Genomic DNA, 57515 nt, shown 5'->3' on the forward strand with positions numbered 1-57515 from the left:
GTTAAGTCAACTCAACTGTAGTAGAGGTTCCAAAAGACAAAGAGGCACAACGTGTTCAGCGCCTACTCGCTGGCCTTGAAGGTCACCAACTCACCCTTGCGCCACTTGGCGGCTTTGCCCGTCACGGCCTTCAGGGTTTTGGTCAACCCTTCCTGCAATTGCTCATGGGCGGCGAATACCAGCATTACGCTGTGGCCTTCCTTGAACACAATACCCTGGCCTTCGTTCGATGACACAAAGGCATAGTCGCCGAGGCCGTACACGGTCAACTTGATGTCGCGAAACCTCAATTCGAACTTGCCACCCTCGCGGCTCGGCAGCACCGATGCGCGGAAATGGTCGCCCACTTTGAGTTCCAGGCGCGGCTTGTCATCCACGACCAGCGCCGTTTCGGTATCGATCTCGGCGATATAAATACCTTCCGGCGTCTGTTCAGTGATGTAGACAAACCGAGATTGAAACTGCTTGACCAACTTAGCGCGCAAATCACCCAGCACGAATAACGCGTGCATATCCAGATTACTGACTGCCAAGGAAACGCCCCCACATCAAAAAAGCGCTGGCCGCCGAAGCGAGCAGCACAAAAAAATCGCCGTTACGACACGATCACAGAGTCATTAAAAAACTGAAGAGAACGCGTAAGGCTAGTACAGACATCTGCGGCGGACCTCATGCAAGGTCATCCGGTGGTACAGCAAATCACAGGTTCAACGACCCGAGAATAGAGGTCGACCAACTTCAGAGAATAACCCGATTAAAAGTGCAGTTTTCCGACACTCAACACAAAAAATACGCAAGGCATGGAACCAGTCGCGAACTGCCGACGACAATACTAAAACAGCAACAGGGGTCAAAACCACCGCAAACGCTAACCACAAGCCAATAAGATTGATCGACAGGAGCTGAGCATGCAACGACGTCAACACGACGCTACGTCTTTCCACACTCGTTCATCATGTCCAGACGAACGCCAATACTACTGCTTGCTTAACCTTGACGGGTACTCCAATTCAGTGATGTACCAAGTTGTACCGGCAGGAAAGAACTTTTTTCATATTCTTGAAGTGCCCAGCGGCAGGATCAAGGGTTTTCGCAGCGATCACAACAAGGCCTGTGAACTGGCCAAGACTCTGGAAGCAAAGCTGCACGCTCGTTGCGGTCGGGTCGTTTCGTCACCTGGCTGACTTTACTGCGCCACCGCCCCTCAACAACTGCCATACTGGCCCGTCCATTGAAGTTTGCCCCCTGCGGGTCAGGTTTCATCAACGCAGTTACCTTGAAGGGAAAGCTATACGTGACGGAATTTGATATTGGCGAATTTATTATCCACGGTGATGCGAGGGAAGTAGACGGCGAGTTTCAAGCGGTCATCATCATGCGAGCCAAACCGCCGCTGAACAAGGTCACCGCGCACCAAGTGGAAAAAGACCGCTGGTTCAAAACCGCCGACGCAGCTGCCGTGGCGGGCAAAGAAGCGGCCCAGGCGCTGAAAGCCGCCGTGGATTGCGGCGCGCTCAATTCCTGACAATCCGATAGAACTCTGGCGTCCCCTACCCCTCACATGCATGACGATAAGCCCGCATGGAGAACGTTATGGACACCACTACCCCAACCCTTGAAACCCTGTTCGAACAACTGGGCCTGGATTCCAGCCAGGAAGCTATCGAGCGTTTCACCGCCGAACATCGCCTGCCCGATGAGGTAAAACTCATCGACGCGCCGTTCTGGAGCGAACAGCAGGCGAACTTCCTCAGGGAGCAATTGCACGTCGACGCAGAATGGGCGCCCGCAGTGGATGACCTCAATGCGCTGCTGCATGAGCCTCCCCGCGTGTGATCAATGCAGGCTGTCTGACGCTTCACTGCGCAACAGCGCTTGCCAGGCAGCCTGGCATTCCTGCGCCTCATCCCGGCTGGCGAATGCCGTACCGCGCTGCTCACCGTTGAGCAACACCACCCAGCAAGCTCGCTGGCCCATGGCACGCAGAGTTTCGGGTACGCCACTGCCGATCATCACGGCCACATCGACTTTGTTTTGCATGGAGCTTCTCCGCAGCATTAGTTAGCTGGCTAACAATGTTGGCCATGCTACGGTTTTATTCCAGTTGGAAAAAGCTATCTTCGGAATAGCTTCATTGCATAAACAGCAACAATGTAGAGACCGGGACGGCCAGCTCGAGAGCCGCCCCATTCACCGCATCAGGCTTGACGCTGGTGCTTGTCGATCTGCTCGTGGCGCTCTTGCGCTTCGATGCAGTACTTGGTGGTAGGGCTGATCAGCAGGCGCTTGAGGCCGATAGGCTCGCCGCTGTCGTCACACCAGCCAAAGGAATCTTCCTTGATGCGTTCCAGGGCGCGCTCAAGTTGCGGCAGCATGCGCTGGTCGCGGTCAATGGCGTTCACCAACCAGGTGCGCTCTTCTTCCACGGAAGCCGCGTCAGCCGGGTCGGCCGGGGTGTCCAGGCTTTCAATGGCGATACGGTTCTGCTCAATGCGCTCGTGGTGTTCCACTTTCATGTCTTGCAGCAACTTCTCGAAAAAAGCGTGCTGTTCGGCATTCATGTAGTCATCCGCCGGCATGGCCAGCAACTTTTCCTTTGTCATTGATTTCTCTATAAAAAATACGTGCATTAAGGCGAATAAGGGAGCGTTCCGCAAGGCCTGTGCAGGTCTCGGAAGGGCGCCGTCCATTTCAAGCGCCACCCGGCACTCAATTTACGAGGGGCGGCAGTCTAAGGCCGACTTGAGGGCGCAGCAACTGAAAAGACAGGCATTTTTTCCCGATCAACCCCTAAAAGCACCAGGACGGGCTTGGCGAATGGTCATCGGAGTGCGTTTATAGCAAGAAATTCAGTGTAGTGGAGTTATATAGAAGACAAACGGTTGTAGGAGCGAGCTTGCTCGCGAAGCATTCAAGGACACCGCGTTCAATCAGATAGCCCGCGTTATCTTTGCAGCTTTCGCGAGCAAGCTCGCTCCTACAGGGTATTCAGCGCTTGAGCTTGCGCTTGTTGCGGTATTGGTCGATCACCACCGCCACCACGATGATCAGGCCCTTGATGATGTCCTGGATATACGCGTCCACCCCGACAAAGGTAAACCCGCTGGCCATCACCCCGAGGATCAGCGCGCCGATCACTGTGCCGGTGATGCGCCCCACCCCGCCCGCCAGGCTGGTACCGCCGATCACCGCAGCAGCAATCGCATCCAGCTCGTAGGACATGCCCATGCCGGCCTGCCCCGTCGCTGCACGTGCCGAGGCCACCACGCCGGCCAGGCCCGCCAGGAGACCGGCGATGCTGTAGACAATGATCAAGTGGCGCTTGACGTTGATCCCCGACGTACGCGCCGCCTGCATATTGCCGCCGATGGCATAGGTGTACTTGCCATACTTGGTGTAACGCAGGGCAATGTGGAAGATCACCGCCACCACCAGGAAGATAATCACCGGCATCGCGCCATGGCCGATCGCCGTGTAGGAGTCCGAGAGCATGCTCACCGGCTGGCCTTCGGTGTAGTAGCGCGCCAGGCCACGGGCCGAAACCATCATGCCCAGGGTCGCGATAAACGGCGGAATGCCGGTGACCGCGATGATGCTGCCGTTGATCGCCCCCGCTAAAAGCCCCACGCCCAAGCCCATCGCCACCGGGATCCACACCGGCAAATCGGTGAGGGACGGAAACACCGCCCGGGAAAAGTCGGAGGTTTGCGCCAGGCTGGCGGCGATCATCGCTGACAACGCCAGCACCGAGCCGGACGACAAGTCGATGCCCGTGGTGATGATCACCTGGGTCACACCGATGGCCAGAAGGCCAATGATCGACACCTGCAGGATCATCAGCACCAGGCGCTGGGAGTTCATCAGAAAGCTCTGGTCGCGCACGATCCAGCCGAACAATTCAAACACCAGGCCGATACCGATCAGCACCAGGAAGATACTCAGCTCGGTGGGCATGCGTCGACGGTTCTTGACCGGTGCGGTTGCCGGCTTGTTGTCTGTTATTGCGTTCATAACCCATCACCTTCTTATTCTGTAGATCAGTGGACTGCGGTCATCCCGGAAGCCAACTGCATGACTTTTTCCTGGGTCGCCTCGGCGCGATCCAGGGTGCCCATCAGCTCACCTTCGTGCATCACCATCACCCGGTCGCTCATGCCGAGCACTTCGGGCAGTTCGGAAGAAATCATGATCACCGCCATGCCTTCGCTGGCGAGGAAGGCGATCAAGCGATAGATCTCGGCCTTGGCGCCCACGTCAATGCCGCGTGTCGGTTCATCCAGGATCAGCAAGCGTGGGTTGGTCATCAGCCAACGCGCCAGCAAGGCCTTTTGCTGGTTGCCACCGGACAAGGTGTCGATGCATTGCTCCAGCGAAGGGGTTTTCACCCGCAGCTTCTTGCACATGTCTTCACACAGGGCGCGCAAGGCTTTCTGCTGGATAAAACCGTTGCCCGAATAGTGCGGCAACACCGCCATTTCCATGTTCTCCAGCACCGACAGGCACGGGAACAGGCCGCTGAGCTTGCGGTCCTCGGTCAACAGCGCAAAGCCTTTCTCGATGGCCATATGCGGGTCGGTAATGCGCACCGCCTTGCCGTCCAGGGTAATTTGCCCGCTGGAGCTTGGGGTGATGCCAAAAATGGTTTCCGCCACGTTGGTGCGCCCGGAGCCCATCAGCCCGGCGATACCGAGGATTTCCCCGGCGTGCAGGTCGAACGATACGTCCTTGAATACGCCGTCCAGGCTCAGGTCGCGCACCGACAGCAGCAGGTCACCAATCGGCGTCTCACGCACTGGGAACAACTGGCTCAGCTCACGCCCGACCATCATCGAGATCAGGCTGTCGCTGTTCATGCTGTCGGCCCGTTGCAAACCGATGTATTGGCCGTCACGGAACACCGCCACTTCATCGGCGATGGCGAACACTTCGTTCATCTTGTGGGTGATATAGACGATGCCTTTGCCCTGGGACTTGAGGTCGGCAATGATCGAAAACAGGTGGGCCACTTCCTTGTCGGTAATGGCCGAGGTGGGTTCATCCATGATCAGGATGTCGGAGTCATAGGACACCGCCTTGGCAATCTCGACCATCTGTCGTTCGGCAATGCTCAGGTTGCCGACCTGTTCTTCCGGGTCGAGGTTGATGCGCAGGCGCGCCAGCAACTCGGCCGTGCAGCGGTGCATTTCGCGGTGGTTGACCATGTGCAGGCTGTTGAGCTGTTCGCGGCCGATCCAGATGTTCTCGGCGATGCTCATATGGGGCATCAGGTTGAGTTCCTGGTGGATCATCGCGATCCCGGCCTTTTGCGCAGCCAGCGGCGTTTCAAAGGTGATCGGCTTGCCACGCAGGCGAATCTCGCCGGCGTCGGGCTGGTAGATGCCGGCGATGATCTTCATCAGCGTCGACTTGCCCGCACCGTTCTCGCCCATCAACGCCAGCACGGTGCCGGGGCGCACCCGCAGTTGCACATCGTCCAGGGCCACGACACCGGGAAAGCCTTTGCTGATGTTGAGGATTTCCAGCAGGTAGGGTTCGTCCAGCGCCAGCGCCGAGTGGGCGACGGGCTGAGACGTGGCGGCTTGAGCAAGCATAGGGAGGTACTCCATCTGCAGGGCGGCCGTGACCGCCCTGCCAGCTGTTGTTGTTATGTCGGGGCTACTTGAAGTCTTTGACGTTGTCCGGGGTGATCAACTGGAACGGGATCACCACGTTCTGCTCGACCGGCTCGTTCTTGGCCATCTTGCGCGCCGCTTCCACCGAACCTACCGCCTGGCCCTTGGCGTCCTGGAAGGCCGACACGGTCATGTCGCCCTTGGTGATCGCGTTCAAGCCATCGGGCGTGCCGTCGACACCGGCAATCAACACGCTGCCTTTTTCCTTGCCGGCCGATCTCAGGGCCATGGACGCACCGATCGCCATCTCATCATTGTTGGCCAGCACCGCATTGAACTCCCGGCCCTGGGTCAGCCAGTCGTTGACCAGGGTCATGCCTCGGTCACGTAACCAAATGCCGGTTTGCTCCTGCTCGATCTTGATGTCCGGGTACTTCGCCAGCACTTCCTTCACGCCCTTGGTGCGGTTGGTGGTGGAGTTGTTCGCCAGGTCGCCCAGCAGGATCACGACCTTGCCCTTGCCGCCGAGCTTTTCGGCGATGTACTGCATTTGCAGGCGGCCGGCCTCGACGTCATCGGAGGTCACGGCCACCACGTCCTTGGGCAAGTCTTTCTGGTCGGGGCGGCGGTTGACGAACACCAGCGGAATACCTGCCTTGGTAGCGGCACTGATGATGTTCTTGGTCGACGCGGTATCGACCGGGTTGACGATAATCGCGTCGACCTTCTGGCTGATGAAGTTCTCGACCTGGCTCAACTGCTTGACCACATCGGCGCGGGCATCTTCGAACTGCAGTTGCACGCCATCGCCTTTTGGATAGGACTTGGCTTGCTTGTCCATGTCCTCGCGCAGGTAGGTGAGGAAGGTGTCATCGAACGCGGACATCGTCACGCCCACCTTGAGGTCGTCGGCGCCGGCAACGCCAGTGGCCAGCAGCATGGACAGGGCCAGGGCGGTAAAACGGATCGGGGTCTTCATGAACGGTCTGTCTCCACTTTCTTGTTGGTTTTTTCGACGTTGCGTTAATCAGGACTCGGCTGTCAGCCGCACCACCGGCGCGCCTGGAATGCAGCACACCAGCGCGCCCTGGTTTTCGACGCACAACACATTCAGGAAGGAGAAGTAGAATGGCCGGGCGCGGGGCAGTCCGCGTGGCGCTTGGAGGGGGCGTAAAACTCGCAGTACAGCGTTGAAGATTTTCATCTGACGGTACCTGGTTGTTTTTGATCTTGTTTTTGTTGAGTCGCCCGTTGGTTCCGGGACGTACTTTATGCAACCTGGAAAAGACTGTATTAGAAAATAATTTCCATATCAACCTGTTTTAGAATTTTATTCTATTTTTGTCGAAACCACCTGCTGGCGCTCAGCGCTCAGGCGCGCGGCGTCTAATATACGGGCGGTTTCCAGGGCATCATAGGCGTTGACCGGCAGCGGCCCCTGCCCCATCACGGCGGCTTGCAACTGGCGGTAGAACTGGGTCCAGCAGCCCTTCTCGGATGGCACCCGTTCACGCTCCGGCCCTTGTTCAAACCAGCCCCAGCGTCGGTGTTCCTCAGCGCCCCAGTGTTCACCTTCGGTTTTCGGCGACTTGCCGGCCAGCAGCGCTTCTTCCTGGCCGTCCAGGCCGTCGACGGTGTAGCAACCCAGGCTGCCACTGACGCGAAAGCGCGGCGCCTGGCTGCTCTGCAACGCGTTGCCCCACAGGTGCGAAATCACGCCGTTGGCGTGGGTGAGGGAGACGAAGAAGCCGTGATCCACCGTGGGATGTTCAGGGGTGTAGTGCAATTGGGCAAACACCCGGTCCACCGGGCCGAACAGTTGCAGCGCCTGGTCCACCAGGTGGCTGCCCAGGTCGCGCAGCCACCCGCCACCGCTGGCATTGCCCACGGCCTGCGGGCTGTAGCGCTCCACGCGGGATTCAAAGCGGGTGATGGTGCCCAGGGCGCCGGCGTCGATCAGTTTGCGCAAGGTCAGGTAATCCGAATCCCAGCGCCGGTTCTGATAAACACTGAGCAACGAGCCCTGGCGCTCGGCAGCGGTAATCAGGGCCTGGGCTTGCTCGGCGTTGGCGGCAAAGGGTTTGTCGCTGACCACAGCCACCCCATGCTCAATCGCTTCCAGCACCAGGGCCGGGCGACCTTTGAGCGTGGTAGAAATCACCAGGGCATCGACGCCGGCTTCGACGATCTGGCCGATGGAGTCGAAGGCTTTGACACCGGGAAGGTCAGTACTCAATTGCTGGCGACGTTCGGGTGAACGCGTCACCACGCCGACAAAGGTGGTGCCAGGCAGGGTGGCGATCAGCGGCGCATGAAAGAAGCGCCCACCGTGGCCGTAGCCCACTAGTCCGATTCGCATGCTCAACTCCGGAATTGATTTGGAAACCCAATCAACTGTGGGAGCTGGCTTGCCTGCGATAGCAGTGTGTCAGGCAATGAATTCGTCACTGATAGACCGCTATCGCAGGCAAGCCAGCTCCCACAGTGTTAACCACATTTCTTCAGTGAGTTAGCCGTAGAAGCGCGGGCGATCCGGCAGGCTGACTTTCACAATCTGCCCGCTGCCCTGGGCTTCAATACATGCATCCGCCGCCACCGCCGCCGCAAACCCATCCCACGCCGACGGCCCGCCGACTTGCCCGGCCAGTACGCTGTCGATAAACGCCTGCAACTCCACGTCATAGGCATCGATAAACCGATCCTTCCAATCCATCAGGATCGCGTTGGACAGCTTCGCCTCACTGCGCAGTTGCACTTGGGACGGCTCCGGCAACTTGGCGATGCCGCTCTCCCCTACCACTTCACACTGAATGTCGTAGCCGTATTGGCAGTTCACAAACACTTCCACGTCGATACGCGTGCCTTTGGCGGTTTCCAGCAGCACGATCTGCGGGTCACGCAGGTGCGCCAGCGCCTTGCTGGTCTTGCGCGGGAACACCACCTGCACGGACACGTAGTCGTCATTGAGCAGCCAACGCAGCACGTCCAACTCATGGATCAGGGTGTCGGTGATCGCCATGCCGGTGTTGTAGTTCTCGCCCACCGTGGGGTTGCGGTGCGCGCAGTGCAGCATCAACGGCTCGCCAATCTGGCCGCTGTCGATCACCGCTTTGAGGGCGCGGTAGCCTTGGTCGTACGGGCGCATGAAACCCACCTGGACCAGGCGTTTGCCGTGGGCCACTTCGGCCTCGACAATGTTGCGGCAACCCTCGGCCGTCACCGCCAGGGGTTTCTCACAGAACACCGGTTTGCCGGCGGCAATCGCGGCCAGCACAAATTCTTCGTGGCTTGGCCCCCAGGACGTCACCAGTACCGCTTCGACCTCTGGCGCGTTGATCAACGCATGGCCGTCCGGGTACACCTCGGCGTCCAGCTTCAAGTCGGCAACGACTTGGGCGGCTTGCTCAAGGTTGATGTCGGTGACGGCCACCACCTGGCTGTTGAGCAAGGCCTGGCTGCAACGACGAATATGGTCCCGGCCAATGGCGCCCGTACCAATTACTCCAAGCTTCAAAGACATGCAAACACTCCTCTTGTTGTTAGTACTGCCGGGCCTTGGCCAGGTGTTCATTGAGTTTTTTTGCCGCTGCATTCGTGCGTTCACTGGTGGACACTTGCGCCACCCCCACCCGCCACCACGACAGGTAGCCGTGGACCATGGTCTTGGGCAGCACCTTGATATCGATCAGGGTGGAGACGGTTTGCGTGCGGGCATCGGCCAACGCCGCTTCCAGCTGTTCCAACGTGCTGACCTTATAAGTCTTGCAGCCATAAGCCGCCGCACTCATGGCGAAGTCCACCGGCACCAGGCCACCGTCGAGCTTGCCGCTCTCGGGGTTGCGGTAGCGGAACTCGGTGCCGAAGCTGTCCATGCCATTGCCGATCTGCAGGTTGTTGATGCAACCGAACGCCATGTTGTCCAACAGCACCACGTTGATCTTGCGCCGCTCCTGGATCGAGGTGGCCAGCTCCGAGTGCAGCATCATGTAGGAGCCATCGCCGACCAGCGCGTACACCTCCTTGCTCGGCTCGGCCAGCTTCACGCCCAGGGCGGCATTGATCTCGTAGCCCATGCATGAGTAGCCATACTCGACGTGGTAGGTGTTCACGCCCTTGCTACGCCAGGCGCGCTGCAAATCGCCGGGCAGGCTGCCGGCGGCGGCGACGATAATTGCGTCATCGGCCAGGCGTGTATTGAGCACGCCGAGCACAGCGCTCTGGGTCAGGCACGAACCGGTCAGCTCGATGAATTCGCGCAGGACCGCACGGTCCAGGTGGTCGTCGACTTCGGGGACGAACTCATCGCCCTGGTAGTGCACCTGATGCACGCGGTCCACTTCGGCGTCGAGTTGCGCCTTGGCGTCGGCGATCTGCTCGCCCCAGCCCGAACGGTAATCGCCCAGGGCAGTGGCCAGCGCTTCAAGGGCCACTTTTGCATCGGCCAGCACCTGCACGCCGTCCAGCTTCAAGGCATCGCAGGGGCTGATATTGAGGTTGAGAAACCTTACCTCGGGGTGCTTGAACAGTGATTTTGACGAGGTGGTGAAGTCGGTATAACGGGTGCCGATGCCAATGATCAAGTCGGCCTCGGGCGCCAGCAGGTTGGCCGCCAGGCAGCCGGTTTCGCCAATGCCGCCGACGTTCAGCGGATGGCTGGACACCACGGCGCTCTTGCCCGCCTGGGTTTCGGCGAAGGGAATATCGAAGCGCTCGGCAAAGGCTTGCAGTGCCTGGTTAGCGCCGGAGTACTTGACCCCGCCGCCGCAGATGATCAGCGGCTTGCGCTTGCCGCCAAACGCCGCCAGCGCGTCATCGAGCATGGCGCGGGTGGCCGGGCGTCGGTCGATGCGGTGCACGCGTTTTTGCAGGAAGTAGTCGGGGTAGTCCCAGGCTTCGGCTTGTACATCCTGGGGCAAGGCCAGGGTCACCGCGCCGGTTTCAGCCGGGTCGGTCAGCACGCGCATGGCGTGGATAGCCGCGGTCATCAGTTGCTCGGGGCGGTTGATGCGGTCCCAGTACTTGCTCACGGAACGAAAGGCGTCGTTGGTGCTGATGCTCAGGTCGTGGAACTGCTCGATCTGCTGCAACACCGGGTCGGGCTGGCGGCTGGCGTAGACATCGCCGGGCAGCAACAGCAACGGGATGCGGTTGGCGGTGGCGGTGGCTGCGGCGGTGAGCATATTGGCCGCGCCCGGCCCGACCGAGGCCGTGCACGCATAGATCTTGCGGCGCAGGTGCTGCTTGGCAAACCCGATGGCAGCATGGGCCATGCCTTGCTCATTGCGGCCCTGATGCACCACCAGGTCACCGCTGTCCTGCTCCAGGGCCTGGCCGAGGCCCAACACATTGCCATGCCCGAAAATAGTGAATACGCCGGCGACAAACTTGCTCTGTACGCCGTCGACTTCGATGTATTGGTTGTCCAGGAACTTCACCAGAGCCTGGGCCATGGTCAATCTTGTTGTGGTCATCACTTGCACCTTGTGTGAATGCAATTGGAATGTTCAACACCGATCCACTGTGGGAGCTGGCTTGCCTGCGATAGCGGTCTATCAGTTGCACAGGTATTGCCTGACACACCGCTATCGCAGGCAAGCCAGCTCCCACATTTTTGATCGCGTTACGGCAGGGGCTTTTGCAAATACGCCATGCTGCTGCCCAACGCCTGCCGGATATCCGCCACCCCGTGCACGCTTTCGGCAAACGGCTCGAACGACAAATAGCCGCTGTAACCGGTGCTCAGCAACGTGTCGATCTGCGCCGCATTGCCGAGAATATCGTCCTCGCCCACCAGCACGCGGTGGCCGTCGCGGATCGAGTCCAACGGTGCCTCGCGGTCTTCCACGCCCGAGATATGCACCAGCCCGGTGAGTTCCGGGAAGAACTCATGCTCGCCGGCCAGGTGATGGTGGAAGGTGTCGTGTACCACCCGGAATACATCCAGGCCACCGATAGCCTTGATGGCGTCCACTGCCACGCGCTTGCGGCGCAGAGCGGATACCGTGAAGCCCAGGGGCTCGATGAAACCGAGAATTCCGTACTCGCGCAGGATCAACGCCAGTTCGCTCAACGCCGTGCGCAAACCGGCGGCGCGCTGCGCATCGTTGCGCGTATCGCCAGGCTGATTGAACGGGCACATCACCAAGCCTTCGGCCCCGCACTCACGGGCGTAGGTGGCCAGTTCGATTGCCTGGGCACGGCGTTCGTCGTTCCACACATCAAAGGGGTACAGCGCGTTGATCGACAGCACCTTGATGCCCTGCGCCGCGCACAACTCGCGCACGCGGCTGGCGGGTGTGCCGTATTCGATTTCACGGTTCTTGAGGTCATTGCGAATCTCAATGGCCTCGCAGTTGAGGGCCGCCGCCAACTGGATGAAATCCGGCAAGGACAGGTTGGGGGCGACCATGCGGTTAAGGGCAAAACGTAGCGGCGACTTCATTATTGTTGTTCTCCGTCCAACACCGGTTATAGGTCCAGCAGCCAGCTGTGCTGCGGGTCGTTATGGAAATGCCAGGCGCGCTTGGGGCCGGCCATCACGTTCAGGTAATAAGACTCGTAGCCGTACGGCACGCTGACCGGGTGATAGCCCTTGGGCACCACCACCAGGTCGCTGTTTTCCACGGCCATGGCCTGGTCGATGCTGCGATCGTCGGTGTACACGCGCTGGAATACAAAGCCCTGGGGCGGGTTGACCTGGTGGTAGTAGGTCTCTTCCAGGAAGCTCTGGTGCGGCAGGTCGTCGGTGTCGTGCTTGTGCGGTGGGTAGCTTGAGGAATGCCCCGACGGCGTGCGCACTTCCACCACCAGCAGCGAATGGGCCGGCTCGCTGTCGGGCAGGATGTCGCACACGTAGCGGGTGTTGGCGCCTTTGCCGCGCACACTGCGTTTGCACTGCTCGGGTCGGATCAGGCGCGGGGCAAAACCCGTAGCACCCGGCGCTGCGCAGACGGCAATCTGCACATCGCTCAGGGCCGTGACCCGGGCGTCAGTGCCCGGCGGCAAATAGGCGGCGAACGGTGACTTGTCTTCGAACACCGACTGGCGATCACCCAGGTTCTGCCAATTGAAGCCTTCGCCTTCAATATTCACCCGACCGCTGAGCAGCACCAGGCACAGCTCCTGATCCCCCGCACTGACCGGCAGGGTTTCGCCCAGGCTCAAACGGTAGGCGGCAAAGCCTACGTACTCCAGGCGCCCCGCTTCCAGCGCCACCATGGTTTGCCCGCGTTTGCTGCTTTTGACCAACAAGCTCATCACTCAAGTCCTCTGGTTAAGAAGCGCACGCAGGGTGTCGTAACCCTTCTTCGCGTAGATATAGCTGGGCGCCACGGCCGGGTCCTGCTCGGCCTCCACCACCAGCCAGCCCTTGTAGTTCGCTGCGAGCAACACATCCAGCAACGGTGCGAAGTCGATATCTCCATCGCCGGGCACGGTAAAGGTGCCGTTGACGATGCAGTCCGGGAAGCTCCACATCTGGTTGCGCGCCAGTTGCACCACGGGTTTGCGTACGTCCTTGAAATGCACATGACAGACGCGTTCGATATGTTTGCGCAGTACGTCGATGGGTTCGCCGCCGCCCATGTAGCAGTGGCCCGAATCGAACAGCAGGCCGACTTCCGGCCCCGTGCGTTTCATCAACTGGTCGATGTCGTCGGGGGATTCGACGTAGGCACCCATATGGTGGTGGTAGGCCAGGCGCACGCCCTGGGACAAGGTGAAGCGCGCCAGTTCCGTGAGTTTGTCGGCGTAAGCCTGCCAGGCCTGTTCACTGTGAAAACGCGGGCGCTCGATCAGGCGGATGCGCGAACCCTGGATCGAGTCGGCCACCTCGCCGTATACAAGCACCGAGGCGCCGTTGTGTTTGAGCAGTTCGACATGGGCGGCAATCGCCTCGATTTCTTCAGCCACCGAACGGCGCGCCAGGCGGCTGGAGTACCAACCGGACACCAGCGCCAGCTCATAGGGGCGCAACACTTCAGCGACGCCCTGGGCATCCTTGGGGAACTTGCCGTTGAGTTCAAAACCTTCGTAGCCGATGTCCTTGCCTTCGCTCAGGGCCGTGCTCAGCGGGGTTTCACCGCCGAGGGCCGGGAGGTCGTCGTTGCTCCAGGAGATCGGGTTGATGCCAATTCGGATTGCGGGCATGGCTGCACCTTTATTATTCAAGTCGCTTTCAACTGTAGGAGCGAGCTTGCTCGCGAAAAACGCAAGGGCAACGCGTTTCGCCAGAATGCCCGTGTAATCGTTAACGATCTTCGCGAGCAAGCTCGCTCCTACAGGTATCGGTCATGTATCAGGTTCGGGCGTTGAGCCAGGCGTTGATGAGCTGTTCGAAGGTCTGCTGCACCTGCTGGATCAGCGTTTCGTCATCGATCTCCCCCGCCATCCACGCCCGGCTCGGCTCGTGGAAGATCGTGCGGCCCACGGCAAACCCACGGCAGGTGCTGCTCTGGCTGGCTTGCTTGAAACCATCGGCGAGAAATTCGGGGGAAGCATTCAGGCCCAGCAACACCACGCCACGGCAGTACGGGTCGCGTTCCTGGATCAGTTCGTCGAGCTTTTTCCAGTCTTCAGCCGACTGGGTTTCGATCTTCCACCAGGCCGGGTAGATGCCCAGGTTGTAGAGGCGTTTGAGGCTGCGGTAGAGCACGTCCGGGTAGGTGGACGGATGATCCTTGGGCGGGATGACTTCCAGCAGCAGTTCGTGACCACTGACCAGCGACGCCTCGTACACCGCCTTGAGTTGCGCTTCCTGTTCCAGGCGCAGCATCGGCTCGTCATCGGGGTGAAATTGCACCAGGCACTTGATGATGTGCTCCTGGGGCCAGGCAATCAGGTTGCTGCCGATCGAACGCCCGTGCTCGAACGCCAGGGGCCGCGAGTTCTGCACTTCCACCGGGCGCGCGATCCACCAGCCGCGACCGCTGGCGGCGTTGAGCGCATCCTGGCCAAAGCGTTGGTCGGCGAGCAGGCCCACATCGGCCTCGACGCCCTGCTCGCTGAGTTTGCGCTCCACGCGTTCGATAGCCTGGATAAACAACTGCTTGATGTCGCTGATGCGCTCAGGGCCCTGGCCGCCTTTTTGCGCCAGCTCCACCAATTGCCAACGGTGATCGAAGGCAAACACGAACAGCTGCTTCCAGGCTTTGCGCGGCACCGTGACGCGGTGCAGGCGTTGCAGGGTCACGTCCTGGTCCGGCCGGGTGATGGGCACCGGGCTGTTGAACAGGTAATCAAGTTCGGCGGGTGTCGGCATCGCTGGCGCACAGGCGTGGCGTGACACCACCAAGCCGCCACAGGCATTGGCCAACTGGCTGCAACGCTCATCGCTGGCGTCATTGATCCAGCCGCTGAGAAAGCCCGACATAAAGGCATCACCGGCGCCCAGCACGTTGAGCACTTCAACACGCACACCAGGGTAGATCGCCCCGTCTTCCAGGCGCGCCGGAATCGCGCCGTGAATCACCGTGCAGCCCTGGGGGCCGAGCTTGACCACCAGGGTGGCTGGGGTCAGTTCACGTACGGTGCGCAGGGCCGTGAGCAGGTCTTCACTGCCGCCAGCGATGAGGAACTCTTCTTCGGTGCCGACGATCAGGTCGAAACGCGGCAGGATCTTCTGCACATGCTGGCTGACATTCTGGTCGGCGACGAAACGGGTTTCGCCATCAGCCTTGCTCGCCAGGCCCCACAATACGGGGCGATAGTCGATATCCAGCACGCGCTTGACGTTGTGCTTGGCCGCGTAGTCCAGGGCCTGGAGGCTGGCCTTGTACACGCCGTCGGTGGAGAAATGCGTGCCGGTGATCAACAGCGCCTTGCTGGAGGCAATAAAGGCTTCGCTGATGTCTTCGGCGCGCAGGGCCATGTCGGCGCAGTTTTCGCGGTAGAACACCAGGGGGAAGGTTTCGCGATCCTTTAGGCCCAGCAGCACCAGGGCGGTGAGGCGCTCCGGGTCGACCTTGATGCCGCTGACATCGCAGCCTTCGCGGGCCAGGGATTCCACCAGGAAACGGCCCATATGGTCATCGCCTACCCGGCTCAGCATTGCCGACTTGAGCCCAAGCCTGGCGGTGCCGAAAGCGATATTGGCGGAGGAACCGCCGAGGTATTTGGCGAAGCTGGACACATCTTCAAGCCGCGCACCGACTTGCTGCGCATAGAGATCGACGCCCAGGCGCCCGAGGCAAATCAGATCCAATTGACGCCCACTGGCAAAACGAGTCTGGCCCATGCTGGCTCCTGTTATTTTTATCAGCCTGCGTTGTGCCGCCGTGGCGACGGCAAACGCTCTTGGTGGGAGCAGACTAGAACGTCCGGAGGCAGCAATCAATATTTATTCCATAATTATTTTATGTGGAATATTTTTTCCAATACTTCAGGATAGTGGCACGCCAGCGCCCATGCATCGTTTCAGCAGGCCACGCGGGCCGTGATGCCGGGGTATTTTTTTGCGCCTACCCTGTAGACTTGCGCCACCTATCAGCGCATCAGACGAACACGCCAGAAGGATTGCCCATGTCCCGCACCGATCCCGAGACCACCCTGGAAGAAACAGTCGCCAGCCCTCCGGTCAATGCCGAACGCCTGTTGCAGCTGATCACCGACGAATACGAGAGCCTGCCGCGCCAGCTCAAGCGCATCGCCAGCTACATGAGCCAGCAGAGCGACCGGATTATGGTCGACCGCATCAGCGACATCGCCCGGGAATGCGAAGTGCACCCCTCGGCCATCGTGCGGTTTTCCCAGCGTTTCGGCTTCAGCGGGTTCAGTGAGATGCAGGCGCTGTTTCGCGAGGCGTATACCCACAAGACCACACCGGTGCAGAACTACCAGCAGCGCATCCGCAGCATGATCGCCAACAAGTCGCAGAAGGCCAGCGGCGGCGACCTGGCGCGCGAGTGCGTCAACGCCACCCTCTCGGGCATCGAACGCCTGGGGCTGGAGCTGGACGATGCGGCTTTCGAGAAAGCCGTGGACCTGGTGGTCAATGCCGACAACATCTACGTGGTCGGCGTGCGCCGCTCTTTTGCGGTAGCCGACTACCTGGTCTACAACCTGCAGCACACCAACAAGCGCATCCACTTGATCTCGGGGCTAGGTGGCAGTTACCGCGAGCAGATGCGCAGCGTGCGCGCCAATGACCTGGTAATTGCGATCAGTTTTACGCCCTACGGCAAGGAGACCCAGCACTGCCTGCGCATCGCGCAGCATCACCAGGCCAAGACCCTGATCATCACCGACAGCAACCTGTCGCCCCTGGCCAAGCGGGCGAACGCGGTGCTGTTGGTCAATGAAGGTTCTTCGTTTGCTTTCCGCTCGTTGAGCGCCACCCTGTGCCTGTGCCAGGCATTGTTTATTGCGGTGGCGTATCGGTTGGAATTGAAGGTGGATGAAATCCATGAGCAGGTAGGATTTGACGACTGACAAGGCTTGCCCTATCTGCCCTCTGTAGGAGCGAGCCAGGAGTGGATTTAGTGCATGAAGATCGCGATCAGGATGATCACCGGAATCGGCACGCCGAGGAACCACAGCAGTAATGAGCGCATCATGTTCTCCTTGAATTAACGAACGTAGTTTTCGGTTTCGACGTACACCACGGCATCCCGGCGGCGACCGCCGAAGGTGGCGGCAAAGCTGGCGAAGAACGCACCGATGAGCAGCGCTACAAAGGTCCACAGCGAGGTGTAGGCCGCCACTTTCGCCGCGGTCTCGGCGGCCTGCTTGGCTTTGAGCTTGGCGTCTTCAACGGCTTTGCGCGCATCGCCATAGACCTTGTCGATACGAGCTTCGGCATCGGCCTGGCTGAGGTTGGTGCGCTGGCTGATCAGTTGAGCCAGGTAGGCGCGGTCTTCCGCTGCCAGTTGGCCGTCGTTGCTCAACGTACGCGTCAGGATGCGACCGACCACGGCGTGGGCTGCATCATCGCTGACCGCCGCAGGACGATCATCGCGGAACAGACTGTCGACGTAATAACCGAAGTCACCACTGTCGGCACCCTTAGCCGCACTGCCCGCCGCCTGGGTGAGGCCGCTGGCCGCGCCCGAAGCCACACTCGCACCCGCTTTCACGCCGCCGCTGGCCACACTGCTGACCGAACCGACCACCAGCATCGCCGTGATCAATGTGGCCACTGCCCACGCCAGGAAACCATGGGCGGTATCGCGAAAGTACACCTCGTCGCCATGCATATTGGCCCACTTCACCCGCAACCGACCGGCGATGTAACCGCCCAGGCCAGAAGCGACGATCTGGGTGAACGCCAGCCAGACAATCGTGGAAATACCAAGGCCCTTGGCGCTGATACCGCTGTCCGCCCACGGCGACACCGCCGAAAAGCCCAGGCCGAAACCCAGCAACACCAGGATCAATGACAAGGCAGCCGCCGCAGCGGCCCCGGCGAAAATCGCCCCCCAGGAAACCCCGGAGAGCGTGCTTGACTCTTGCAGCGTGGATGAGGATGTGATCATTGTTGTTTTGCTCCAGGCACGAAAAATGATGTTACAAGTCTCAAAACGGACAGTGCAGGCAGCGTGCCAGTCGCGATTAAAATTAAATTCCTTTGATTTCAATGATTTATTTAAATTGAACTTAGCCACATCATGCAGATTGCAATAAACGGCGATATCAGGCGGGCGTAATGCACTCCCCTGTGGGAGCGGGCTTGCCTGCGATGGCCATAGGTATCTACACAACTTTGTAGCCTGTAGCAGCCGACGCTAACCACGATGCGAAGCGAGCCGCTCTTGATCTGCTTTTGATCTTAGGCGCCCCGTTAAACCACGCTGGCCGGAATTCGACAGTGATTTGGGGGGTAAACCGGCAGGGATGCCGGTTTAGCCGCCCCGCGCCATGGATGGCGCGTGGCGGCGGCCCCCCAAATCACTGGCGGATTACGGGCACACCGAGCCTGGGCGAGGTGCCGAGTGGTGGGGCAAGAGCCCTTTTGGTTACTTTTGGGGCTCTTTTCCAAAAGTGACCCGCTGTCAGAGCGGAACCCTAAGTGGCCGTTACCTAAATAACGGATATGTACCCGGTCCAACTGTGTTGACTGCCAGGCCGCCTTCGCGAGCAAGCCCGCACAGTTTGATTGTGGGGTGTCAGGTAGAGAAGTGTCGGCTGGTAGGCCACCATCGCAGGCAAGCCAGCTCCCACAGTGTTCGATGTAGTACCAGTTTCAGGAAGATGAAGTTTTATTTAGGAAACATTCAGCAACTTCTTGGCAAAATGTCGCCACTTCTAGTGTGAACGCTCACCAGGTACTCCTATGACCCGCATTTTGACCATCGAGGATGACGCCGTAACGGCCCGCGAGATTGTCGCCGAGCTGAGTAGCCATGGACTGGACGTAGATTGGGTGGACAACGGCCGCGAGGGCCTGGTCCGCGCCGTGAGTGGTGATTACGACCTGATCACCCTCGACCGCATGCTGCCCGAACTCGATGGCCTGGCCATCGTCACCACGTTGCGCACCATTGGGGTGTCTACGCCGATCCTGATGATCAGCGCCCTCTCCGATGTCGACGAGCGCGTGCGCGGCCTGCGTGCCGGCGGCGATGACTACCTGACCAAGCCGTTCGCCTCGGATGAAATGGCCGCCCGTGTCGAGGTGCTGCTGCGGCGTAAAAGCACGGTCCAGGAGTTCGAAACCGCCCTGCGCGTGGCCGACCTGGAACTGAACCTGATCAGCCGCGAAGCCAGCCGTGCCGACCAGCCGCTGACCCTGCTGCCCACCGAATACAAACTGCTTGAATTCCTGATGCGCAACACCGGGCAGATCCTGTCGCGGATGATGATTTTCGAGGAAGTCTGGGGCTATCACTTCGACCCCGGCACCAACCTGATCGACGTGCACATTGGCCGTCTGCGCAAGAAAATCGACCCACCGGGCCTCACGCCGCTGATCCGCACGGTACGAGGCTCGGGTTATGTCATTGCTGAACCCCTCTAAAGGCTGGCGCTCTTCCAGCAGCCGCTTGCTGGCGCTGTACAGTTCGTTGTTCGTGGCCTGGAGCTGCATCCTCATGGGGGTGCTGTACTACGAGGTGTCGGGCTACCTCAGCGACTTATCGCGCCATTCCCTGCTGCAACGCCAACACCTGTTCCAGCGTTTTGACGGCGAAGAACTGGTGGAAGCGCTTACCACCAGTATGACCTTCGACATGAAGGGCGTGGACGCCTATGGCCTGTTCGATGAGCAATTTCGCCCCCTGAGCGGGCCGATCCGCGCCGTACCACCCGACTTGCCGCTGGATGGCAAGATCCACGCCCTGACCAATTGCGTGCAATCCGATGACCCCAAACTGCCCAAGGACAGTTGCGACGCGGTGGCCACCCACACCGAAGACGGCCGCTGGCTGGTGTTGGTGCGCGCCAACGGCTCGTTGTTCGGGGTAACGCGGATCATCTGGCACGCCCTGCTGTGGGCACTCTCTTTGACCATCATCCCCGGCGCGGCTGGCTGGCACCTGCTGCGCCGTCGCCCGTTGCGGCGCATTCGCGGGATCCAGGCCAGCGCCGAGGCCATCGTCGCCGGCGACCTCACGCACCGCTTGCCGCTGTCCAACCGGCGCGACGAGCTAGACATGCTCGCCGCCATCGTCAACGCGATGCTCGACCGCATCGAAAAACTGATGAACGAGGTCAAGGGCGTGTGCGACAACATCGCCCACGACCTGCGCACCCCGCTCACCCGCTTGCGCGCCCAGCTTTACCGCATCAAGCAACAAGCCGAGGAAGACTCAGCCCACGCGGTAAAGCTCGATGACGCCATTGCCGAAACCGACACGCTGATGGCGCGCTTTCGCGGGCTGCTGCGCATCTCGGAACTGGAAGACCACCAGCGCCGCTCCGGCTTCCTGGTGCTGGACCCGCTGCCGTTGCTGCGCGAGCTGCATGACTTCTACCTGCCCCTGGCCGAAGAAGGCGAACTGGAGCTGGTGTTGCAGGCGCCTGACTCACTGCCGTGGATTACCGGTGACCGTGCGCTGTTGTTTGAAGCCCTGGCCAACCTGCTGAGTAACTCGATCAAGTTCACCCCGCCCAAGGGCAAGGTGATCTTGCGGGCAGTCAACGACCTGGGCAGTACGCGCATCGAAGTGCTCGACTCCGGGCCGGGCATTCCAGCCGCCGAGCGCGCGTCGGTGTTCCAGCGTTTCTATCGGGTCGATGAGAGTGATCAGCAAGGCGGGTTTGGTTTGGGCCTGTCGATTGTGGCGGCGATCATCAACTTGCATGGCTTCAAGCTGGAGGTCGGCACCAGTGAGTTGGGCGGCGCCCGCTTGGTGCTCGAATGCCGCCAGCAGCTGATGCCGGAATAGAACCCTAACGCAATAACGCAATGTAGGAGCGAGCTTGCTCGCGAAAAACTCACGGGCGCCGCGTTTATTCAGGAAGCGCGCGTTATCGTTGACGTTTTTCGCGAGCAAGCTCGCTCCTACATGCGTATCAAGACCATCGGCGCTATAACACGTTACCCATGGCCTTGATCAACGCCGGGTCACGCGCATAAATATCCGGCGCGTACACCAGCTCGCCCTGGCGATCCACTTCTACCGTCCAATACCCCAACAGCACCGGTACCGGCGTGGCCAGCCTGAACTCATGGGTTTCGCCGGTCGCCAGCAACTCATCGGTGCGGGTGCGTTCGGCCGGCGTTACCAGCAGGTCGCGCAATAACAATGGTTGCTCGACCCGCACGCATCCCGAACTGAACGCCCGCGGGCCCTTGGTGAACAACGGTTGGCTCGGGGTATCGTGCAGGTACACCGAATACGGATTGGGAAAGCGCATCACTATTTTGCCCAACGGGTTACGCGGGCCGGCCTGCTGGCGCAGCAGGATATTGCCCGGGCGTGCCCAGTCGACCTGGTCGGGGGTCAACGGGTGACCCTCGGCGTCGAGCACTTGCAGGTTTTGCTGGCGCAGGTATTCAGGGTTGAGACGGATGGCCGGCAGCTTGTCCTCGCGCATGATGGTCGGCGGGATGGTCCAGGTGGGGTTGAGGGTCAGCCGGGTGATGCGCGACTTGAGCAACGGCGTCTGGCGTTCGGCCCGGCCCACTTGCAGGCGGGTTTGCCACACCGGGATGCCGCTCTGGTACACGCTCAGTTGCGCGGCGGCCACATTGACCACGACGCCTTCAGGCTCCAGGTCCTGGGCCAGCCAGCGGAAACGCTCTAGGTTGATGCGCAGTTGTTCACGACGCATCGCCGGGCTGATATTGAGTTCGGCCACGGTGCCGGCGCCGATCACGCCGTCGGCCTGTAACGAGTGGCTGAGCTGGAAGGCTTTCACCGCCTTGACCAGTTCGCCCTGGTACTGCTTGTCGTTGCCGCTGGGCAACTGGGCCAGGTAGCCACCGCTGTGCAGGCGCCGCGCCAGATCCGGCACGCGGGGGTCGTTCATCCCCGGGCGCAACAGCGCGCCGTCGGCGACCGGGTCCCAATGGGGCAACGGTTGCTGGCGCACGCCGGCATAGGCATTGCGCAGGCTGCGGTACAAATCGGCGCTGGGCCGCGCCTGGTCGAAGGCTTGGGCCATGTCGTGCAGGCCGGTGGCGGCGAACGCCAGTACCTCGGTATTCGGGTCGCCACTGGGTGGCTGGGAGTGCCAGAGGGGCTCAAAGCGAGATTGCGGCAGGCGCCCGTAGTGCAAATCCTGCAGAGCTTGCAGGTACTGCTGGCTGTTGGCGATATCGCTGCACAGTACGTTGGCCGTTGCATCCGTCGCAGGCAAGCTATAGTGGGTGGGGTCCAGGCCATCGTCGGCAAGCATCAGCAACTGGGCGTGCAAGGCTTGCCGGCGTTCGTCAGCCGCCCATAGCGGGGCATCGCCCTGCTGCTGGTAAAAGGCTTGCAGGCGCGCCAACGCGGCGGCATCGATACGCGGCGCAAGGTGCGGGCAGACACTGGTCAACTGCGCCAAGGCCTGTTGCAGCGGCTCCAGCGCGACCGGCGCGGGGGTGGTGACGGGCAAGGGTTCAATCGGCAGCGTTTCGGCTGTAGCGACCAATGGTGCAACGAGCAGGCAAATGCTCAAGTAACATGCGTGTTTTTTGAACAATTGACTTAGCTCCACTCCACAGCGGGGACTCGACTGTAGATGCTGACTTTTATACGCAGGCACAGGCTAACCAGCCTGGGCTTGATCACCGGGTGCCTGGCTTTATTGAGCAATGTTGCGCTCGCCGCCAATGGCCCCTCTCCTTCCCTGTATAGCAGCCTGGCGCGCTCTGCTCCAGAACTCAATCCCACCGTGCTCAAAAGCGCCCTGAGCGCCGTGCAGTGCGCGGTCAATAACGGCGAGGAACGTTCCGATCGCCTAGCGGTTATTGACTACTCCCAGCCCTCGACCGCCCGTCGCCTGTGGATCTTCGACCTGCGCAAAAAGACCTTGGTATTGCGCGACCTGGTGGCCCACGGCGCCAAGTCCGGGGAAAACTTCGCCACCCAGTTCTCCAATCTCGAGGGTAGCCATCAGTCGAGCCTGGGGTTGTTCCGCACCCAGGAGAGCTACCTGGGCGCCCATGGTTACTCGTTGCGCATGGACGGTCTGGAACCCGGCTTCAATGACCAGGCCCGCGACCGTGCCATCGTGATTCATGCTGCCGACTACGTCAGCCCGTTGTGGAGCAAGCGCGAAGGCCGCATCGGCCGCAGCCAGGGTTGCCCGGCCGTGCGCCCGCAAGTTGCCCGCCAAGTGGTGGACAAGCTCAAGGACGGGCAGTTCATGTTTTCGTGGTACCCCGACCAGCGCTGGCTGAAGTCATCGACCTACCTCAATTGCAAACCCCAACAGGTGGCGAGTAGTCGTACAATCCGTGGCGGATAGCCTGTCCCCATAGATAAAAGAGAGCGTCGCATGCTTCTACACACCTCCACCTGGATCGAAATAGGGCAGTTCCTGGAACGCAGCCGCACGGTGGTGATTCCCATCGGCTCCAACGAGCAACATGGCCCCACCGGCCTGTTGGGCACTGACTGGATGTGCCCGGAAATCATCGCTCATGAGGCACAGAAGCACGCCGACATCCTGGTCGGCCCGACCTTCAATATCGGCATGGCCCAACACCACCTGGGCTTTCCCGGCACCATCTCCCTGCGCCCTTCCACCTTTATCGCCGCGATTGGCGACTGGGTGCGCTCGCTGGCCGGGCATGGCTTCGAAAAGATCCTGTTCCTCAACGGCCACGGCGGCAACATCGCCACGATTGAAGCGGCGTTCTCCGAACTGTACGCCGAAGCCAGCTTCGCCCGCCGCCCGGCCGGGTTCGCGCTGAAGCTGGTGAACTGGTGGGATCTGGAAGGCGTCACTGACCTGGCCCAGCGTCAATTCCCGGTCGGGCATGGCAGCCACGCCACACCGTCGGAAATTGCCGTGACGCAGTGGGCGTATCCGGACGCGATCAAGTCTGCCGAATACTCACCGCAAATCGCCAACACCGGCCCGATCCGCGAAGCCCTGGACTTCCGTGCGCGCTTCCCTGACGGCCGCATGGGCTCGGACCCGGCGTTGGCTACCGTGGAGAAAGGCGGTGAGTTGGTGGCGTTGGCGGCGCGAGGGCTGGTCAAGACTGTCGACAGCTTCAGCAACGAAGCCAAACCCTGATCCAAATGGGGCTAATACCCTACCCTGTAGGAGCGAGCTTGCTCGCGAAAAACTCACAGGCGCCGCGTTTATTCAGGAAGCCCGCGTTATCGTTGACGTTTTTCGCGAGCAAGCTCGCTCCTACAGGGTGGGTTTGCGTTGTATGTGCGGGTTTATTTGCAATCCTGCGCGGCCTGCTCCAGCCGCGATGGCTTGATCGCCGAAGCCAACGGCTTGCGCTCATACAGGAACACCTTGGTGCCGTCCTGGGACTTGTAGGCCTCCAGCACATCATCGGCAGCAATCTTGCTGGTCAACAGCACCTTGGCGTGGCGCGAGTTCTGGGTGACGGTCGAGGTGATGCCGTGCTTTTCCAGCTTGGGCAGCACGCACTGCACATAACCGTCGGGGGTTTTATCGGTTTGCAGGGTCAGCGATGGGGCATTGGGCGCCGTGATACAGCCGGTCAGCAATAACGAAACACAAGCCAGGGCCGGGGCGAAGAAAGAGCGCATATACATTCCTGAAAATAACCAATAGGGTTCACAACCATTCGCGGGTCAACCTGCGCGAACCAGGGCCTTGAGCGACGCATCGAACTGCTTCAGGGCATCTTGCTGTACATCGCGTTGTTGCTCGATCAGTGCAGCAATCTCTGGCGCCGCCTTGTCGTGCACCCACACGGACGGCACGTGCTTGTCCACCGAGCCTTCGGCCTTGGCGATAAATTGCAGGTTCGCGTCATAAAAGCGTGCGACAAAGCGTGCTTCGACCCGGTCATTACGCTGGGTCAGCAATTGGTTATGGGTATCGAGCACCACCACCACATCCGGGTGCGCCTGCACCAGGGCATCCAGGCTGCTATAGACCGTCACCGAGAAAAAAGTGCCCTGCAACGAGTGCATCAACCAGTCAATCGCCAGTTCCGGGTCGGAGCTGTTGACGAACGCCTCGCGAATCCGCCCATCCAGCGCATCCTTGGCGCCGTTCAGCGCCATGGCGTGGTAGCGTTCAAGGTAGCTGAGGTTGTCGCGGGTGTTTTCACTGAACAATACCCCCACCGACTGGGCACGCTGCAGGGAGTCTACGCTACCCACCAGTGGCAGCAAATGGCCTGTACGCACTTCATCGGCCATCGCCGGGGTGGTCATGACCGCGGTGCCCAGCATCAGGGCCATCAAAGCCAACTGGATAATCGTCCTCATCGCGCATTTTCCTTGGGCTGCGTCTCGATGTGCAGATTCTGCGCGTTTGGCGAAAAAACAGAACTTGTGATCCTTGATGGTGACTATCATTTGAACCGATAGTGTCAGGCCGCCCATAAAATCTATAAGGACCCCGCCATGAAGCCTTACCAGAAAATCTTCGATCGTATCCGCGAGGCGGTACTGCCAGAGTTTCGCGAGCGAGTCGCCGACTACCTGGTCGAGTACGAAACGGTGTTGCTGGACTCACACGCCGACGCCGCGCAAAACAGCGCCAGCGCCCAGCAACTGCGCGGCTACTTGCGCGGCTTGAACACCATGCGCGTGCTGGGCATGGCCGATTGGGAAGACCTCGACCGGCGGGTCGCCCAGCAGCTAGAGCAGAGGGCGTCGCAGCTCGACCCACTCGCGCACTGACGGCCGCAGCCACTGGCGTTGCGCGTAGGCCACCAACTGCGCCGGCACTGCGTCACCATTGAGGATCAGGCGATTGAGCATCACCGCCAGGTCCACATCGGCAATCGACCACTGGCCGCACAGGTACTCACGGTTATCCGCCAGCAACGCTTGCGCCGCGCTGATCAACTTGGTCGCGGCGGCTTGAGCCTCTGCTGACAATGGCGGCCTCTTCTGCCCGCAGAACACCACCAGCGTCGAGCGCTCCTGGCGAATCGCCAGCAGGTCGCTGCGCAGCCACGCCTGGACCTGTCGCGCCCTCGCCCGCTGCTGCACATCCGCCGGGTACACGCTGGTTTCGGGGTAGGCCTGGTCCAGGTACTCGGTGATGGCCGAAGACTCCGACAGGGCAAAGTCGCCGTCCACCAGGGTCGGCACTCGCTGGGTCAGAGAGCGCAAGGCGAAGTCTGTCGCCTGGTTCTGCCCGGCATCGAGGTCCAGGGTGAGGGTCTCGAACGCCAGGCCTTTTTCGCGCAAGGCGACAAACACCGACATGGCATAAGGGCTGGTAAACAGCGAATCAACGTAGAGGTGCAGCGGGCCTTGGCTCATGGGCAATCTCCTGGGGTGAGCAATAACGCTACGAGATCCGGGCCGATAAAGACAATGCAGGGTTTTTATGGGGGCATTCCTGGCGGGAATAGCGCGGGTAGTGGCAATATTATGGCTACCGCTGATTTTCAAGGAAGGAACAGCACATGAAACAAGCAGTTGTGGTTATCCACGGCATCGGCGAACAGCGCCCAATGGACACCTTGCGCGGCTTTGTCGAAGCGATGATCCCCACGGACACCCCCGATGGCACACCTCTGTACTGGAGCAAGCCCGATCGGCTGTCGCGCAACTTCGACCTACGCGTACTCAAGTCCTCAGGCCGCACCTCGACGGATTTCTATGAGTACTACTGGGCCCACAAGATGCAGGGTACCAAGCTCGGCCATTTGCTGGGCTGGCTGTGGGACATCTTCAAGCGCCCGCGTCGCGACATCCCCGACGCCATCGTGCCGATCTGGCGCAGCACGCGCTGGACGGTGCTGGTATTACTGCTATTGATTGCTAGCGGCGCACTGGCTACGGCCTGGGGTCAGTTGCCCGCCAACGACAACCCCTTCGCGCTGATCCCCCTGCTGCTCGCGGCCATGGGACTGGGGCTGCGCTACTCGGCGCTGGCGTACCTGGGAGACGCCGCACGCTACCTCAGCCCCAACCCGCAGAACGTGAGGGTGCGCGAGCAGATCCGTGCCGATGGTGTAGACCTGCTGCGCGCCCTGCACAACCAGGGCGACTACGAGCGCATCATCGTCGTGGGCCACAGTTTGGGCAGCGTGATTGCCTACGACATCGTCGGCTACCTCTGGCATGAATACCACGACCAACTGACCCAACTGAACCCCAGCAACCGTGAGCTGGCGGCCCGTTATGCCAACCGCGAACCGCTGCAACCGGTGGTCAAGGATACCTTGCCCGCAGCCGGCGCCTCGCTGGACGGCAGCCTGGGCAGCCTGTTGAATTTTCGTCAGCAACAGGCCGAGGCGTTCGTCGAACAGCGCGGCCTGGGGAACCCCTGGCGCATCACCGACCTGGTCACCGTCGGCAGCCCGATGGCCCACGCCAGCCTGTTACTGGGCCGCAGCGTCAGTGACTTCCAGCAGCGCATGAAACGCCGCGAAGCCCCGGCCTGCCCGCCTACCGAGGACGCCCAGGGCTACGGCTACAACGCCCGCCAACCGCTGATGCTCGGCCAAAAGCCCTTCACCCCGCACTACCTGCACCACGCCGCAGCCTTTGCCGTCACGCGCTGGACCAACCTGTACTTCCCTGCCCCCTTCGGCGTATTCGGCGACATCGTCGGCGGCCCGGTCAAGCCGGTGATGGGCGGCGGCGTGCTGGACTTGCCGGTGACCGTGGGCAACGGCAAAGGCTGGCTGGCCAGATCCTGGCTCAGCCACACCCATTACTGGAGCGAACGCGGCGGTACACAGGGTTACCTCAGTGCACTGGGCAAGGATGAACAGGCGATCACCCAAGGCCCGCGCCCTTCGGCCACTGAAGCGTTGCGGTGGGCGATTGACCTTAAGGGGGTGCGGCGGTTTCGCCGTGTTGGCGCCCAGCAAAGCATGGCGCCAGAACACGCCTAACCGGCGAAGCCACCGGCCTTGAGGAAGGCGAGCTCTTCATCGGTGGTCTTCCTCCCCAACACCCCATTGCGATGCGGAAACCGCCCGAACCGCTCAATGATATCGGCATGCTCCTTGGCCCAGTGATAGGTGCTGGCATCCAACTGCTGGTTCAGGGTAAGGGAGCGTTGCTGGTCCTGGGGGTCTTCCGAATGTTCAAAAGGCAAATAGCAGAACGCACGCAATTGAGGTTCGATCTGTTGATCCAATCCCGCGTCCACCATCTTTCGCGCATACAACCGGGCCAGCGGGTCGGTGGCGAACATGTGCGCCGTGCCGCGAAAGGCGTTGCGCGGGTACTGGTCCAGCAGGATCAATAACGCCAACGCGCCATCCGCCGTGGTCAACCAGTCTTCGAGTTCGCGGCGCGCCGCCTGCATATGGGTGGCGTGGAAGCTGTCACGAAAGGCTGTATCGAACGCCTCGTCCTTGGCAAACCAACGCTTGGGCCCCGCCTGTTTCCAGAACGCGATTACCGCTTCGGCCGATTGAGGGGTCATGCTTACCTCGCTTAATGTTATAGAATAACGTCAATATTGTGCCTGCGTGTGATCCTTAACTTATGACTGACGCTATGACTTTACGCAAACGCCTGCTGTCCATCGACGCCCTGCGCGGCCTGGTGATCCTGTTCATGTTGCTGGACCACGTGCGTGAAACCTTCTTGCTGCACCGCCAGGTCAGCGACCCCATGAGCATCGACAGCACCGAGCCTGCGTTGTTTTTCAGCCGCACCCTCGCCCACCTGTGTGCGCCGGTGTTTGTGCTGCTCACCGGATTGTCGGCGTGGCTGTATGGCCAGAAGTACAAGGGCCGTCGCGACGTGTCGGCTTTTTTGTTCAAGCGCGGGCTGTTCCTGGTGGTGCTGGAATTCACCCTGGTCAACTTCGCGTGGACCTTCCAACTGCCGCCCAGCGTGATCTATATGCAAGTGATCTGGGCCATCGGCATCAGCATGATCGCCCTTGCCGCGTTTGTGTGGCTGCCGCGTGCCTGGCTGATCGGCGTGGCGCTGGTGATTATCGCCGGGCACAACCTGCTCGATGGGCTGCACTTTGCACCGGGTTCGATGTTGCATGTGCCATGGACGATCCTGCATGAACGCAACTGGATTGAAGTGTCTGACAACCTGCGCCTGCGCACCACCTACCCGGTGCTGCCATGGATCGGTGTGATTGCCCTGGGCTACGGCCTCGGGCCATGGTTTGCCAATGCCACGCTGCCGGCTGTGCGGCAGCGTTATTTGCTGATCGCGGGGGTGGGCGCGTTGGTGGGTTTTGGGCTATTGCGCACGCTCAATGGCTACGGCGAGCAGCCTTGGCAGGTGTATGACAGCGGCGTGCTGACGCTGATGAGCTTTTTCAACATCACCAAGTACCCGCCTTCGCTGTTGTTCCTGGCGTTGACCCTGGGGATTGGCTTGCTGTTGCTGCTGGCATTTGAACGCGCCGGGCATAAGCGCTGGATCGGCGTGCTAGCGGTGTTCGGCGCGGCGCCGATGTTCTTTTATCTGTTGCACCTCTACGTATTGAAAATCCTCTATGTCGCCTGCGTAGCGATGTTTGGCCTCAACCATGGCAATTACTTTGGTTTCGACGGTATCGGTGCGGTGTGGCTGGCAGCGCTGCTGTTGCCGATCGCCCTGTACTTGCCCGTACGTTGGTTCGCCGGCCTGAAAGCCCGGCGGCGCGACCTGGCGTGGCTCAAATACCTCTGACCTGATGCAGGGGGCGAATATTGCCCCCCTCCCCTTGTAGGAGCGAGCTTGCTCGCGAAAAGCTCACAGGCGCCGCGTTCATTCAGAAGCTACGCGTAATCGTTGGCGTTTTTCGCGAGCAAGCTCGCTCCTACAGGTTGACTCGGCACGCAGTTGGCGAGCGGCGGTGACCATGTGGATGAGCGCCGCCTCCGTTTCCGACCAGCCCCGCGTCTTCAAGCCGCAATCGGGGTTCACCCATAAGCGCTCTGCCGGAATCCGCTTGGCGGCCTTGCGCAGCAAGTTGGCCATTTCCGAGGCATCCGGCACCCGTGGCGAGTGGATGTCGTAGACCCCCGGGCCGATCTCGTTCGGGTAGGCGAAGGCTTCGAACGCGTCGAGCAACTCCATGTCCGAGCGTGAAGTCTCGATGGTGATCACGTCGGCATCCATGGCGGCGATGGACTCGATCACATCGTTGAATTCGCTGTAGCACATGTGGGTGTGGATCTGGGTTTCATCGCCCACGCCACTCGCGCACAAACGAAACACTTCAGTCGCCCAGTCGAGGTAGTGCTGCCACTGCGCCTGGCGCAACGGCAAGCCTTCACGAAAGGCGGCTTCGTCGATCTGCACGATCTTGATGCCGGCCGCTTCCAAGTCCACCACTTCGTCACGAATCGCCAGGGCCAGTTGCCGGGCCTGCATTTCGCGGCTCAGGTCTTCCCGTGGGAACGACCACATCAGCATGGTCACCGGGCCTGTGAGCATGCCCTTCATCACTTTGTCGGTGAGCCCTTGGGCATAGCGAATCCACTCCACGGTCATGGCTTTCGGGCGGCTCAAGTCGCCGACAATCACCGCGGGTTTCACACAGCGCGAACCGTAACTCTGCACCCAGCCAAACCGGGTAAACACGTAGCCATCCAGTTGCTCGGCAAAGTACTCGACCATGTCGTTACGCTCGGCTTCACCATGCACCAGCACATCCAGGCCAAGATTTTCCTGCACCTCAACCGCATGCTTGATCTCACTGTGCATGGCTTCAACGTATTCGGCGTGGCTCAACTTACCCGCCTTGTACGATTGGCGCGCCAGGCGGATCGACGCGGTCTGTGGGAACGAGCCGATGGTGGTGGTCGGGAACAACGGCAGGTTAAGCCCGGCCCGCTGTTTTTCGATGCGCTGGGCAAATGGCGACTGACGCTGGCTGTCCTGGGCAGTAATGGCGGCGACACGGGCCTGAACAGCGGGTTTATGGATACGTGACGATGCAGCACGAGCCACCTGCACGGCGCGGCTTTCGGCCAGGGCGGCGAGTACGTCGGGGGCTTCGGGCTGGTCAACCGCCTTGGCCAGTAGCGCCACTTCCGCGCACTTCTGCACGGCGAAGGCCAGCCAGCTTTTCAGTTCGGCATCCAACTGGTCTTCCCGCTCCAGGTCCACCGGGCTGTGCAGCAGCGAGCAGGACGGTGCGACCCACAGGCGATCGCCCAACTTCTCATGGGCATGCTGCAAGGTGGCCAGGGCTTTTTCCAGATCGCAGCGCCACACGTTTCGGCCGTTGACCACGCCCAGGGACAACACCTTATATGCTGGCAGGCGGTCGAGGATGGTCGGGTACTGGTCCGGCGCACGCACCAGGTCGATATGCAGGCCATCCACCGGCAGGTTGGCGGCCAGGCCGAGGTTTTCTTCCAGGCCACCGAAGTAGGTGGCCACCAATTTTTTCAGCGGGTCGCGCTGGATCAGGTTATAGGCGCGCTCAAAAGCGTTCTTCCAGTCCTGGGGCAGATCCAGCGCCAGGATCGGCTCGTCGATCTGCACCCACTCCACGCCCAAATCGGCCAGGTGCTGGAAGATCTGGCCATACAGCGGCAGCAGGCGCTCGAGCAGGTCGAGCTTGTCGAAGTCAGCGCCCTTGGCCTTGCCCAGCCACAAGTAGGTCAGCGGGCCGATCACCACGGGCTTGACGCGGTGCCCCAGGTCGAGGGCTTCCTGGACCTCTTCGAACAACTGGTCCCACGCCAGGTGGAACTGCTGATCGACGCTGAACTCCGGCACCAGGTAGTGATAGTTGGTATCGAACCACTTGGTCATCTCCTGGGCATGGGCACCGCCGCAGCAACTATCGCTGACGCCACGGGCCATGGCGAACAAGGTATGCAACGTGGCCTGGCCATCGGCCGGGCGAAACCGCTCAGGGACCACGCCGAACATCAGTGAGTGGGTCAGCACCTGGTCGTACCAGGCGAAATCACCCACCGGCAGCAGTTCGATGCCGGCTTGCTGTTGCAGCGCCCAGTGGGTGCTGCGCATATCACGGCCAACGGCGCGCAGGCCGGCTTCGTCGAGCTCACCCCTCCAGAACGCTTCCTGCGCTTTTTTCAGTTCACGATCGCGTCCAATGCGAGGAAATCCGAGGGAATGAGCGACTGCCATGACTTACAACTCCGATGGTGTGATTGATGGCGGTCATTGTCGGCAGAGGGGTGTCTTGAGACAAACTCATTTTGTTCTAGATCATCACAAGATTTACTCATGTTTAGGTGGCAGGATTTTGGCGGCGCTACTTTGGGAGGTTGTGTTGCCAGGGCGGCCGTCATCGCGGCCTCGCTTAGGCTCGAGCGCTCCCACAGTTTGGGCGGGGGGATTCTTATGAACGGTCATACTTACGCCCTATGCTTAACGTGGCGCGCAAAAACCGCCGGCTAACCTTTCGATCTGTTCCAAGTGCGGGCACAATGCGTGTCCTTTTTTGGCAGGCACCGCCGCAGGCTCTCAAAAATGATCAAAACGCCGTACTACCTCATCGATAAACAGAAGCTTCTGGTCAACATGCAGAAGATTGCCTACGTGCGCGAACAGTCCGGCGCCAAGGCTCTGCTGGCGCTCAAGTGCTTTGCTACCTGGTCGGTATTCGACCTGATGCAGCAATACATGGACGGCACCACCTCGTCGTCGCTGTATGAGTTGAAGCTCGGTCGCCAGAAGTTCGAAGGTGAAGCGCACGCCTACAGCGTGGCCTGGGCCGACGATGAAATCGAAGAGATGCTGGAGAACTGCGACAAGATCATCTTCAACTCCATCAGCCAGCTGCAGCGTTTTGCCGAACGCAGCGAAGGCAAGACCCGCGGCCTGCGTGTGAACCCGCAGGTGAGCAGCTCTGACTACCTGCTGGCCGACCCGGCGCGCCCGTTCAGCCGCCTGGGCGAGTGGGACCCCGTGAAGATCGAAGGCGTGATCGATCAGATCTCCGGTTTCATGTTCCACAACAACTGCGAGAACGGCGACTTCAGCCTGTTCGACAAGATGCTCGGCACCATCGAAGAACGCTTCGGTGCGCTGCTGCACAAGGTCAAGTGGGTCAGCCTCGGCGGCGGCATCCATTTCACCGGTGAAGGCTATGCGCTGGACGCGTTCTGCGCGCGGCTCAAAGCCTTCTCCGAGAAGTACGGCGTACAGGTCTACCTGGAACCCGGCGAAGCGGCGATCACCAACAGCGCCTCCCTGGAAGTCACCGTGCTCGACACCCTCTACAACGGCAAGAATCTCGCCGTGGTAGACAGCTCCATCGAAGCCCACCTGCTGGACCTGCTGATCTACCGCCTCAACGCCAAGCTGGCGCCGAGCGAGGGTGAACACACCTACATGGTGTGCGGCAAATCCTGCCTGGCCGGGGACATCTTCGGCGAGTATCAATTTGATCGTCCGCTGGCCATCGGCGATCGGCTGTCGTTCATCGACACCGCAGGCTACACCATGGTCAAGAAAAACTGGTTCAACGGCCTGAAAATGCCGTCCATCGTAGTGAAACAACTCGACGGTACAGTCGAGGTGGTTCGTGAATTTGGTTACGACGACTACCTGTCCAGCCTGTCCTGAGCTGGCGGATAAAGGAGAGATAAAGCAATTGAAAAAGAACGTTCTTATCATTGGTGCAGGAGGTGTCGCCAAGGTGGTGGCCCACAAGTGCGCGCAGCACAACGACGAACTCGGTCGTATTGCTATCGCGTCGCGCAACATCTCCAAATGCCAGGCCATCATCGACAGCGTCAAGGCCAAGGGTAGCCTCAAGGTTCCCGCCGATATCCAAGCCTTCGCGCTGAACGCCCTGGACATGGAAGCGACCAAGGCCCTGATCCGCGAGACCGAATCGCAGATCGTCATCAACGTTGGTTCCGCGTTCCTCAACATGTCGGTACTGCGTGCCTGCATCGACACGGGCGTGGCTTACCTGGACACCGCCATCCACGAAGAGCCGGGCAAGGTCTGCGAGACCCCGCCGTGGTACGGCAACTACGAGTGGAACCACCTGCAAGAGTGCAAACAGAAGAACATCACCGCCATCCTTGGCGTGGGCTTCGACCCAGGTGTCGTCAACGCGTATGCCGCGCTGGCGCAGCAACAGCATTTCGACCGCATTGATTCGATCGACATTCTCGACGTCAATGCCGGCTCCCATGGCAAATACTTCGCCACCAATTTCGATCCGGAAATCAACTTCCGCGAATTCACCGGGCAGGTGTGGAGCTGGCAGAACAGCCAGTGGACCAGCAACACCATGTTCGAAGTCAAACGCACCGACGACCTACCGGTAGTCGGTTCGCAGAACCTCTACCTCACCGGCCACGATGAAGTGCACTCGCTGTCGAAAAACCTCGACGTGCCCAACGTGCGTTTCTGGATGAGCTTCGGCGAACACTACATCAACGTGTTCACCGTGCTGAAAAACCTCGGCCTGCTCTCCGAACAGCCGGTCAAGACTGCCGAAGGCCTGGAAGTGGTGCCGTTGAAAGTGGTCAAGGCCGTGCTGCCCGACCCGTCTTCGCTCGCCCCGGGCTACACCGGCAAGACCTGCATCGGTGACCTGGTCAGAGGCACCAAGGATGGCCAGCCGCGTGAGATGTTCATCTACAACGTGGCTGATCACGAAGAGGCCTATGCCGAAACCGACAGCCAGGGCATCTCCTACACCGCAGGCGTACCACCGGTAGCCGCTGCGCTGCTGGTTGCGCGTGGCGAGTGGGATGTCAAGCACATGGCCAACGTCGAGGAACTGCCGGCTGAGCCGTTCCTCAAGGCGCTGGATGTGATGGGCTTGCCGACTCGGATCAAAGACGAGCACGGTGATCGGGCCTGGGATGCGACGGCCTGATAGGCCATCGCTGACCGAGCAAAAGAATGCGCCCCTAGGGGCGCATTTTTTGTTTGGGCTCACCTACAGCTCAAAGAACAATAAAGATCAAAATGTGGGAGCGGGCTTGCCCGCGAAGGCGGTGTGTCAGTCAATGATTTTTCCACTGAACCACCGCCATCGCAGGCAAGCCAGCTCCCACAATGAGTCGCCGGCGTATCTGGGACTTCGGTTCATTCCAGGTTCCGCGTCGGAGTATTCAGCGCCCTTGAGCACTGCAACAGCACCGGGGCTCACATTGGCGCAGGCGTGGCCTGGTATAGCTTGTTGGACTGGTTGAACGTCAATTAAATCGCCAATCACTCTTACAACTGTCAATTCCAACAGGTTACCGCCTAGGGGAATGCCGTTAGTCTGAGCGAGCCCGTCATCGATTGGCTCACCCATTCACCATGTGCGAAAGGAATCGTCCATGAAACGGCAACCCCCTTCATACAACTTCACTGCACGTTTGATTAGCCTGGTCTATAGCACCTGCTGCTACCTGGTGTTCTTATTCACCCTGCTGTACATGATGGGCTTCGTGGGGGCTGTGGTCGTACCCAAACACATCGACTCCGGCGCGCGCATCGACTGGGCGCTGGCACTCTTGATCAATGCGTCACTGATCGTTGTGTTTGGTGTCCAGCACAGCGCCATGGCGCGGAAGCGCTTCAAGCGCTGGATGGCAGTCTTCGCCCTGGCAGCGGTGGAGCGTTCTACCTATGTGTTGCTCTCCAGCCTGATGCTCGCGCTGCTGTTCTGGCAGTGGCGGCCTATTACGCACACCGTTTGGGCGGTTGACGCCGCCTGGGCCAAGGCACTGCTGACCGGCCTGTTCTGGCTGGGCTGGGGCATAGTGGTGCTGGCAACTTTCTTGATCAGTCACTTCGAGTTGTTCGGGCTGAAGCAGGCCATTGATCGCTGGCACAACGCCCCACCCTCAGGCCTGACATTCAGGACGCCGCTGCTCTATAAAGTCGTGCGTCATCCGCTGTACCTGGGCTTCCTGATCGCCTTTTGGGCAACGCCGCATATGACCGTAGGGCATCTGCTGTTTGCGCTGGGGATGTCGGTGTATCTCTTCATCGGCGCCCGTTTCGAAGAACGGGATTTGGTGGCGCTGTTTGGTGAGCGGTATCGGCGTTATCAGCGTGAGGTGGGCATGGTCGTGCCGCGTCTCAACAGGCCCCGCCGCTGACCCACTGCTACCAACCTGATCGTTCCCACGCTCTGCGTGGGAACGCCGCCCGGACGCTCTGCGTCCCGCTGTGAGAGATGACGCGGAGCGTCACAGTATGCGTTACCACGCAGAGCGTGGGAACGATCTCATCATTCCGGACGCCGCTGCTCTACAAGGTCGTGCGTCATCCGCTGTACCTGGGCTTCCTGATTGCCTTTTGGGCAACGCCGCATATGACCGTAGGGCATCTGCTGTTTGCGCTGGGGATGTCAGTGTATCTCTTCATCGGCGCCCGTTTCGAAGAACGGGATTTGGTGGCGCTGTTTGGTGAGCGGTATCGGCGTTATCAGCGTGAGGTGGGCATGGTCGTGCCGCGTCTCAACAGGCCCCGCCGCTGACCCACTGCTACCAACCTGATCGTTCCCACGCTCTGCGTGGGAACGCCGCCCGGACGCTCTGCGTCCCGCTGTGAGAGATGACGCGGAGCGTCACCGTATGCGTTACCACGCAGAGCGTGGGAACGATCTCACATGATAACGCGTGCAACCTGGGTGACCGCAGGGCCTGGAAGTTTTTCGCGAGCAAGCTCGCTCCTACAATGATCGTTCCCACGCAGAGCGTGGGACCGACCGAATAGCGGCATCTACACACTGAAATATGCCACGCAAGCATTCAGTAAAGGGAGCCGGAAGGCGATTCTTATGAAGTAACGTTATAAAAAACTGTCATTTCCTACAGGTTCTCGTAAGAGAACTTTCACGCAGTATGACTGCGTATCACTTTACTCTCTCGCTACTTATCAGGAAATGCCCATGACCTACTCTCTATCCGGAAACTACGACGGCGGATCCAGTAACGTATTCCGTCTGGCTATTAAAAAGTTCGATGAGTCAGCAGGTTCCTTCAGTGGAGAATTTCATTATTTGCTTACCAGCATATCGGAGCCCGTCAGTGGCCACTATCACCTTTACGGAGATGGTCGAGACGAGACCGTGCTCTGGTTTGAAACCAGTGGCGGTTCGTGGCGTTGGGAAGCGGATTACGTTAACGGCTCCCCCTCTTTTGAGAAATGGACAGCCAAACGCACGTCCAGTACCGGCGACATCGAAACTGAATTCTTGAAAGAGACCGCCTAATTTATGACAACCTGGACTGAACGAGATGAAGTGTGGTGCACTGCGTTTTGAGCGCCGATTCGACTTCAGTCCGATGCTCGTCCCCATGCCCGCGGGAATGACCTCAAAAAACCGACCACCCAATCCGCTCACTCAACAATTCCAACGCCTTCATCCCCGCCAGCGAATTGCCTGCTGCGTTCAACTCCGGCGACCACACGCACACTGTGAACTGTCCCGGCACCACCGCAACAATCCCGCCGCCGACTCCGCTCTTGCCCGGCAGGCCCACGCGATAGGCAAAATTGCCCGCCTCGTCATACAGCCCGCTGGTGGCCATGATCGAGTTCACTTGCTTGGTCTGGCGCGCCGTCAGCACCTGCTCGCCACTGTGGGCACTCACGCCTTCGTTGGCCAGAAAGCTGAACGCTCGGGCCAGGTCCAGGCAGCTCATCTGCAAGGCGCAATAGTTGAAGTAGCTGTGCAGCACTGCGTCCACATCGTTATGAAAGTTACCGAACGACTTCATCAGGTAGGCCATGGCCGCATTGCGCGCACCGTGCTGGGCCTCCGATTCGGCCACCACGCTGTTGACCAGGATCTGCGGGTTGCCCGACAGGCGCCGTACAAAATCGCGCATCGACAGAATCGGCACGGCGAAGCGTGACTGGTTGATGTCGCAGATCACCAGCGCGCCAGCGTTGATAAAAGGGTTACGCGGGCGGCCACGCTCGAACTCCAATTGCACCATGGAGTTGAACGGCTGCCCCGAGGGCTCATGGCCCAGGCGTTCCCAGATGGTTTCGCCACCATGGTCGATGGCCTGGACCAGGCTGAAGACCTTGGAAATGCTCTGCACCGAAAACAGCGTGTCGGCATCACCAGCGCAGTAGGCCGTGCCGTCGTTGCCGTAGACCGCAATGCCGAGTTGGTGTGCGGGCACGTCGGCCAGTGCGGGAATGTAATCGGCAACTTTGCCGAGGCCGATCAAGGGGCGCACTTCGTCGAGGATCGACTCCAGCAGCGCCTGCATAGCTTGTCCTGTCATCTTTGTTTGAATCAGTGATAAACGAGGCGCGGAGGATACTTCAGTGGGCGCGCAACACCCACACAATCTCTACCACCCGCTCGGCAACCACCACGTAGATCAGGATCAACAACAGTTGCAACGCCAAGTGATAACGCAACTTGGCCAGCCGGCGAATGCCGTCGCTGACGTTCAACAACATCAAAAGCGTCGACAGCACAATCAAGCCCCACCCCGCGACGCTGGAAGCAAACAGACCGATCAGCAAATCGTGCGGCCCCACCAGCGCGTTGGTCCCCGCCGCAAACAACAGCGCGCAGACCAACAGGTTCTTGACGTTGTCGAAAATCTGCGTGCTCAAATCGTTTTCCAGCAATGCCAGATACCGCGTCCATAACGTGCGCATGCTTGAGTACCGAGTGGGAAGGCTCGTCAATCAAGGTAGTTCAATTGTGGACACTGTCGAGCTCTGGCCACGCTTAGAAATGCGCCACATCCGACACCTCTGCGTCCAGCACATCATGGGCCAGCGCCCAGGCGCGGTCCTCGGACTCCACCACCAGCAGCGGGTAGCCCCAGGCCTTGCCGAACGTCACGGCGAAGGGCTTGAGAGCCAGGCGCTTGGCGGCGCAGGGCTCCACCTGGATCATGCCTTTGACGTAGGCGCGCAAGGCCGCTTTGTTTTTCTTCATCCAGATAGAGGCGCGCTTGCGCTCTTCGTGGGCGTGTTCGTGATTGTTTTCATCCACGGCTTTTTCGTGCAGCAGCAAGAAGGGCTGCTCACGGGCCAACAAATGTTCGAAGGTCAGTAAGGCGTCTTCCGGCCCGCCGTCGCCAGGCGCGTCGAAAAAGATTTTCACCACGGGGAAAGTTGAACTGTCGAGTCGCATGGCAAAGCTCCTTTGATGAGATTGGTTCTCATCATAGAGCGCGGGATGCTGGACAGCATTGCACAGAATAGCCAGAATATTTCGCAATCCAGCCAAGGCAGTTCCCATCATGGTTCATCACCGCCTCGACCAGTACGACCCCTGCCGGGTTCGCGACGCCGCCGCCATCCCTCGCTCGATAGTGGCCGTGGGCGCCTCGAGTACCTCCGAACGCTGGGAACATACCCCTCACCACCATCAACACGGGCAGTTGATCTATACCTTGCGCGGCGTGGTGCATTGTGTGATCGAGGCGGGTATCTGGATCGTGCCGCCGCAATGCGCGTTGTGGATTCCCGGCGGTGTAACCCACGCGGCCCGTGGCGCTGGCGAAGCGGACGTGTATTGCCTGTTGATCAACCCGGACGCTGCCAGCGCCCTGCCCCGGCAATGTTGCACGCTGTCGGTGTCTGCATTGCTGCACGAATTGATCGGCAAGGCGGTGAGTTTCCCGCAGCTCTACGACGAAGACGGCGCCCAGGGCCGGCTGGTAGCGACGTTACTCGACGAGTTGGCCCAGGCCCCCATCGAAGCCCTGCATTTGCCCATGCCCCAAGACCCTCGCTTGCATCGGCTGGCCAACAGCCTATTGGCCAACCCTGGCGACAAATCCACCTTGGGCGAATGGGCCGTGCGCATCGGCATGAGCGAACGCAGCATGACCCGACTGCTGCTGGAAGAGATCGGCCTGAGCTTCGGTCGCTGGCGCCGGCAGTTGCATGTGATCCTTTCACTGCAACGCCTGGCCAACGGCGAGAGTGTGCAGAGCGTGGCGCTGGACCTGGGTTATGAAAATGCCAGCGGGTTTATCACCATGTTCCGCAAGGCCATGGGCCAACCGCCGGCGCGTTACCTGGCGGACCGCACGGGCGCGCCGAACCCGGCAGCGCAACCCAGCATTGCGATGCGCGAGGCTGTTAAGGTTGATCGTTCCCACGCTCTGCGTGGGAATGCCTCGTGTGCCGCTCCGCGTCACGCTTAGGGACGCAGAGCGTCCTGGGCTGTGTTACCACGCGGAGCGTGGGAACAATCCAATTCAATTCTTGTAGTCGGTATCTGTTCGCTCAAGCTGGCGCACCAGCGCATTCCAATGCCGCGCTACGCCTGGGCCTTCACCGTTGCTGAATACCTTGGCCTGCTGCTCAACCTTGGCCACCACCTCTGCCGGTGGGAAGATCAACTCGGCGTTCCCCGCCGCCTGTGCCGCAATCTGGATATTGCAGGCCCGCTCCAGGCTTTGTAATTGCTGGAAGGCATGCTCGACGCTGACGCCGCCCGTCAACAAGCCGTGGTTACGCAGGATCATCACACTCTTGTCGCCCAGATCCGCCACCAGCCGTTCACGCTCATCCAGGTCCAGGGCCACGCCCTCGTAGCCGTGGTAAGCCACACGCCCCGAGAACGCGATAGCGTGCTGTGAGATCGGCAACAACCCCTGCTTCTGCGCCGACACCGCTATACCATCGCGGGTGTGGGTATGCAGCACCGCTTGCAAGTCATGGCGTGCGCCGTGGATGGCGCTATGGATCACATAGCCGGCGTAGTTGATCCCAAGGCCCGTGGGGTCATCGACGATGGTGCCGTCCAGATCGACTTTGACCAGGTTGGAAGCGCTGATTTCGTCGAACAACAGCCCGAAAGCATTGATCAGGAAATGCGCCTCGGGCCCTGGCACCCGCGCCGAGAAATGCGTGTAGATATGATCGGTCCACTTGTACAACGCCGCCAGTCGGTAGGCCGCGGCCAGCTTGACCCGCACCTCCCACTCTTGCGGTGTGACCCGTTGGCGCACATTGCTGGAAACACTGGAAATCGGCGTGACGCTGCTCATGGCAAATCTTCCTGGATGGCCTAAGGGGGCTTGCAGGCAAGACTAGGGGATGGTCATAAATAATAAAAAGCACATTTTAATCTAAGCTAATTATTATATTTATTTATAAAAAAGCAGCAGTGGCAGCTTTCAGGCCGCCACGGGAGCAAGCTCCCTCGCCACCGATCAACTCAGCAGGTTCAACGCCCGTTGTTGAGCTTCTCATTGATTGCATCCGTTTGCCGTTCAATGTCCTTGATCGAGGTCGGCGTCACGACTTTGTCGATGGTTTCGGTCTTGGGATTCGCAGGTTCAAGCGTCTGCCCTTTGGTGGCCTCGGCGTTACCTTTTTGCGCGTCTTCAGAGCTGATGGGGTCGGGGGTTTTATCGGTAGTCTTATGAACGGTCACAGTGCAATCCTCCTGGCAATGGCGGGCCGCAGAGATGACGGCCCTGTGCAGCAGAACCCTGCGAATCCGGATTGGTTCAAGTCAATTGCCCTCCCTCACCACTGGGCAAAAAAGCGCAAAAAATTTTAAACCTTTTACGCCCCTCTCCATTCAACAGTCAGGTAACGGCATCCCGCCATTTCCAAGGAGAGACACCATGAAAACTCGACTGATGAAACCGATGGGCCTTACCTTCATGCTGATCGCAGGCTCGATGTCCACCGCGATGGCGGCGACCTCCAACGACTTTGTGGACAATGCCGCCGAGGGCGGTATCACCGAGGTGGAAGCGGGCAAACTGGCCCTTGAAAAAAGCAGCTCGGCGGACGTGAAGACCTTTGCCCAGCATATGGTTACCGACCACACCAAGGCCAATCAGGAACTGATGGCCCTGGCGAACAAACTCGATATCGAAGTCCCCGATGACGCCGCGCTTACCGACCAGGCGAAGAAAGCCATTCTGGAAATGCGCGATGAATCGTTCGACAAGGCCTACGCCAACAACCAGGTAGCGGCCCATGAAAAAACCGTCGAACTGTTCAAGAAAGAAGCGGCCTCCTCGGACAATCCCGAGCTGAAAGCCTTCGCCACCAAGACCCTGCCCACCCTTGAAGCCCACCTGAAAATGGCCAAGGAACTGCAAAGCAAATACGCCCATTAATCCATCCATGACCCAAGGAGACACTCGACCATGAGCTCGCAACTCAACGGCAAGCACATCCTCGTCATCACCTCCAACACAGGCATTGAGCGCGACGAGCTGCTCAAGCCGCTGGAGACACTGCGTGGCTACGGCGCGACCGTGACGCACGCCTCCAGCAAAGGCGGCACCACCCAGACATTTGTCGGTGACACGGAAAAAGACCAGACCGTGGAATCTGACGTGCAGCTGTCGGATGTGGTTGGCGCCGACTTCGATGCGCTGGTCATCCCGGGCGGCACGGTGAATGCCGATACACTGCGCCAGGATACCGCCGCGCTGCGCTTGATCAATGAATTCGTGCAGGCCGGCAAGACCATCGCGGCGATCTGCCACGGGCCATGGACGCTGATCGACGCCGGGGTGGTCAAGGGCAAAACCCTGACCGCCTATAAAAGCGTGCGCATCGACCTTGAAAACGCCGGCGCTGCCAGCGTGGTGGATGCCGAGGTTAAAAAGTGCCAAGCCAATGGCTGGACCTTGATCACCTCGCGCACGCCGGACGATCTACCGGCGTTCAATCAGGCGATTGCCAACGCCGTCGGCGGTTGATCGGTTGACCGCAATGAAAACAGGCGCCCCATGGGCGCCTGTTTTTTATCACTCACCGCTTCAGCTCTTACGCTGCTGCGCCATCTCACGCTTGGGCCCGAACATCGCCCACGCAATCAGCCCCAGCAGCGGCACGAACACCAGCACCACCACCCACAACCCCTTGGTCTCCCATCCGCCCGTGCTGCGCAAAACGATATTGATCGCCCAGAGTTCCAAGAGCAGCAGAATCACCGCCAATACGATCCAGATATATTCTATTTGCATGATTCACCTCCTGAAGTCTAAGCGTTAGGTCAAGCAGATGCGTCAAGGGTTCCATTAGATTTTCAAGCCACGCTTTAAGGCCTGCGCCGTTGCGCTGGAGCGTCAGCGGCGGTTGGGCGTTGTGCAATGTCGCGGCAACTCGACCATGCAAGCTGCACGACAGCAAAGCGCATAAGCAAACTCAATCAATTGATTTTAAAAGCATTTTTATATCATGAAAGTTGGTACGCCTGATGCAACACCCCTCACCACGAGGCGTGCGCTTCGACACGCCCGCATACCCTCCGTGAGGTTACCTATGAATGCCATCGACCTTCTCAAAGCCGACCATGAACGCGTCAAGACCCTGCTGACCCAGTTGAGCGAATCCACTGAACGCGGGGTAAAAAAACGTACCGAGTTGCTGGCAAAACTCGAAATGGAAATCACCCTGCACACCCAGCTTGAAGAAGAGATCCTCTACCCCGCGTTCAGAAAAGCCGGGGGCAAGGAGCAGGACATCATGTACCACGAAGCCAAGGAGGAGCACCGTACCGTCGACTCGCTGGTACTGCCGGACTTGAAGAAAACCGACCCATCGTCCACCGAGTTTTCCGGTCGCGTCAAAGTGGTCAAGGAACTGCTTGAGCACCATATCGAAGAAGAAGAAACCGAGATGTTCCCCCAGGCTAAAAAGCTGCTGGGCAAAGCGCTTCTCGAAGAACTGGGCGCCGAGATGGAAGCGATGAAGGCCGCGCATAAAAAAGCCATGGTGAAAAAACCTCTGGCCGCGTAACGGCTACCTCCTCGCCGCAAGGTTCGCGCGACAGTGACCCACAGGCTCTGTCGCGCTATCGATTTACCCCGATGATTTCTCCTCGCTCACTGAGCGATCCGGCCGACCGAGCCGGCCTGGCGCCCCATGCTAGCGTGCCATGGCCCTCGGCAGTGGCCGCGGGCTTTCAGGAGATTCATCACAATGGACGCGCGTTCCCCCACCTATACCCACCTGTTCAAAGAGGACTGGCACCTGCTGTGTGCGCCCTCTTCCATGGCCGCGATCGACTCCCCGATCGCCTACCTGAAGGCGTTATACCTGTTTGCCCAGGCGCTGGAAAAAAACGGCAAAGGCAAACACAACAAGATCACCCTGGACCAGCGCCGCCCCGAACTCAAGACACTGCCCCTGGACGAACGCAGCCTCAGCGCTGTGATTGCGCAACTGTCGATTATCAACGAAACCCTGTCACGCCAGATCGACGCTCACCTCAAACACACCCGCCGTGAATACCGTGGCCGTTCCCTTGATGAGGTGCTCGGCAAGCAACGCTTTCCCTTCGTGCTGCCGTTCGAACGTGCGCATCGCCAGTGCTGGCTCGGTTTGTCCGGCGACAAGCCACAGTTGGGCGAACTCAGTTACCGCATCAGCCTCAAGCTGCCCACCAGCCAGCGTGCGCAAAACACTTACGGCGTGGTCAGGCATGAGGCCTATGAAGCGCAACGTTTGCTGTCCGGGCTGAGCCCTGCCCAGCAGGTGTTATTGACGGAACCCTTTATAAAAAGCACGGAAGACGTACAGATAGAGGATTTTTTTACCCAGCACTATGGTAGCCAGGAGCAGCCCCTTGAGGCGTTGGCCCACTGGTTGCAAAAAACCGGACTCACCGCCGATCAAACCGAAGCGCTACTGGCCTGTGGCAAGTACGTGCCGGTGCTGTCGGGCCACGTCTTGGCAAGCGCCCTGCCAACACCGCCGGCCAAGCTGCGCCTGCACAACGGTGCCGCGTACGTGAACGGGCCGATCACCGAGGCCGACGCGTCCCAGTCGCCCCTGTCGATCGCTGTGCAGGACAAGGGTGGCGCCCGTCTGCACAATACCTCACGGGAACGTTACCAGCGCCTGCAGCGAATGGTCCGCCTGCAACGCTGGACGCAGTTGCCCTTTGACGCGCTCGACGCCCTGCTAACGAGCGTCGTGCGCCGTGAACACGAGGGTGACCCGACGCGGCCCGCCAACGACAACACCCTGCGGGCACTGGGCGTCTATCGCTATCTGGAACGCCGTTACGGCCTGTCATTGCAAGCCTTTGCGGCCGTGCTGGATGAAATACCGGTGTGGGCACCCGGCACTCGCCTGTCGCTGTACGACGAGGTGTTCAACCCCGGCCCGTTGCCAGGCCAGGCATTGACGCTGGACAGGCCGACCCTGGCGTTGAAGGAGGAAATCCCGACAACCCTGCGCCACCCGCTCTGCGCCGGCCTGCACCTGAGCGATACCCCCGACTCACTGCACTGGCTGATCAAGCAGGCCCGCCTGCATCTACCCGCCTCTTGCCCGACACTGACGTTTTATAGCGCGCTGTATCGCCAAGCCCGGATCGCGCATTTGTTCGGGCTGTCGGTGCTCGACAGCTACCAGGTGGCGGCGCTGCTGGGCGGTAAGGAGTACACCGCCCAACTGGTCAACCCGAGCCTGCGTCGCTCGGGCGTCAATGCCCCGGCCGACCTGCTCGATGTGCTGATGCAAATGGACTGGCTGGTCACCTGGCTCAACGACACGGGGCAAACGGTTGATCAGCTTCGCCGCCAATTGCTATTGGATACCCAATCCCCACCACCCCACGTGCAAACGTACATCACCCAACTCGATGAGTTGATCGAACTGACCCGGCATGGCCTGCTGGCGCAGGAAGACCTCGCTGACCTGTCATTGCCCCAACCCGAGCCCGACACCAAGGCCGCGCCCATTGCCTGGCATGCCCTCATCGTACAAGGGCTGCTGCACAGCCAACCGCAGCTCAAGCCCGCGCCGCCCAAAGAACTGCCCAATGGGCTTGTGCAACTTATCGAAGCCCAGACCCTGAGCCTGGACGCCGAACGCAACGCGGTTCTGTGCAACGACGCCAAACAAGCAGTGGCCAAGAAGCTGGGCGCGTTCTACCAACAAATGCAGCCGCTGAAAGAAAAAATCGACACGCTGCTCAACGCCCCCGCACACCTTGCTGGCGACCCGGCCGCGTACCTGCAATGGCGCAAACTCGTGGTTCGGCAAATTGCCCGCACGGCCACAGCCGACTCCACCACGGAACTGCACAAAAATGTGCTGCTGAGCCTGCCGGATGCCGAAGTGTCCTTGGGGCTGGCGGTGAGCCGTGAGGCGTTGCAGGCCTTCGTGTTTCATCCACATTGGCTGAGTACAGACTACACAGCGAACTCGCTGCCCAAACTGACGCTGAACACGCTGTACCTGCTGCAACGCTTTGCCCACTGCCTCAACACCTACGGGCTGGCCCAAGACAGCGTGCTCGCCTATTTGCAGTGCGCCAATTCACCCTCCGTTGAGGGCTCCACCGTGGCAGACGATGGGGCGTGCACCGCGCGACTGGCCGCGTTGCTCAAGTGGGATGTGGATGAAATCAACCTGCTCGTTGAATACCTGCCTGCCAAACAGGTGAAGACCCTGGCCGACCTGGACTGGCTCCTGCGTTGCCATGAGGCCGTCAGGCTCACCGGCCTCTCCGCCAGCGCCTTGCTCAAGGCGGCCGACCTGCATGCCACCTTGATGAATGAAGACTGGCAATACGTTGGCTCGGCGTTGATCGCCACAGCACCCTGACCCCGTTGTATTACGCCTGGTTCAAGGAATGACCATGTCTGACACCCTCACCCAACACCTCAACGAACACCTGCGCGACGCGATGCTGGGGTTCTATCTCAACAGCGTGCTGCCTGAAGACAAGGCGGTGGCCGATACGGTCAAGTCCGTCGACGATGTCTATGCCTATTGGCTGCTCGACCCCCAGGTCAGCCATACGGTACCCACCACCCGTGTCGCCAGCGCCATCGCCAGCCTGCAGCAGTACATCACCGGCATTTACCTCGGCCTGGAGCCTGGCTACGACAAACAGGGCATGAGCACTGACGAGCAGACCCAGTGGCGAGACCAGTTGCTGTCCTATTCACTGTGGCGTGCCCACCAGCAACTTCAGCATTACCCGGCCACCTACCTGAGCCCCACGTTGCGCCATGACAAAAGCGACAACTTCAGGCAACTGGAGAACCAGCTCAATCAATTTCGCATCGAGCCTGCGCCGTTGCAGGCAGCCGCCCACAGTTACCTCAGCCGCTTCGAAGCACTTGCCAACATCAAGACCCTCAATGGTTATATCGACGGCGATAAAGACAGCTTCGCCAGCAGCACTTATTACTTCACCGGCAAGTCCAGTTCGGATAACACCTATTACTGGCGCACACTGGAGATGGCCACGGGCGCCGCAGCCACCCCGGCAGCCTGGTCCGCGTGGCAAAAGATCCCGCTGTCGATTGACGATAACGTCCCCGAACAGACGATTCGGCCGGTGGTGTTCAACGGGCGCCTCTTCGTGGTGTGGGCCCAATGCATTAACCCGACGTCGTCCAGGGACATCACCCCGTTTGGGCGCGGCGATGTTGAATCGAATAAGGACTACCAGCAGCGGCTGGAAACGCGGATAAAGACCACCTACCTGCAGTTTCGCTTGTACTTCTCCTATAAAAAACTGGATGACAGTTGGCACGTGCCACAGGCGTGCATCCAGGAATACAGCCTGGCCCAGGGTCTGGACGACCTGAGCGCGGAACACCTGATGAGTGCCACCGCGTCCATCGCCGTACTCGACTCAAAAAGCCAACCGCCGTCACTGTTCCTGGGCCTGAGCGCGCAGCCGAACCATCAAACGGCTTCCTCGCACAACGGCCTGCATCGGCACTTCTTTCAAGCGGTACGGCTGGATCAACACTTCAACGTCCATTGGCTTGAAACCCTGGGCAGCACCCGGCGGATGTTCTCCTGGCATAAAGAATCGGAACTGGCCGGGCGGTACCTGGCCCTGTTCGGGCACCACAACAGGTCCAGGTTTCAATTCAGGGCGCCCGAAACGGTCCAGGTCGCAGTCCAATCGCTGACCAACGGTACGCCCCATGAGGCTACCAACGGCTGGAACTACGGAGGAAGCCAGCAGTACATTCGCAGCCTGTCGGCCAAAACCGATATCAAGTTCAACCGAACGACCTCGGTACTGGAAGTCACCACCCGCCTGGATAAACGCTTCGAGCCGCACCGCACCGTCAGGTTCAGCAAGGCAGATGCGCTGGTCAATTTGACCATCACCCTCAGCAGCAGCGGGCCTGCCCAGGACGACACGTTGGCGTTAAGCCCCACCTCGGAGATTTTTCTGGAAGGCGCCAAGCTGGTTACCTTCTCCAACGTGCGCATCGACTTAACCCTCAAGTGCAATGAGACCGGGGTCAGCTATGCCCAGTTTATAAAGGATGAAGATAATCAGGCAGCGACCTTTACCCTGCCGCAGATTGGTAAAGATGAAGAAAACCCGAAAAGCACAACCTTTAATCTGAGCGCAAAGCGCATTCGCCAAGAGGCCTTCGACTATTTTTTCAATACGCCGGACGCCACCTATACCGTCACGCTGGCGTTCTTTAACATACAGGGAGAGTCAGAGAGTCATGCCTACGATTTAGAGTTGGATAAGGTTCAGGTCCAGCAGAAACAACGCCTGTACAAACCCGTGTTGATGTATCCGAAACAGGGGCATAACGTTTTACCGGAAAGCCCACACCGCAATAACACGGTACTCGTCGGTCTGGCAGACGCTTCTCGGCGCACCCTGCGCGATACGTTCACTGAACTCTCCAAGACGCACACGCTTGAGTCGCAGATCGAACTCTCCCCCCAGACCTTGCACCCTTATGACGAGGACCTCGCTAAAAAGCCGGCTGCCTCATTGACGCTGATTCACGGCGTGTTGCTGCTGGAAAGCGATGTGCATTACCCCGACCCCATCATCCTGGGCTACGGGCTGAAAACCGCGACCTTCACCCTGCCGCCTGATAACAGCGCCCCCATCATTCCGCTGGCTCCGTTTATCCAGCGCCTCGCGACTCCACCCTATGGCACGGCAGAGTTCATCGACTTCAAAGGTTCTGCAATCGAGTCCCTCGACACGCCTGAAAACAAACGGCCGCCCATACGCACCAACACCTGCGTGGCCGGGCTGCTGGCAAAAACCGCCGGCACAGGTTTGCATGAGCTGTTTGCCTTGGCACCGGATGCCTGGCGCGAGCCGCCATTGCCCGGCGAGGAAAAGCCCAGCCCACTGGACTTCCAGGGACCCCATGGCACCTATTACTGGGAGTTGTTTCTTTACCTGCCCTGGCTGTTGGCACAACGCCTGAACCAGGAACAGCAATACGCCGAGGCCGAAACGTGGATACGCTACGTGTTCGATCCCGTCCACCCATCCGACTTCTGGCGCCTGCCTGCGCTGCTTACCCGTGCGCCACAACGCCACGACGCTTCGTCCCTGTCGCACCCCTTGGCAAAAAGCAGTGCGGTACATTTTCGTCAGGCGCTGTACCTGTTGTACGTCGACATCCTGCTCAATCGCGGGGACGCGGCCTACCGGCAAATGACCCGTGACGGCCTGGCCGACGCCAAGTTGTGGTACATCCGCGCCAAGGGCTTGCTCGGGCCAAGACCGCCGCTCAACCCGGTCGATCCCTGGGCCACCACCACCCTGGACACACTGCAAGACCCTTCCACGCTCGATAGCACGACAGTGCCTGCGGGCACTTCGCGGCTGTGTCGGTCCCTGAGCCCTGATTTGCTGCTGCGTTGGGACAAAATCGAAGCTCGCCTGCACAACCTGCGCCATCACCTGGACCTGACCGGCAAACCCTTGAGCCTGCCGCTGTACGCCGCGACCCTGACGCCGCAAACACTGCTCGCTGCGTACCAGCAAGGCGCTGTCGGCGTCAGCCTGCGCCCGTCGCTGCGCACCGCCCAGGCCGCGCACTATCGCTTCCAGGTGCTGCTGGGGCACGCCTTGCAGGCGGTCGATAACCTGATCCAATTGGGCACGACCTTATTGTCGTTGTTCGAACGCAAAGAGCAGGCCCAGTACCTGGAAACCCAGCAACAGCAAGCCTGGGACTTGGCCAGGCTGGCTGTCGAGCAACAAGCCCAGGCCGTGCAGTTCGATGCGCGGAACAAGGAGGCGCTGCTGGCAGGACGCCGCATGGTCGAAGCGCGGGTGGCGTTCTTCGAACAGCAATTCAAGCGTGGCATCAGCCCGGCCGAGGCCCAGGCCACCCAGGAGTATCAGGACAGTGCGCGCTGGGACACCGCCGCCGCCGTGGCACAAGCCGGCGCGGGGCTGGCGATGCTGATACCGAATATTTTTGGCACCTCCAACGGCGGCGTGCGCTACGAAGGCGCTTTTCACGCCCTGCACGCGGCGTCCCAAGGCATCGCCAATGAAAAGCGTGCCAACGCTGCCCACCTGGACCGCACTGACCTGTTTGCAAGGCGTGCCGCCGAGTGGGCCCATTCGCTGGAACAGGCACGCCTTGAGCTGGCCCAGGTCGACGCCCAACTGCAGGCGTACACCGAGCAACAAGCCCATACCCGCTTGCAACTGGGCCTGGCCCAGACCAGCTTGACCCAAGCACGCACCCTGTACGACCAACTCGGCAAACGCTTCTCCAACGCCCAGCTGTATCAATGGCTCAACGGCCAACTCTCGACCTTCTATTACCAGGCCTATGACTCGACCCTGTCGCTGTGCCTGGCGGCCGAGGCCTGCTGGCAGGAAGAACGCGCGCAGTGGGACAAGCACTTCATCCAAACCCAGCGCTGGACCCATCAATATCGCGGTTTGAGCGCCGGCGAAGCGCTCAAGCAAAATCTACTGAGCATGAGCAACGCCTACGTCACCCACAACGAGCGTTTGCTGGAGATCACTAAAACCGTGTCGTTGCGCCATCTACACAGTCAAGACCCTATGGCCACGCGCAACATGCCCTGGGCCACGCTCAAAGCCGACCTGGTAAAAACCGGCACCTTGACCTTTGAACTGACCCTCAAGCTGTTTGACGACGACTACCCAGGCCATTACCTGCGACGCATCAAGCACGTCAGTGTGTCCCTGCCCGCCACGCTGGGGCCCTATGAAGACATCAAGGCCATCCTGACCCAGACCGCCAATACCACGCACCTCGCCCCCGCGACCAAACACACCGACGCTGAGGTAAAAAAAGACCTGCGCGCCAAACAGCAAATCGCCCTGTCCAGCGGGCTCAACGACAGCGGGTTGTTTACCTTGAACTTCGACAGCGACGAGCGTTACCTGCCGTTCGAATACACCGGGGCCATCTCCACCTGGCAACTGACCTTTCCCAACCACGCCCGGCAAAGCGCGCTGCTCGAATCCCTCACCGATATCATCGTGCACCTGCGTTACACCGCTAAAAACACCGGAGGTCAACGATGAGCGCGCAACCGTCCGACCTCCTGGAACCGAAGATTGCGACGCTGCCCAAGGGCGGTGGCGCCATCCAGGGCCCTGGCGCGCAATGGGGCGCCGTGGGCGCGCGGGGCGAAGCGAGCCTGGAGGTGCCCTTGCCGATTTCGCCCGGCCGCGGCTTCACGCCTGCATTGAGCCTGGGTTATCGCAGCGCCCAGGGCAACGGGCCCTTCGGCCTCGGCTGGGCGATGGCGGCAGGCGCCATCAGCCGTGACACCCGCAAGGGCGTACCGGCCTACGGCGATGACGACCGTTTCATCAGCCCCCAAGGCATCGACATGATCCCTGAGCGTGATGCCGACGGCGCAATTGAAGCCACCACCTGGGACCACTACAACGGCCTGGCCCTGGATGAACCCCATCGGGTGGTGCGCTATTTTCCGGTGATAGAAGCGCGCTTCGACCGCATCGAGCATTGGTCTTGCGACAGCGACAAGGCCGGGTTCTGGCTGGTTCAGGGGGCCGACGGCTGCGTGCATCTGTTCGGTAAAACGCTGATCGCGCGCTGTGCAGACCCGAACGATGGCCTACGTGTCGCCCAATGGCTGTTGCAGGAAAGCCTCAACCCGCTGGGTGAGCAGATCTATTACCACTACAAACACGACGACCCGCCGCCAAGCGCCGCCAGGGACTATCGCGCCCAGCGTTATCTGGCGCGGGTGTGCTACGGCAACCTCAAGCCCCTTGAGCATCTGGCGCTGTGGCGCACAGACGCCCTCGCAGACAAGCAATGGCACTTCGAACTGCTGCTCGATTATGGCGAACGCCACACCGGCCTGAGCCAAGTGCCGACCTATGCCGAACAACACGCCTGGCCGGTCCGTAACGACCCGATCAGCAGTTATGCCTATGGCTTTGAGCTCGGCACCCAGCGGCGGTGCCAGCAAGTGCTGATGTTTCATTACTTCCCCGACGAGCCGAGCCTGGGCGCCGAGCCGGTGCTGACACGGCGTCTGTTACTGGAGTACACCGATCGCCACGCCATCGGCAGTTGCCTGAACGCCGTGCACAACCAGGCCTTTGACGCCCAAGGGAACGCCAGTGCCTGGCCGCCTCTGGAGCTGGCCTACAGCGCCTTCGTACCAAAGCTGGACGCCACGCGCTACGAGGCGTTCGACGCCATGGCGGGCATCAACGATGGGCAGCATTACCAACTGGTCGACCTGTACCGCGACGGCTTGCCGGGCATCCTGCACCGCACCGATAAAAGCTGGTACTACCGCGAGCCGCTGAGGGCGCCCGGCCCGGCCGACAGCAATGCGCTGGCCTATGGGCCATGGCAGGCGTTGCCACGCGTCCCCCTGGCCGATAGCACCCAAGCCACGCGCCAGGCACTGGCGGATCTTGACGGCGATGGGCAACTGGAATGGGTGGTGGCGCAACCGGGGTTGAGCGGTTTTTTCAGCCTCGACTCGCAGCGCCAATGGTCAGGCTTTGTGCCTTTTGCGGCGATGCCCCAGGAGTTTTTCCATCCCCACGGGCAACTGGCCGACCTGATGGGCAGCGGCAGGCTGGACCTGGCCCTGATCGGCAGCCGCAGCGTGCGCCTGTATGCCCAGCGCCAGGACGGCGGGTTTGATCCTGGCCAAGAGGTACGCCATGCGCCCGACGATGAAGGGCTGCCCACCCTCAGCCATACGCCGACCGAATTGATCGCCTTTTGCGACCCCCTGGGCAGCGGCCAACAACACCTGGTGCGTATTCGTCATAACGAAATCAAGTGCTGGCCCAACCTCGGCCGCGGACGCTTCGGCCAAGGGTTTGTCTTCGCCACACTGGCGTTCGACCACGCCAGCTTCGATGCCGTCCATATTCGCCTCGCCGACCTGGATGGTTCAGGCGCGGTGGACCTGATTTACCTGGCGCCTGAACACGTACAGATCTATATGAACCGCGCCGGCAACGGGATGGCATCGGAGCCACTGACATTGCCTTGGCCCGAGGGCGTGCGCCATGACGCGACGTGCCAGGTCAGCTTTGCCGACCTTCAAGGCCTGGGCTGTTCCAGCCTGATCCTGAGCGTGCCACACATGACCCCCCAGCACTGGCGGTATGACTTCGTCAGTCTCAAACCGTATTTGTTAACCGCCACGCTCAACAACCGGGGGGCCACCACCCAATTGAGCTACCGCAGCAGCGCCCAGGAATGGCTTGACGAAAAACAGCACTGGCAAACCCTGGGAAGGCCTCCCGGCAGTAGCCTTGCGTTCCCGGTACAGGTGGTCAAACGGCAACAGCAAAAGGACCTGGTCAGCGGCAACCGTTCCACCCAGTATTTTCGTTACCGGCAAGCCTGCTATGACCGTGAGGAGCGCCAGTTCCACGGCTTTGGCCTGGTGTTGCACACCGAACAACCGCCCACAGCCGATGCGCCGCCAGGTGTGTTGACCAAGCGCTGGTTCCACACACTTGAACCCTCGCGGGAGGCTTTTTACCCGGGCGACCCGCAGGCGCCGGCGCTGGGGCCGACCCTGCTGAGCCAGCTGGACGCCGGGCGCACAGGGGATACGCTGATCGCCACGCCCAGCGCAACCACCCGCCGCGCCATGCGGCGTGCACTGGCGGGCAGTCTGCTGCGTGAAGAGGTCTATGCCGCCGCCGATGCGCCGCCACAGGCAGTGCCGTATTCGGTGCAGCAACAGCGCTATCTCATACGCCAACTAAACCCTACGGCCAAGGCCGGCGAACCGGCGGTGCTGCTGCCACTGTTGCTGGAGTCGCTGACCTGTTGCTATGAGCGCCAGCCGGACGACCCGTGCTGTCGGCACAGCCTCAATCTGCGCTGGGACCGCTACGCCGGCACGCTGCACAGCGTGGTGGTCGATTATGCGCGCCGCAAGACGGCCACCGACGCCCCGCCGCCAGGGCCCGCCCACGAGCAACAGTGGTGGCGCGACGCACACGATTCGGCGCAGCAGGCTTACTACCTCAACGAAACCCGCGCCAACTTCATCCACCTGGACGCCGCGCAACGCTGGCGCTTGCACTTGCCCTACCAGCAGCGAAGCAACGTGCTGGTGCTGAGCAAAGAGGCGTTAGCGATTAAAAAAATAAGCTATGAACACTTCATTGCGCAGGGCCCGGCCGATCCATTGGGAACAGCTGCCCAACGTCGACTGAGCGGGCTGACAATGCACCATTACTGCATGGCGGAGCACACCGAACCCTTGGCCGCTGGAACCGCGAGCTTTCAGGCGCTGCTCGCCTATGTCGAGACCGCCGAACTCGATCAGCAGGCGCTGGAGGTGTATCAGGGCCGCGCCATCACTGCCACGCTGAGTGCACAGCACTATCGGCCCATGGCTGCGTGCCTGTCACCAGCCCCTGCGCAGGACGAGGCCATCACCCTGTGGTCCCTCGGCCAAGGTTACACCCGTTATGGCCGGGCCGAAATGTTCTACCGGCCTCGTCGGCATCAGGCGAGCCTGAGCCATGGGTTCACGCAAACCGAGTACGACCGCTATGGGCTGTACATCACCAAAGTGCAATCGGCGGACGGCTGCACGACCCAGGCGCAATACGACTACCGTCTTGGCCTGCCGGTAACAGTGACTGACGCACAACGCACGCAACGCTACGCGCACTACGACGCCCACGGGCAGTTGCTGGCGACCGGCCTTACAGGTGAGGAGCAGGGAAAGCCCGTCGGCCATGACGCCCCAACGCCCTTCATCCGCGCGCCCGATGCCGGCCCGGCGCAGGCCCTGGCCGATCCGAAGTCGGCGTTGCTCAACGCTCAAAGCGCGTGCTTCTACGATGTGTTCAGTTGGATGGGGCACATTCCGCCCGCCAGCATCGAGGCGCAATGGGTGAGCAACGGTTACCTGCTGCCCAGCGGGCATATTCGTGCCACGGCGTTGGCACGCCTAAATAGCCTGGCCGCTCCGTTGGCCCATCATCAAAGCCTCAAGCGCCTGATTCAGGCGGCCAGGCAAGTGCCGGTGCACGCCGTGGTGCTGCATGCCGACCGTTGGCAAGGCACGGCGCAAACCCCGCAGATCCAGGTGGCCCTCGCCTTCAGCGACGGCTTTGGCCGCGTGCGGCAAACCCAGGAAAAAACTCAACCGGGCCCGGCCTACGCAGTCGCTGACTCCGGGGTGTTGAGCGCGGGCGCCGAGCCAATCGAGGCCACCAGCCGTTGGCGGATCAGTGGCCGTGTGGAGTACGACAATCAGGGTTGCCTGGCGCGCACCTGGCGACCTTACTTCGCCGACCGTGCCGGTTATATCGACGATGCAGCCTTCAACACCTCACGCCCCAGCGAACAACAGGTTCATGACGCCTTGGGGCGCCCGGTGCGCGTGATCACTGCCAACGGCGACACGCGGCGCCAGGCCTACCACGCCTGGTACAGCATCGCCGAGGACGAAAACGACACGCACGCGCCGGCCTGACAACAGAGCCGGGCCGTTACACGGCCCGCGCTCCTTGGCCTGACGTCGCGCGTATCAACGGCGGTGAGGGTTCATCACCCTGACCGCCCGATAGTTGAGCCCGCTGACGTGCTGGATCAGCACCCGATAGGCGCCACGACCGCGCTGCCCATGGTAGCCCAGCAAGTCAAAACTGCGGACATTCTGCCCACCCGCCATGGCATGTCCGGTATGAAAATCCAGGGTGCGGGCTTCCAGGCGGTTGATCACATTCCGGATAATCCCTCCTCCTTGGCCACGCAGCTCAGTCAGGACAGGTTCGACGTCAATTACGAGGCGCTCAGGCTGCAGCCCGGAAGAAGGCCCAGGGCTGACGGGTTGCGCGACGGGCTCTTCAGGCGCCGAGCCCCTGCGGCCCACGCTCGTGACCCGGGTTTGCGGTTGTACTTCGGTGTGGGTCAGCCCAGCTGGTGGAAGCGGGCTGGCGCCCACCTTGCGGGTCGGGGCGCGAAGTTCTATCCCTACAAATCCCAACCTGGCAAGCGTAAAGCTGGGGTTGCGCTCCGTTCGAGAAGCCGTTTCCGCCTGCTCCCTGCGCTCGGTGGGCCCAATGTAGCCATAGAGCCCGCCCCGCGCTGCAGGCGTCAGTCCGTAGGACAGGCTTTTAGTGTCGACGGTGGCCAGTCGGTGCTCCAGGAAAAAGTCCGCCAACTCGCTGACTTCCTGTTCGGTAGCACCCTGTCGGCGGCCTAGCTCTTGTGCACCGGCCAATGCCGATTGCTCATAAAACGCTCTGCGCCGAACTTCAGTAGTGCTTAGCCGTTGATTCGCGTAAAGGACGATGCCCACCACTCCTGAAATCAGCCCGAAGTAAGCCAGCTCGACCCTGTATCCAACCTCTAGACCGACCCCATGCCCGATCAACAACACCAGGAGCAGAACCGTCACCACCTCCAGCATCGAACGGCGCTGTAAACCGTCATCGTCCACATACCCAATAGGATTGTTCCCCACCATCGTATACAGGTTCAACCCATCCACCGCCCCCGCCGGGTCAGCGCTGATCCACCGTAACAGCCACGGCGCGTAGTACCTGAAACCGTAGTAATACAACCCGCTGGCGTCGCGCTCCTTGCCCGAATAACGCCGGCTTTTATAGCTGGCCTCCAGGGCGCTTTTTGCCGCCCACCAGGCGGTTGTACCGAACGGGTAATAACTCTCCTGGCTCAACAGGCCGGCACTGTCGTCCAACTCCAGGGTGCTGCTGCCCAAATGATCGTCGAGACCAAAGCGCAATTGCTCATCCTGCATCTCTGCGGGGCGCCCCTGCTCCCATTGCAGCCCCCTGACCGAATGGCGCCCGCCCTGAGCGAGCACCACGTTCAACCACTCGCCATCCGGCCCGTGGCGATGCAGTTCCAGCCCAGGCAGATAAAGCACTTCGTGGGTGTGAGCCTGTGTCTTGCCGTGGGCCACTCGACGCTTGACCACCCGCTGGCCTGCGCCGTCGTACAGATAGGTTTCATCGTCATGTTCGCCATTGTCACGCAGCACCTGCGCGACGCGGACCAACCGGTTGCGGCCATTCCAAGTCAACGCCTGGCCAGGCGCCAGGGCCTGGAGATTGCCACTGTGGTCAAAGCCGTTACCCAGGCCCGGCGCCTTTGCGCCCTCGCGGGCAATCACGCCGTGATTACTGTGTTCGCCCACTTGCATCCGTTGGGTATAACCGCTGCCGGTGCTGGGCACATGGCGCATCTGCGTGAGGTTATCGGCCGAGTCGTAGGTGTAGTGGCGGGTGTAGTTGCCCCAGAGGTTGTCGTCTTTGGCGCCGAACGAGACTCGCCCCGGCAGAGCGGAT

50 protein-coding genes and 1 pseudogene (1 of these 51 running past the window's edge) are annotated in these 57515 nt (G+C 60.5%); 23 read left to right on the forward strand and 28 right to left on the reverse strand.

What is annotated here, in order from left to right:
- Window positions 1-62: 62 nt before the first annotated feature.
- A complete protein-coding gene (locus tag V8689_RS15390; protein WP_044274081.1) occupies window positions 63-512 on the reverse strand; it encodes a hypothetical protein in 450 nt (149 codons plus the stop codon).
- 396 nt (window positions 513-908) lie between these two features.
- On the opposite strand from V8689_RS15390, the gene V8689_RS15395 reads away from it, so the two are divergent.
- From V8689_RS15395 to V8689_RS15405, 3 genes are all read left to right on the forward strand, one after another.
- Entirely contained in the window at window positions 909-1184 is a 276-nt protein-coding gene (locus V8689_RS15395; protein WP_081089439.1) for a hypothetical protein, read from the forward strand.
- A gap of 110 nt (window positions 1185-1294) precedes the next feature.
- Window positions 1295-1525, forward strand: a complete 231-nt coding sequence (locus tag V8689_RS15400) for a hypothetical protein (protein WP_003191661.1) — start codon at window positions 1295-1297, stop codon at window positions 1523-1525.
- 68 nt (window positions 1526-1593) lie between these two features.
- Window positions 1594-1836, forward strand: a complete 243-nt coding sequence (locus V8689_RS15405; RefSeq protein WP_044274083.1) for a DUF2789 domain-containing protein — start codon at window positions 1594-1596, stop codon at window positions 1834-1836.
- On the opposite strand, the gene V8689_RS15410 is transcribed toward V8689_RS15405, so the two are convergent.
- From V8689_RS15410 to V8689_RS15470, 13 genes are all read right to left on the reverse strand, one after another.
- The gene (locus V8689_RS15410; protein WP_032897012.1) at window positions 1837-2040 is read right to left on the reverse strand and encodes a hypothetical protein; all 204 of its coding nucleotides are present in this window, start codon (window positions 2038-2040) and stop codon (window positions 1837-1839) included.
- 158 nt (window positions 2041-2198) lie between these two features.
- On the reverse strand, window positions 2199-2603 hold the full coding sequence (locus tag V8689_RS15415) for a TraR/DksA family transcriptional regulator (protein WP_003191666.1): 405 nt from the start codon (window positions 2601-2603) through the stop codon (window positions 2199-2201).
- Window positions 2604-2988: 385 nt separating this feature from the next.
- Window positions 2989-4011, reverse strand: a complete 1023-nt coding sequence (locus V8689_RS15420) for an ABC transporter permease (RefSeq protein WP_003191668.1) — start codon at window positions 4009-4011, stop codon at window positions 2989-2991.
- Window positions 4012-4037: 26 nt separating this feature from the next.
- Window positions 4038-5591 carry a sugar ABC transporter ATP-binding protein gene (locus V8689_RS15425; protein ID WP_056787459.1) on the reverse strand — a complete coding sequence of 518 codons (1554 nt, stop codon included), beginning with the start codon at window positions 5589-5591 and terminating at the stop codon, window positions 4038-4040.
- Window positions 5592-5655: 64 nt separating this feature from the next.
- Window positions 5656-6591, reverse strand: coding sequence for a sugar ABC transporter substrate-binding protein (locus V8689_RS15430; protein WP_056787457.1), 936 nt, complete (start codon window positions 6589-6591; stop codon window positions 5656-5658).
- A 48-nt stretch (window positions 6592-6639) separates the two neighbouring features.
- Window positions 6640-6816, reverse strand: coding sequence for a hypothetical protein (locus V8689_RS15435; protein ID WP_003191673.1), 177 nt, complete (start codon window positions 6814-6816; stop codon window positions 6640-6642).
- Between the two features lie 126 nt (window positions 6817-6942).
- Window positions 6943-7971 carry a Gfo/Idh/MocA family protein gene (locus V8689_RS15440; protein WP_056787455.1) on the reverse strand — a complete coding sequence of 343 codons (1029 nt, stop codon included), beginning with the start codon at window positions 7969-7971 and terminating at the stop codon, window positions 6943-6945.
- A 150-nt stretch (window positions 7972-8121) separates the two neighbouring features.
- Complete coding sequence (locus V8689_RS15445) at window positions 8122-9132, reverse strand: Gfo/Idh/MocA family protein (protein ID WP_056787452.1); 1011 nt, start codon at window positions 9130-9132, stop codon at window positions 8122-8124.
- A gap of 19 nt (window positions 9133-9151) precedes the next feature.
- Complete coding sequence (gene iolD / locus V8689_RS15450) at window positions 9152-11083, reverse strand: 3D-(3,5/4)-trihydroxycyclohexane-1,2-dione acylhydrolase (decyclizing) (protein WP_056787449.1); 1932 nt, start codon at window positions 11081-11083, stop codon at window positions 9152-9154.
- 149 nt (window positions 11084-11232) lie between these two features.
- The gene (locus V8689_RS15455) at window positions 11233-12054 is read right to left on the reverse strand and encodes a TIM barrel protein (RefSeq protein ID WP_056787445.1); all 822 of its coding nucleotides are present in this window, start codon (window positions 12052-12054) and stop codon (window positions 11233-11235) included.
- Between the two features lie 26 nt (window positions 12055-12080).
- Window positions 12081-12869 (reverse strand): 5-deoxy-glucuronate isomerase, encoded by a 789-nt coding sequence (gene iolB, locus V8689_RS15460; RefSeq protein WP_019817190.1) that lies wholly within the window; start codon window positions 12867-12869, stop codon window positions 12081-12083.
- A gap of 3 nt (window positions 12870-12872) precedes the next feature.
- The gene (gene iolE / locus V8689_RS15465; protein WP_056787524.1) at window positions 12873-13760 is read right to left on the reverse strand and encodes a myo-inosose-2 dehydratase; all 888 of its coding nucleotides are present in this window, start codon (window positions 13758-13760) and stop codon (window positions 12873-12875) included.
- A 148-nt stretch (window positions 13761-13908) separates the two neighbouring features.
- Window positions 13909-15846: a bifunctional 5-dehydro-2-deoxygluconokinase/5-dehydro-2-deoxyphosphogluconate aldolase gene (locus V8689_RS15470; RefSeq protein WP_056787442.1), complete on the reverse strand. Its 1938-nt coding sequence runs from the start codon at window positions 15844-15846 to the stop codon at window positions 13909-13911.
- 284 nt (window positions 15847-16130) lie between these two features.
- Between V8689_RS15470 and V8689_RS15475 the strand changes: the two genes are divergently transcribed.
- Window positions 16131-17039 (forward strand): MurR/RpiR family transcriptional regulator, encoded by a 909-nt coding sequence (locus V8689_RS15475; RefSeq protein WP_003191682.1) that lies wholly within the window; start codon window positions 16131-16133, stop codon window positions 17037-17039.
- A gap of 137 nt (window positions 17040-17176) precedes the next feature.
- Here the strand turns inward: V8689_RS15475 and V8689_RS15480 are convergent, their stop codons facing one another.
- A complete protein-coding gene (locus V8689_RS15480; protein WP_056787441.1) occupies window positions 17177-18082 on the reverse strand; it encodes a hypothetical protein in 906 nt (301 codons plus the stop codon).
- A gap of 797 nt (window positions 18083-18879) precedes the next feature.
- Here V8689_RS15480 and V8689_RS15485 point away from each other — a divergent pair.
- Together V8689_RS15485 and V8689_RS15490 are read left to right on the forward strand one after the other, a co-directional pair.
- Complete coding sequence (locus V8689_RS15485; RefSeq protein ID WP_003191687.1) at window positions 18880-19563, forward strand: response regulator transcription factor; 684 nt, start codon at window positions 18880-18882, stop codon at window positions 19561-19563.
- Window positions 19541-20932 carry a sensor histidine kinase gene (locus V8689_RS15490; RefSeq protein ID WP_056787438.1) on the forward strand — a complete coding sequence of 464 codons (1392 nt, stop codon included), beginning with the start codon at window positions 19541-19543 and terminating at the stop codon, window positions 20930-20932. The genes V8689_RS15485 and V8689_RS15490 overlap by 23 nt, the downstream gene beginning before the upstream one ends.
- Window positions 20933-21074: 142 nt before the next feature.
- On the opposite strand, the gene V8689_RS15495 is transcribed toward V8689_RS15490, so the two are convergent.
- The gene (locus V8689_RS15495) at window positions 21075-22676 is read right to left on the reverse strand and encodes a L,D-transpeptidase family protein (RefSeq protein ID WP_056787436.1); all 1602 of its coding nucleotides are present in this window, start codon (window positions 22674-22676) and stop codon (window positions 21075-21077) included.
- 39 nt (window positions 22677-22715) lie between these two features.
- Between V8689_RS15495 and V8689_RS15500 the strand changes: the two genes are divergently transcribed.
- Entirely contained in the window at window positions 22716-23444 is a 729-nt protein-coding gene (locus V8689_RS15500; protein ID WP_056787434.1) for a murein L,D-transpeptidase catalytic domain family protein, read from the forward strand.
- A 30-nt stretch (window positions 23445-23474) separates the two neighbouring features.
- On the forward strand, window positions 23475-24221 hold the full coding sequence (locus tag V8689_RS15505) for a creatininase family protein (protein WP_056787433.1): 747 nt from the start codon (window positions 23475-23477) through the stop codon (window positions 24219-24221).
- 152 nt (window positions 24222-24373) lie between these two features.
- Here the strand turns inward: V8689_RS15505 and V8689_RS15510 are convergent, their stop codons facing one another.
- Window positions 24374-24715 (reverse strand): hypothetical protein, encoded by a 342-nt coding sequence (locus V8689_RS15510; RefSeq protein ID WP_056787430.1) that lies wholly within the window; start codon window positions 24713-24715, stop codon window positions 24374-24376.
- 45 nt (window positions 24716-24760) lie between these two features.
- Window positions 24761-25405, reverse strand: coding sequence for a hypothetical protein (locus V8689_RS15515; RefSeq protein ID WP_056787427.1), 645 nt, complete (start codon window positions 25403-25405; stop codon window positions 24761-24763).
- A 138-nt stretch (window positions 25406-25543) separates the two neighbouring features.
- Here V8689_RS15515 and V8689_RS15520 point away from each other — a divergent pair, with 138 nt between their 5' ends.
- Window positions 25544-25822 carry a hypothetical protein gene (locus tag V8689_RS15520; protein ID WP_056787424.1) on the forward strand — a complete coding sequence of 93 codons (279 nt, stop codon included), beginning with the start codon at window positions 25544-25546 and terminating at the stop codon, window positions 25820-25822.
- Here the strand turns inward: V8689_RS15520 and yfcF are convergent.
- Window positions 25781-26413 (reverse strand): glutathione transferase, encoded by a 633-nt coding sequence (gene yfcF, locus V8689_RS15525; RefSeq protein ID WP_056787422.1) that lies wholly within the window; start codon window positions 26411-26413, stop codon window positions 25781-25783. The genes V8689_RS15520 and yfcF overlap by 42 nt on opposite strands.
- A gap of 146 nt (window positions 26414-26559) precedes the next feature.
- Between yfcF and V8689_RS15530 the strand changes: the two genes are divergently transcribed.
- Window positions 26560-27999, forward strand: a complete 1440-nt coding sequence (locus V8689_RS15530; protein ID WP_056787417.1) for a hypothetical protein — start codon at window positions 26560-26562, stop codon at window positions 27997-27999.
- Here V8689_RS15530 and V8689_RS15535 read toward each other — a convergent pair.
- Entirely contained in the window at window positions 27996-28538 is a 543-nt protein-coding gene (locus tag V8689_RS15535; RefSeq protein WP_056787414.1) for a DUF924 family protein, read from the reverse strand. The genes V8689_RS15530 and V8689_RS15535 overlap by 4 nt on opposite strands.
- Before the next feature lie 62 nt (window positions 28539-28600).
- Here V8689_RS15535 and V8689_RS15540 point away from each other — a divergent pair, with 62 nt between their 5' ends.
- Window positions 28601-29755, forward strand: coding sequence for a DUF1624 domain-containing protein (locus tag V8689_RS15540; protein WP_056787411.1), 1155 nt, complete (start codon window positions 28601-28603; stop codon window positions 29753-29755).
- Between the two features lie 78 nt (window positions 29756-29833).
- Here the strand turns inward: V8689_RS15540 and metE are convergent, their stop codons facing one another.
- Window positions 29834-32176, reverse strand: coding sequence for a 5-methyltetrahydropteroyltriglutamate--homocysteine S-methyltransferase (gene metE / locus V8689_RS15545; RefSeq protein WP_056787408.1), 2343 nt, complete (start codon window positions 32174-32176; stop codon window positions 29834-29836).
- 345 nt (window positions 32177-32521) lie between these two features.
- On the opposite strand from metE, the gene V8689_RS15550 reads away from it, so the two are divergent.
- From V8689_RS15550 to V8689_RS15570, 5 genes and pseudogenes are all read left to right on the forward strand, one after another.
- A complete protein-coding gene (locus V8689_RS15550; protein ID WP_056787406.1) occupies window positions 32522-33619 on the forward strand; it encodes a carboxynorspermidine decarboxylase in 1098 nt (365 codons plus the stop codon).
- A gap of 28 nt (window positions 33620-33647) precedes the next feature.
- The gene (locus tag V8689_RS15555; protein WP_056787403.1) at window positions 33648-34892 is read left to right on the forward strand and encodes a saccharopine dehydrogenase family protein; all 1245 of its coding nucleotides are present in this window, start codon (window positions 33648-33650) and stop codon (window positions 34890-34892) included.
- 451 nt (window positions 34893-35343) lie between these two features.
- Window positions 35344-36111, forward strand: a complete 768-nt coding sequence (gene mddA / locus V8689_RS15560) for a methanethiol S-methyltransferase (protein ID WP_060765628.1) — start codon at window positions 35344-35346, stop codon at window positions 36109-36111.
- A 131-nt stretch (window positions 36112-36242) separates the two neighbouring features.
- Window positions 36243-36491, forward strand: a pseudogene (locus V8689_RS15565) (methyltransferase family protein); the annotation flags it as partial.
- A 414-nt stretch (window positions 36492-36905) separates the two neighbouring features.
- Window positions 36906-37229, forward strand: a complete 324-nt coding sequence (locus V8689_RS15570; RefSeq protein WP_056787399.1) for a hypothetical protein — start codon at window positions 36906-36908, stop codon at window positions 37227-37229.
- A gap of 103 nt (window positions 37230-37332) precedes the next feature.
- Here V8689_RS15570 and glsB read toward each other — a convergent pair whose 3' ends face one another.
- The 3 genes from glsB to V8689_RS15585 all read right to left on the reverse strand — a co-directional run bounded on the left by glsB (window position 37333) and on the right by V8689_RS15585 (window position 39125).
- Complete coding sequence (gene glsB / locus V8689_RS15575; protein ID WP_056787397.1) at window positions 37333-38241, reverse strand: glutaminase B; 909 nt, start codon at window positions 38239-38241, stop codon at window positions 37333-37335.
- A 55-nt stretch (window positions 38242-38296) separates the two neighbouring features.
- Complete coding sequence (locus tag V8689_RS15580; protein WP_003191720.1) at window positions 38297-38641, reverse strand: hypothetical protein; 345 nt, start codon at window positions 38639-38641, stop codon at window positions 38297-38299.
- Between the two features lie 73 nt (window positions 38642-38714).
- Entirely contained in the window at window positions 38715-39125 is a 411-nt protein-coding gene (locus V8689_RS15585; protein WP_056787394.1) for a hypothetical protein, read from the reverse strand.
- 109 nt (window positions 39126-39234) lie between these two features.
- Here V8689_RS15585 and V8689_RS15590 point away from each other — a divergent pair, with 109 nt between their 5' ends.
- Entirely contained in the window at window positions 39235-40146 is a 912-nt protein-coding gene (locus V8689_RS15590) for an AraC family transcriptional regulator (RefSeq protein ID WP_056787392.1), read from the forward strand.
- Window positions 40147-40200: 54 nt separating this feature from the next.
- On the opposite strand, the gene V8689_RS15595 is transcribed toward V8689_RS15590, so the two are convergent.
- Both V8689_RS15595 and V8689_RS15600 read right to left on the reverse strand, forming a co-directional pair.
- Complete coding sequence (locus V8689_RS15595) at window positions 40201-40995, reverse strand: class II aldolase/adducin family protein (protein WP_056787390.1); 795 nt, start codon at window positions 40993-40995, stop codon at window positions 40201-40203.
- 179 nt (window positions 40996-41174) lie between these two features.
- Window positions 41175-41384 carry a hypothetical protein gene (locus V8689_RS15600; RefSeq protein WP_003191725.1) on the reverse strand — a complete coding sequence of 70 codons (210 nt, stop codon included), beginning with the start codon at window positions 41382-41384 and terminating at the stop codon, window positions 41175-41177.
- A gap of 196 nt (window positions 41385-41580) precedes the next feature.
- Between V8689_RS15600 and V8689_RS15605 the strand changes: the two genes are divergently transcribed.
- Together V8689_RS15605 and V8689_RS15610 are read left to right on the forward strand one after the other, a co-directional pair.
- Window positions 41581-42084, forward strand: a complete 504-nt coding sequence (locus V8689_RS15605) for a DUF4142 domain-containing protein (protein WP_056787388.1) — start codon at window positions 41581-41583, stop codon at window positions 42082-42084.
- Between the two features lie 30 nt (window positions 42085-42114).
- Window positions 42115-42675, forward strand: a complete 561-nt coding sequence (locus tag V8689_RS15610; protein WP_056787386.1) for a type 1 glutamine amidotransferase domain-containing protein — start codon at window positions 42115-42117, stop codon at window positions 42673-42675.
- 60 nt (window positions 42676-42735) lie between these two features.
- Here the strand turns inward: V8689_RS15610 and V8689_RS15615 are convergent, their stop codons facing one another.
- Window positions 42736-42942 carry a hypothetical protein gene (locus V8689_RS15615; RefSeq protein WP_032896961.1) on the reverse strand — a complete coding sequence of 69 codons (207 nt, stop codon included), beginning with the start codon at window positions 42940-42942 and terminating at the stop codon, window positions 42736-42738.
- 298 nt (window positions 42943-43240) lie between these two features.
- Between V8689_RS15615 and V8689_RS15620 the strand changes: the two genes are divergently transcribed.
- From V8689_RS15620 to V8689_RS15635, 4 genes are all read left to right on the forward strand, one after another.
- Complete coding sequence (locus tag V8689_RS15620; protein ID WP_056787383.1) at window positions 43241-43717, forward strand: hemerythrin domain-containing protein; 477 nt, start codon at window positions 43241-43243, stop codon at window positions 43715-43717.
- A gap of 183 nt (window positions 43718-43900) precedes the next feature.
- Window positions 43901-46537 carry a Tc toxin subunit A gene (locus V8689_RS15625; RefSeq protein WP_056787379.1) on the forward strand — a complete coding sequence of 879 codons (2637 nt, stop codon included), beginning with the start codon at window positions 43901-43903 and terminating at the stop codon, window positions 46535-46537.
- A gap of 34 nt (window positions 46538-46571) precedes the next feature.
- The gene (locus V8689_RS15630; RefSeq protein ID WP_056787378.1) at window positions 46572-51248 is read left to right on the forward strand and encodes a neuraminidase-like domain-containing protein; all 4677 of its coding nucleotides are present in this window, start codon (window positions 46572-46574) and stop codon (window positions 51246-51248) included.
- A complete protein-coding gene (locus V8689_RS15635; RefSeq protein WP_056787375.1) occupies window positions 51245-55675 on the forward strand; it encodes a SpvB/TcaC N-terminal domain-containing protein in 4431 nt (1476 codons plus the stop codon). The genes V8689_RS15630 and V8689_RS15635 overlap by 4 nt, the downstream gene beginning before the upstream one ends.
- Window positions 55676-55729: 54 nt before the next feature.
- On the opposite strand, the gene V8689_RS15640 is transcribed toward V8689_RS15635, so the two are convergent.
- On the reverse strand, window positions 55730-57515 hold the 3' portion of the coding sequence (locus V8689_RS15640; RefSeq protein WP_056787371.1) for an RHS repeat-associated core domain-containing protein. Its footprint extends 1109 nt past the window's final position; 1786 of the gene's 2895 nt are visible here — the last part of the coding sequence; its start codon lies beyond the right edge, outside the window — the gene reads right to left on this strand; it ends in the stop codon at window positions 55730-55732.

The organism is Pseudomonas sp. AK181, assembly GCF_051122975.1.
In the GTDB taxonomy this organism is placed as follows: domain Bacteria; phylum Pseudomonadota; class Gammaproteobacteria; order Pseudomonadales; family Pseudomonadaceae; genus Aquipseudomonas; species Aquipseudomonas lactis.

What these genes read in the sequence shown, in the direction of transcription:
- V8689_RS15430 (WP_056787457.1), bottom strand. Translation starts at nt 6,591, where the DNA reads ATGAAGACCCCGATCCGTTTTACCGCCCTGGCCCTGTCCATGCTGCTG.
- V8689_RS15610 (WP_056787386.1), top strand. Translation starts at nt 42,115, where the DNA reads ATGAGCTCGCAACTCAACGGCAAGCACATCCTCGTCATCACCTCCAAC.
- V8689_RS15615 (WP_032896961.1), bottom strand. Translation starts at nt 42,942, where the DNA reads ATGCAAATAGAATATATCTGGATCGTATTGGCGGTGATTCTGCTGCTC.
- V8689_RS15570 (WP_056787399.1), top strand. Translation starts at nt 36,906, where the DNA reads ATGACCTACTCTCTATCCGGAAACTACGACGGCGGATCCAGTAACGTA.
- V8689_RS15580 (WP_003191720.1), bottom strand. Translation starts at nt 38,641, where the DNA reads ATGCGCACGTTATGGACGCGGTATCTGGCATTGCTGGAAAACGATTTG.
- V8689_RS15535 (WP_056787414.1), bottom strand. Translation starts at nt 28,538, where the DNA reads ATGACCCCTCAATCGGCCGAAGCGGTAATCGCGTTCTGGAAACAGGCG.
- V8689_RS15625 (WP_056787379.1), top strand. Translation starts at nt 43,901, where the DNA reads ATGGACGCGCGTTCCCCCACCTATACCCACCTGTTCAAAGAGGACTGG.
- V8689_RS15470 (WP_056787442.1), bottom strand. Translation starts at nt 15,846, where the DNA reads ATGGGCCAGACTCGTTTTGCCAGTGGGCGTCAATTGGATCTGATTTGC.
- iolD (WP_056787449.1), bottom strand. Translation starts at nt 11,083, where the DNA reads ATGACCACAACAAGATTGACCATGGCCCAGGCTCTGGTGAAGTTCCTG.
- metE (WP_056787408.1), bottom strand. Translation starts at nt 32,176, where the DNA reads ATGGCAGTCGCTCATTCCCTCGGATTTCCTCGCATTGGACGCGATCGT.
- V8689_RS15415 (WP_003191666.1), bottom strand. Translation starts at nt 2,603, where the DNA reads ATGACAAAGGAAAAGTTGCTGGCCATGCCGGCGGATGACTACATGAAT.
- V8689_RS15515 (WP_056787427.1), bottom strand. Translation starts at nt 25,405, where the DNA reads ATGAGGACGATTATCCAGTTGGCTTTGATGGCCCTGATGCTGGGCACC.
- V8689_RS15475 (WP_003191682.1), top strand. Translation starts at nt 16,131, where the DNA reads ATGTCCCGCACCGATCCCGAGACCACCCTGGAAGAAACAGTCGCCAGC.
- V8689_RS15395 (WP_081089439.1), top strand. Translation starts at nt 909, where the DNA reads ATGCAACGACGTCAACACGACGCTACGTCTTTCCACACTCGTTCATCA.
- V8689_RS15550 (WP_056787406.1), top strand. Translation starts at nt 32,522, where the DNA reads ATGATCAAAACGCCGTACTACCTCATCGATAAACAGAAGCTTCTGGTC.
- iolB (WP_019817190.1), bottom strand. Translation starts at nt 12,869, where the DNA reads ATGAGCTTGTTGGTCAAAAGCAGCAAACGCGGGCAAACCATGGTGGCG.
- V8689_RS15480 (WP_056787441.1), bottom strand. Translation starts at nt 18,082, where the DNA reads ATGATCACATCCTCATCCACGCTGCAAGAGTCAAGCACGCTCTCCGGG.
- glsB (WP_056787397.1), bottom strand. Translation starts at nt 38,241, where the DNA reads ATGCAGGCGCTGCTGGAGTCGATCCTCGACGAAGTGCGCCCCTTGATC.
- yfcF (WP_056787422.1), bottom strand. Translation starts at nt 26,413, where the DNA reads ATGAGCCAAGGCCCGCTGCACCTCTACGTTGATTCGCTGTTTACCAGC.
- V8689_RS15605 (WP_056787388.1), top strand. Translation starts at nt 41,581, where the DNA reads ATGAAAACTCGACTGATGAAACCGATGGGCCTTACCTTCATGCTGATC.
- V8689_RS15500 (WP_056787434.1), top strand. Translation starts at nt 22,716, where the DNA reads ATGCTGACTTTTATACGCAGGCACAGGCTAACCAGCCTGGGCTTGATC.
- V8689_RS15520 (WP_056787424.1), top strand. Translation starts at nt 25,544, where the DNA reads ATGAAGCCTTACCAGAAAATCTTCGATCGTATCCGCGAGGCGGTACTG.
- mddA (WP_060765628.1), top strand. Translation starts at nt 35,344, where the DNA reads ATGAAACGGCAACCCCCTTCATACAACTTCACTGCACGTTTGATTAGC.
- V8689_RS15590 (WP_056787392.1), top strand. Translation starts at nt 39,235, where the DNA reads ATGGTTCATCACCGCCTCGACCAGTACGACCCCTGCCGGGTTCGCGAC.
- V8689_RS15440 (WP_056787455.1), bottom strand. Translation starts at nt 7,971, where the DNA reads ATGCGAATCGGACTAGTGGGCTACGGCCACGGTGGGCGCTTCTTTCAT.
- V8689_RS15630 (WP_056787378.1), top strand. Translation starts at nt 46,572, where the DNA reads ATGTCTGACACCCTCACCCAACACCTCAACGAACACCTGCGCGACGCG.
- V8689_RS15405 (WP_044274083.1), top strand. Translation starts at nt 1,594, where the DNA reads ATGGACACCACTACCCCAACCCTTGAAACCCTGTTCGAACAACTGGGC.
- V8689_RS15485 (WP_003191687.1), top strand. Translation starts at nt 18,880, where the DNA reads ATGACCCGCATTTTGACCATCGAGGATGACGCCGTAACGGCCCGCGAG.
- V8689_RS15540 (WP_056787411.1), top strand. Translation starts at nt 28,601, where the DNA reads ATGACTGACGCTATGACTTTACGCAAACGCCTGCTGTCCATCGACGCC.
- V8689_RS15585 (WP_056787394.1), bottom strand. Translation starts at nt 39,125, where the DNA reads ATGCGACTCGACAGTTCAACTTTCCCCGTGGTGAAAATCTTTTTCGAC.
- iolE (WP_056787524.1), bottom strand. Translation starts at nt 13,760, where the DNA reads ATGCCCGCAATCCGAATTGGCATCAACCCGATCTCCTGGAGCAACGAC.
- V8689_RS15425 (WP_056787459.1), bottom strand. Translation starts at nt 5,591, where the DNA reads ATGCTTGCTCAAGCCGCCACGTCTCAGCCCGTCGCCCACTCGGCGCTG.
- V8689_RS15390 (WP_044274081.1), bottom strand. Translation starts at nt 512, where the DNA reads ATGCACGCGTTATTCGTGCTGGGTGATTTGCGCGCTAAGTTGGTCAAG.
- V8689_RS15595 (WP_056787390.1), bottom strand. Translation starts at nt 40,995, where the DNA reads ATGAGCAGCGTCACGCCGATTTCCAGTGTTTCCAGCAATGTGCGCCAA.
- V8689_RS15435 (WP_003191673.1), bottom strand. Translation starts at nt 6,816, where the DNA reads ATGAAAATCTTCAACGCTGTACTGCGAGTTTTACGCCCCCTCCAAGCG.
- V8689_RS15445 (WP_056787452.1), bottom strand. Translation starts at nt 9,132, where the DNA reads ATGTCTTTGAAGCTTGGAGTAATTGGTACGGGCGCCATTGGCCGGGAC.
- V8689_RS15635 (WP_056787375.1), top strand. Translation starts at nt 51,245, where the DNA reads ATGAGCGCGCAACCGTCCGACCTCCTGGAACCGAAGATTGCGACGCTG.
- V8689_RS15455 (WP_056787445.1), bottom strand. Translation starts at nt 12,054, where the DNA reads ATGAAGTCGCCGCTACGTTTTGCCCTTAACCGCATGGTCGCCCCCAAC.
- V8689_RS15505 (WP_056787433.1), top strand. Translation starts at nt 23,475, where the DNA reads ATGCTTCTACACACCTCCACCTGGATCGAAATAGGGCAGTTCCTGGAA.
- V8689_RS15420 (WP_003191668.1), bottom strand. Translation starts at nt 4,011, where the DNA reads ATGAACGCAATAACAGACAACAAGCCGGCAACCGCACCGGTCAAGAAC.
- V8689_RS15490 (WP_056787438.1), top strand. Translation starts at nt 19,541, where the DNA reads ATGTCATTGCTGAACCCCTCTAAAGGCTGGCGCTCTTCCAGCAGCCGC.
- V8689_RS15620 (WP_056787383.1), top strand. Translation starts at nt 43,241, where the DNA reads ATGAATGCCATCGACCTTCTCAAAGCCGACCATGAACGCGTCAAGACC.
- V8689_RS15510 (WP_056787430.1), bottom strand. Translation starts at nt 24,715, where the DNA reads ATGCGCTCTTTCTTCGCCCCGGCCCTGGCTTGTGTTTCGTTATTGCTG.
- V8689_RS15530 (WP_056787417.1), top strand. Translation starts at nt 26,560, where the DNA reads ATGAAACAAGCAGTTGTGGTTATCCACGGCATCGGCGAACAGCGCCCA.
- V8689_RS15410 (WP_032897012.1), bottom strand. Translation starts at nt 2,040, where the DNA reads ATGCAAAACAAAGTCGATGTGGCCGTGATGATCGGCAGTGGCGTACCC.